Source organism: Solidesulfovibrio fructosivorans JJ], from assembly GCF_000179555.1.
GTDB lineage: Bacteria > Desulfobacterota > Desulfovibrionia > Desulfovibrionales > Desulfovibrionaceae > Solidesulfovibrio > Solidesulfovibrio fructosivorans.
The window spans coordinates 1-54,800 of sequence record NZ_AECZ01000012.1; the positions used below are offsets into that span (position 1 = coordinate 1).

Genomic DNA, 54,800 nt, shown 5'->3' on the forward strand with positions numbered 1-54,800 from the left:
GGGGTTCCCGCCCCCCCAGTTCCTCCTCCTCCTACTCCGCCGCTTCGGCGGCGGCGCGGCGGCGGTGGCGGATGTATTCGATGATGCCGGGCAGGATGGAGATGAAGATGACGGCGATGATGGCCACGCTGAAGTTGCGTTTGATGAAGGGCAGGTTGCCGAAGAAGTAGCCGACGTAGACGAAGATGCCGACCCAGAGGATTGCGCCGCCGATGCTGTAGGCCAGGAATTTGGCGTAGGTCATGCGGGCGATGCCGGCGACGAAGGGGGAAAAGGTGCGCACGATGGGCACGAACCGGGCCAGGATGACGGTTTTGCCGCCGTGGCGTTCGTAGAAGGCGTGGGCGCGCAGCAGGTATTCCTTTTTGAAGAACCGCGTTTTTTCACGTTCGAACACGGCCGGGCCGACACGGCGGCCGATCCAGTAGTTGACGTTGTCGCCGAGGAAGGCGGCGGTCACGAGCAGGATGAAGATGATGTTGGGGTTGAGGACTCCCGCGCCGCACAGGGCGCCGGTGGCGAACAGCAGGGAGTCGCCGGGCAGGAACGGGGTGACCACGAGCCCTGTCTCGCAAAAAATGATCATGAAAAGGATGAAATAGGTCCAGGTGCCGTAATCGGTGGCGATGATGCTCAAGTGTTTGTCGACATGCAGGACGATGTCGACGAGTTGCAGGAGAAAGTCCATGCGGGCTCCTTGTGGCGTAATGGGAGAGGCCCTTGCATAGGCGGGCGGGGGGCGTTTGGCAAGGGTGCCGCGCCTGCCTGCGCGACGGGGCTTTTCAAGGCCCGGGGCGCGCTGTAGGTTGACCGCCATGCCGCAAAGCGATCCCGCCCATTGTAGCGATGCCGTCCCCGCCGGAACCGGCCGCAGTTTCCGTCTGGTCTGTCCGGCGCGGGACATTCCCTTGGTCGAGGCGCTGTTGGCCGCGACTGGCCATCGTGGCGCGCCGGAGCCTTTTTCGCCCTGCTGCCGGCGCCTTGCGGACGAGCCCACGCCGCTGGGGAGTTCGCTGGCCGCCCGGTTCGGCTACATCCATATCCAGGACCGCTCGTCCATGTTGCCGCCGCTGTTGCTCGATCCGCCGGCCGGGGCGCGGGTGCTCGACATGTGCGCCGCGCCGGGCGGCAAAACCGGGTTTCTGGCCCAGCTTGTGGGGCCGACAGGGTTTGTCCTTGGCAACGAGCCGTCCCCGGACCGTCTGGCGACGCTGAGACAGACGCTTTTGCGGGAGAATCTGGCCAATACGGCCACCTGCGCCCAGACCGATCTGTCGCCGTTTTTTCCGGAGGGGGCGTTCACCCACATTCTGCTCGACCCGCCGTGCAGCGGCTGGGGCACGCTGGATAAGAACCCCCAGGCGGCGCGTATCTGGAGCGGGGACAAGGTCGCGCCGCTTATCGCCTTGCAGCGAAAGCTTTTGGAAACGGCGGCGCGGCTGCTGGTTCCGGGCGGGCGGCTGCTGTATTCCACCTGCACCACCAATGTCGTGGAAAACGAGGACCAGACGCGTTTCGCACTGGACCATCTGCCCCTTGCGCCGTTGCCGCTGACGCCCCCGGAGGGATTCGTGTTCGAGGCCCCGCATCGGGACGACGTCTCGGGCGTGTTACGGGTGGACAGCCGCGCCTCGGCGGCCCAGGGTTTTTACATGGCCCTTTACGAAAAGACCGGCGGCGCTGCGGCGGCCGATGAGGCGGACGGGGAACTGCCCGGGACGCCGGTGCCGGAAAAGGCGCTTGTCGCGTCCGGCTGCGATCTTGCCGGGCTGCCGCCGGGGAAGGTCATGGCCTTTGGCGACAAGGCGTTTTTCCTCCATGCCGGCGCGGCGGCCATTCCGGCCGGGTTGCGCTACCAGGGGCACCAGGTCGGGACGTACCGGGCGGGCGTTTTCCGGCCCCAGGCCCGGGCGCGGCTATTTCTTTCGCGGGAGGCCCAAGGGGCGGGGTTGAACGAGGAAGCGCTTTGCCGTATCGAGGCTCTCCTGGCCGGCCAAAGCCTGCCGGCGGGGGATCTGCCGGCGCGGCCGGGTCTTTTTTTTCGCGGCCTGCCGCTGGGGTTTCTCGCCCGCAAGGGCGCGCGGCTCCTGTGGTCGGACAGGTAACTTTTTTTCCTGGAGGATGCATGCACGGCAGCGATCGCAAACTGGCGCGGCTTTTTCACCCCCGGACCGGCAAGACGGTCATCGCGCCCCTGGATCATGGGGTCATGGAGGGGATGCTTTCGGGTCTCGAGGAGCTTTCGCGCCTGATCGAGCTGGTGGGGGAATTTCCCATCCAGGGCGTCGTGCTCAACAAGGGGGCCATGCGGGCGCACCTTGCCGAGGTGCCGCTTTTCGCCATGGCCGTGGCCCAGCTTTCCGGCGGCACGCGCCACTGCCTGCCGCCCTATGCCCGCAGCCTCATGTGCGGCGCGGCCGAGGGGCTGCGCCTCGGCGCGGACATGGTGGCGGTGCAGGTCAACATCGCCAACGAGCTCGAGGACCGGATGCTGGCCGACATGGGGGCCATCGTGGACGAGGCCCATGGGCTTGGCGTGCCGGTTCTGGCGCTCATCACGCCCAAGGGCGAGCGGGTGGTCAACGAGAACGACCCGAGCCTCATCAACCACTGCATCCGGCTCGGGGCCGAGCTTGGCGCGGACATCACGGGCGTGCCGTATTCCGGGGACGCGCGCAGCTTTTCCCGGGCGGTCGGCGCGTCGAGCGTGCCGGTGGTGGTGACGGGCGGGCCGTCCCGGGCGGAATTCAAGGGCTTTGCGACCATGGTGGCCGAGGCGCTTGCCGCCGGCGCGGCCGGCACCTGCATCGGGCGCAACGTCTGGCAGCATCCCAATCCGCGCGAGGCCTTGCGGCGCATCGTGGAGCTCGTGCACGGGACCGAGGAGGTGGAGGCGGTCGAAGCGGCCGTGGCCGCGGCCCGGGAGGCGCGGCAGGCGGAGGAAGAGGATTGAACGGCTGATGCGAGAGGGGAAACCCTTTTCACAGGGTTCTCCCCTCTCGCGCGCTCCCCTTCCTAAATCTTACGATGGGATAGAGTCACTTCGTGGCTTTGATGACCACCAGCGTCACGTCGTCCTCCAGGTGCGCGCCGGCCTTGAATTCCTTGAGGTCCGCCACCAGCGCGTTGACGATGGCCGAGGCCGGCCGGTGGGCCTCCCGGCGCACGATCTCCTCGATGCGCTCCTTGCCGTACATGGCGTCCTCGCCGTTTCGGGCCTCGTGGATGCCGTCCGTGAAAAGCACCAGCACCTGTCCGGGGGCCAGCCACGGCCGCCGCGACTCCTCGTAGCGCCAGTCGGCCATGGCCCCGAGCGGAATGCCGTTGCCCATGAGCTGGTCGAAGGAATCCGTGGCCGGGTCGTAGAGCAGGCCCGGATCGTGCCCGGCCCGGCACCAGACGAGTTCGTGGGCGGTCTTGTCCAGGCGCAGGAAAAACAGCGTGATGAACCGGCCCGTCATCTGCGTGTCCTGGCACAGCAGGTCGTTGACCTCGGTCAAAAGGGCCCCGGGACCGGGGCGGTCGATGGCCCGGCCGCGCAAAAGCGCCCGGCCCGTGGCCATGAAAAGCGCCGCCGACACGCCGTGCCCGGTCACGTCGCCGACCACGATGTCGGCATGGGCCGCGTCGTCCTGGGCGAATTCCAGAAAATCGAAATAGTCGCCGCCGGTCTCGTCGCAGTAGAGGCTCAGCGCCGCCACATCCATGCCGTCCATGGTCGGCGGCCGGCCCGGCAGCAGGTTTTGCTGCACCTCCATGGCGAGGGACATGTCGTGTTTGAGCTTCACCCGTTCGAGCAGCTGGGGAGCCATCTCGTTGAACGCCCGGCCGAGGTCGCCCAGTTCGTCGCTGCCCCGCGCCGGCACCTGGGCCGTAAAATCCCCGGTGGCGAGCCTTTCCGCCGCCGCCGCCAGTTCCTTGACCGGCCGGGTGACGGTCTTAGACGCGGACAGGGCGATGCCGACCACCACGCCCACGGCCGCCAGCACGAACCAGCCGATATCCTTGAGCAGGCCGTCGATCGCGGACAGCACGCGGTGTTCGGCCCGTTTGGCGTCGTTGATCACCACCGATCGGGGCGCGGCCAGGGCCACGGCCAGTTGTTTGTCGCGAATGGGCGCGTAGGCGAAAAGCGTGTCCCGGCCCTTGTACTCGAGCCGCTGTACTCCGGACCGGCCCGCTTCCAGGTCGGCGATGACGGCGGCCAGGGCGTCTCCCTGGGGCGAGTCGATGCGTTCGAGCTCCACCGGCGCGGTCCAGTCCTTGGTTTTTTGGATATAGTCGCGGCGGGCCACGATCACGAGTTCCGGCTGGCCGGAAACGGTCTTCCGGCTGACCGAAACCACCATGGACTGCATGGCGTCGCCCCAGGCGGTGGACAGGTCGCTTTCGAGGAACAGGTCGCCCATGGAAATGTCCAGGCCGGCGACGCCGAGCACCTTTCCGCTCGGCGCGCGCAGGGCCAGGGCCATGGTGGCCAGCACCTGGCGCGTGACGGCGTCGGTCATGATGTCCCAGGTGATGCCGTGCGACGTGGCCGCGTTTTGATACCAGGCCCGGCGGCGGGGATCGTAGTCCGCCGGATAGCCGCCATGGCCGGGATAGGCGCAGTGCAGCCCCGAGGCCAGACCCACGTAGCCAAAAAGCATGAGCTTTTTGTGGCGCGCGAAAAGGGTGCGGTAAAAGGGCAGCATGTCGGAGAGCGCCTGCATCTGCGGCAGGGCTTGCTCGCGCGTGAGCCCGGGGGGGAGGTGGAAGGCCAGGGCGTCGTAGCTGGCCGAAACGTTCGTGCCGGGAATCTCGGTCAGGGTGGCCTTGGGCACGACCCCGGCGTCGAAATCCTTGTCCAGATACAGGGGGGGGACGGGCTTTTCCCAGGCGGCTTCCCGCAGGTCCCGGGCGGCCTCGTTCGCGGTCAACGCCAGGGAGGTTTGCAGGAGGTCGAGGGTGTCGGCGCAGTTTTCGCCCAGCATGTCGGCGGTCTGGCGCAGCTCCTTGCCGGCGCTGACTTCCAGGGCCATGGCCGCGCGTTCGGAAAGCTCATGGCCCAGCCGGTCCGTCTGCCGCCAGGCGTAAAACCCCAGGGCGCACAGGGGCGTGACGACCATCACGAGCAGGAATACACAGAATTTCGAACGGATTCGCATGTGCCGCTCCCCGGGTCGCGGTTGCCGCGCTCCTCCGCATGCCCTTTTCCCGGCGGGCATGGCGGCGGCAAAAACGATCAGTCTTCTTCTTTGAGCTTCTTAAGCGTCTTGGAGTAGGCCGTAAAGACATGCTGGCGGCCGAGCATGCCGAGCACCGCGTTGGGCTTGTCCAAGGCGACCACGGGCAACTGGGAAAGCTCCGTTTCGATGAAAAGCATCACCGCGTCGTACAGCGACATGTCCGGATGGATGACCACCAGCGGCCTGGTCAGCTCGCCGACCAGGACCAGGTCGTGCAGGCATTCCTCGAACAGCACGTTGCGCACGTCCTGCAGGGCCAGGATGCCGGTGAGCGTCCCCTCGTGGTTTTTCACCGGAAAGACCATGGCGCTCGTGCCGGAGATGATGTGGGCCAGGGCTTTCAAGGTGACGCTCTCCTCGAGGATGGTGGTGCGGCTCGGGGTGAAGACGCTCGAAACCGGCACGCCCTCGAGGATGTTGTTGGTGGCGTCGGAGACGTGGGCCGGGGAGGCGAACTTGTTGTCCACCTGGTTTTCGTAGAGGTGGATGTCGTCGCAAAGGACCAGGGCGATGGCCGAGCACAGCATGAGCGGCGCGAGCAGGCCGTAGCCCTGGGTGATCTCGCAGACCATGATCAGCGGGCCGATGGGGGCGTGGGCCACGCCGGCGAAAAAGGTGGCCATGCCGACCATGGTGTAGCCGCCGGGCTGGGACACGATGTCCGGGCGCAGCCAGTGACCGGCCTGCCCCACGATGCCGCCCGCCGCGCCGCCCAGAAACAGGGCCGGGGCGAACATGCCGCCGGAAAGTCCCGAGCCCATGGTAAGCGAGGTGGCCAGCACCTTGCCGAAGAAAAGCCCGACCAGAAACGTCAGCCCGATCTGCCCGTTGACCGACAGCTCCAGCCAGCCGTAACCGCCGCCGAGCAGTTGCGGGTAGTACATGCCCAAAATGCCCATGCCGAGCCCACCGAGCACCATGGACGGCGTCCAGCCGAAGCGTTCCTGGATTTTTCCGAACACCTTGAACTTCATGAAGAAGAACGTGCCGAGGAAAAAACGGGCCCCAAGCGAGACGACAACGGCCAGGACCAGGTAGAACGGCAGTTCCATGGGGTTGTCGAACACATAGCGCGGCGTCTGGAGGATCGGGGCCACGCCGAAGAAAAAGGAGAAGAGCGTGTGGGCGACCACGGACGAGACAACGGCGGGCAGCAGCGCTTCGGCCTCGAAGTCCTCGGAATAGAGCACTTCCACGGCGGTGATGGCGCCGCCGAGGGGGGCGCGGAAAATGGCCCCGAGGCCGCCGGCCGCCCCGGCCAGCAGCAGGATGCGGCGCTGGCGGGTGGTCAGATGCAGCAGCCGGGCCAGAAACGAGCCCAGGCCCGCGCCGAGCTGGGAGATGGGACCTTCCTGGCCGGCCGAGCCGCCCGAGGCGATGGTGCAGATGGCCGTGGCGCCTTTGATGATCGGCACGAGCGGGCGGATGATGCCGGATTTTTTGTGGAAAGCCCTGATCATGGCATCGGTGCCGTCGGTGACGCCGCTCATGGCCTCGGGAATGAATTTGGTCGCCAGCAGGCCGGTAATGAGCCCCACGCTGGTGGTGAAGACCGGGATGAGCCAGGGACGGTAGGGGCCGGGCAGGGTCTGCTCTATGGCCTCGCCGGCCGGGTGGGGCAGGGACAGCCCGGCCAGACTCACCTGGAGGAAGTTTTGCAGTTTGTCGAGGCCGAGGAAAAACAGCACGGCCAGGGTGCCGGAGCCAAGGCCGGCGACGACCCCGAGCACCAGCCAGCGCATGAGGCTGATGCGGTTGTAGCGGCGGGTGAGGCTTCGCCAGAAAACGCGGGGTCTGCGAAAGATCGAGGGAGCGATTTTTTTCTGCGGTGGCGTGGGTTCCATGGTGCGGCTTTGGGTCAGGGCCTTGCATCGGGCGCGGCCAGGATCATCCGGGCCAGGCCGATGTCTTCCCGTATGCGGGCGGCCAGTTCGTCGGGACCGGAGAATTTTTTCTCGGAGCGGATGCGCTGCACGAAATGGACCCTGATGGGCTCTCCGTAAATCTTGCCTTTGAAATCGAGGACGTGGGCTTCGACGGACATCTCGAATTCCCCGAAGGTGGGGTTCTTGCCGATGTTGGCCACGCCCGGCCGGATGACGCCGCCGAACTCGACCCAGACCGCGTAGACGCCGGTCAGGGGTACGAGTTCGTCCTTGAAGGACAGGTTGGCGGTGGGAAAGCCGAGCTTGCGGCCGCGTTTCTGGCCGTGGGCGACCAGGCCGCGCACCTGGTGGAAGCGGCCGAGCAGGGGGCGCGCGTCCCAGACCTTGCCGGCCTGGACCATGTCGCGGATGCGGGTGGAGGAGACCACCGCGCCGTTTATGATGACCGGGTCGAGGCGTTCGACGGTAAAGCCCAGGTTTTGGCCGAGGGCGGTGAGCAGATCGAAGTTGCCGCGCCGGCCTTTGCCGAAGGCGTAATCGTAGCCGATGACGAGGTGGCGCAGGCTGAGTCCTTCGACCAGGGCCTCGCGCACGAAGTCCTCGGGCTCGCGGGCGGCCACTTCGCGGGTAAACGGCAGGACCACGGCCACCTGTATTCCCTGGGCCTCGATGCATTCGAGTTTTTGCTCGGTCGAGGTGATGGCCGGCGGGGCGGCGCTGCCGAGCAGCACCTGCCGGGGGTGGGGATCGAAGGTCAAAGCGACGCTGACCAGGGAGGCGGCGGCGGCCCGGTCGCACACACGCTGGAGCAGCTTGGCGTGGCCCATATGCACGCCGTCGAAATTACCGATGGTCAGGCATACGCCGTTTAAGGCGTCGTGGATGTCCGCGATGCGGGTAACGACAATCATGGGGTGGTCCGGCGGGCGGTTGTGGTTGCGCCTCGCCCGCGGCACGTCTGGTGCTACCTTAAAAGAGAGGCGGCTTCAACCGGGGAGATTTTGGGCTTCGAACAAAAAAAAGCGGGCAAACGCGATTTTTTACTTGCCAAGACCGGCCCGCTTTTATAAAAGCTGTCTTCCGCACTGCCGAAGTGGTGGAATTGGTAGACACGCTAGGTTCAGGGTCTAGTTCCCGCAAGGGAGTGGGAGTTCGAGTCTCCCCTTCGGCACCAAGATTTCAAAGGGTTCAAGCTGTGATGGCTTGAACCCTTTTATCTTTTTCAGGGGTAAGAGACGGCCGGCAATCGCCCCCCAGCGTTGAAACCTTTTCAATGATAGAAGCTGGGATCTGGTGCAAGGCGTTGGTACAAAAATACCAACTGCGGGAGGCCCCTATGTGGGATTCCCAATAGCGAACGGAATTTATTTGATTTTGTATGTGTGTATTTCATATTTGCTGTTCGCATAAGAGTATTTGTATTTCTCGTCTCCTCTCAAGAAGTCGTATGAAAGAAAATTTGTTGCGGATGCAATGTCGATAATATCTGCCACCAACAAAGCCGAACCAGGCCCGAAACGTTTAAAATCCATGGTATACGCCGAATTCCATAGACTGACGGTTCTGTCCGAGTAAAAAAGCATATTATACGCCAAAATTGTTTTGCCTAAAGACATCGTAGACAAGAACATCGGAAAGCCCTCTGCCGCCAGCCCTTTGACAAATTTTCTTCTCCGCTGATCTTCGAATTTGCCTCTTGATCCTTTGGCTCGTCATTCACGATCATGGATATCCATCAATGTATCAAGATTCACATCTTTTGGAGAAACTCGGTGCCGCAACGTGGCGCCATCGCGAACAAGACGACGGAGATCCCGGTTCGCTTGCTTGCGAGTTTCGGAAGAATGCAACCAGCCCGTTGGATCTTTTCCGATGCTGGCAATATCAAGCGAATGACCAAGTACACCTTCAACGAATTCAAGGTGATTTGTTCTCTTTAATGCTTTAACCAATGGATCGCTCGGAAGGATATTCCACAACAACTTTGTATTGTACTTGGTTTCGCTCACTAAGTATTCTGCGATACAGGCAGAGATTGAGGACGTGTCGCCAGTGAATATGCTTCCGGTAATATCCGCCGCATTATAACACAATGTTCGTAATGCGCCATCGTGTGCCATTAACGGCAGCACTAACGCATTGTTGGCATCTCGAGCGACTAAAATAAAAGTGTTTGAGACGTCATTGTAACTGGTCAGCCAGGACCTCGCCCAAGCCAACCGTTGAAACGGTGTAAAGTTCTCAGTTGAATTTTCAATATGGCGCCAAATATCCGTGCCGTCGCTATCCTTCATGATATCATTGTACACATCGATTCTCATATCGCGAATAATGTTCCTCTGAAAAGTTCCCTTTGGTGGACTCAATCTTTTTACCGGAGAGCTGCCAGTCTGACATATATAAAACTGAAATGAATGAAAAGACAAGCTGACGCTAAAGGAATATCCGCAAAGATTGCGGACAGCAAAGAATAATTGCTGATAGTTGCAAACAGACAACATAACGTAGGCATTGTGACAATTGCTGTAGCAACAATATTTCTGCTTTGCCTGGTGATGCTCTTTTCAAACAGGACAAATGCATAGGATGTGTCAAACGGGCCATAAAAGAAGGGGAAACCGTTTGTGCGGCGAAGCAGTGAGAGAACTCCCACGTTGGCGACGCCTGAAAAGAGAGCGGGCTGTCACACCGGAAACCCCGGATGGCAGCCCGCTCTTTTGAGGGACGAACGCGGTTGTCCCATGCCGCGTGTCCCCGCCTGATATCCGCCGAGCGACAGCCCGTCAGCCCTCCGTGCCGCCCGGGGCCGCGTCGCCGGTCGCATCCGAAGGCATGGCCGCGCGCGACACCACATGGAACGGGGAAATGTCGGCATCGAGGCCCACTTTCGACTCGGACGATTCCTTGGCCACGCGCAGGGCGGTCAGCGTCCCCACCCGGCGCAGCTTCGGGTCGAGCAGGGCCAGCTCGTCGCCCTCCCGTATGCCGTGCTCGCTGCCCAGGCCGAAAAGAATGTCCCAGTGGTCCTTGTGTTTGGCCAGCTTGTAGATGGGGCCGAGGCCCTCGGCATGCAGCCGCGCCTCTTCCTTGCCGGCCCGGCGGTAGGCGTAAACCAACAGCAGGGCGGCCAGGGGAATGATGGCCATCACCACCCACCAGGGTCCAAGGCCCAGAAAGCGTTCGGAAAGCGACACGTAGCTTCCCCGCAGGGCGGCGGCGTCGGGGAACACGTCGACCAGCACCATGGAGCGTTCCTGGTCCGGTCCCGGCGGATGCAGCTGTTCCTTGGGGAAGACCGTCACGGCATAGCGGCCGGGAGGCGTCTGCGGGTTTACCGTAAACACGCCGCGCCAGACGCGGCCGCGCAGTTCCTGGAAATGGACGGCGATGCCGGGCGCATCGGCGTGGGTGGCCAGCACCTTGTCGTTGAGCAGGGCAATCCGTTTGTTCTCCTCGTCCGGATCGTCGGAGCGGGGCCGGTTGTAAACATTCTGGACGGATTCTGGCAGCTTGCCCACCACTTCATGGTGTTCTCCGGGCAGGCTGCGCAAAACGTCCGAGCGGGCGTCGAAGACGAGGTAGAGCACAATATCCGCGATGCATGCCAGAAAAAGGACGAACAGGAGCACCGACAGCCGCGGCAAAATGTGTCGCATGGCCGCCTCCGCGCTACTGCGCCAGGGTTTCGGCCCGCTGTTCGGCCTTCATGTCCCGTGCTTCCAGGCGCTTGATTCGCCACAGCACGATGTAGGCCAGGGCGATGGTGGGCACGAAGAGCGGCACGTAGCAGTGCAGAAACGTCTCGGAAAAATCGGCCGAGGTGTTGAAGCATTTGGAAAAAGTGTAGGTCAGCTCGGCGATGATCAGGATGTCCATGGTGATCAGGGTGACGGCCCGCTTGGCGGCGTGGGACAGGGACATGGCGCAACTCCTTGGAGAGTAAGGCGGAAGCGCCCCGTTTCCGGAACGCCTCCGCCGATTGGGGTGGGGGTTACTTTTTGCGCAGGTCCTGCTTGGAGACGTTCATGACCTTGGCGGCCTTCTTCTTCTCGCCTTCCACGGTGTAGGCGATGCGCAGGATGTCGCCGGGCTGGGGCGGAATCCCGATTTTGGCTTCGCTGACGTCATAGACGGTCAGGATGCCCGTGGACTTGCCGTAGGGGCTCTCGGGGCCGAAGTTGGTGTCGTAGGCTTCGACCTTGATGGTTTTCTGGGCGTTGTTGCTTTCCAGGCATTTTCCCTGGACCACGCTGAAGGCCAGGGCCTGTCCGGCCGCGAAGATCAGGCCAAGGGCCAGGGCCAGGGTGACAATGGTATGTTGACGGCGCATGGCGGTTCCTCCGTTGACTGGGTTAGGCGGATTGTTCCCGGGCCTTCTTGGCGCGCAGTTCCTTGGCCGCGCCGGAAAGCATGATCCTGATGATCCACAGGCAGATGATGGTGATGGTCCCGAGAATGACCACCGTGGCCGCGGCGTTGAACTTGAACTGCTTGAGGATGATGGAGAGCATGCAGCACAGAACGGCCACGCCGAAGGCCAGGCGGATGCCGTAGCCCTTGGCGTACTTGGTGGCCACGGTGCCGATCTGGGCGCCGATGGCCGCGCCGGAGAGCATCACGAAGACGGCCACGAGTTCGATGCGTCCCTTGAGGGCGTAGGTGAACGAGCCGTAAAGGCCGGAGATCATGACCTCGAAGAGGTCGGTGCCCACGGCGATGTGGGTCGGGCAGCCGATGAGGTAGACCAGGGCCGGCATGCGGAAGAGACCGCCGCCGATGCCGAGGAAGCCCGCCAGCACGCCGGTGAGGTAGCTGACCAGGATGGGCAGCCAGACCGAGCAGGTGAAGCCGGCCGTCTTGAAGTACATCATGGGCGGAATGTTGATCCGCTGCATGGTCTTGTACCAGGTCAGGCCTTCGCCGCTCTCCCCGCTGCTCTTTTTCTTGCTGGTCGCCTTGTGATAGTCATAAAAGACCATCCAGGAAATCAGGGCCAGAAGCACCACGTACACCCAGCGAACGACCGGCCCGATGGTGCCTAGCCGCTCGAGTTTCATGACGATCTGGGCGCCGCATTCGATGCCGATCATGGTGCCGATCAGCATGACGAAGCCGAGTTTGTAGTCCACGTTGCCGAATTTGGCGTGGCGCATGGTGGAGATCATCGATTTGCCGGCGATGTGGGCGATGTCGGTGCCGATGGCGAAGGCCATGGGGAAACCCAGGATGTTGAGGCCCGGCGTGACCATCCAGGCGCCGGCCATGCCGAAGAAACCGCCGATGACGCCGACCGAGAAGCCGATCAGCACGAGGCCGGGCCACAAAATCTCCACACCCGCGATGGGCATGTACAGGTAAAGCCAACTGGTATCCATGGCGTATCCTCCTTGCAGGGTGTGGCGCTAGTTTTCGATGATCTTGCGGGACTTGAGGTCAAGCCCGGTGCGGGACATGATGAAGTCCATGAGCACGCCGAGGAAGCAGCCGTAGCCGGCGGTCAGCACCACGGCCCATACCGCGAACAACACAGGATTGAAGTTGTAGAGGTTGGCGAAGTATTTCATGATATCCGAAGTGATGACGCGCGTATCGGCCACGACGACCAGTTCGCTCGCCGAGCCGCCGGCGGCCAGGGCCAGTGCCGGAATGAGCAGTCCCGAAAGCAGGGTCAATCCCGTTACCCATAACGTGCGACGCAACATACGTACCTCCAGCGGTTGCAGTTATTTTACCACGAACACGGAACAGGGAGCATGGGCCACCACGCCCTGGGCGACGCTGCCGACCAGCAAACGCTCCAGCCTGGATTTGCCCTTATGTCCGATGACGATGCGATCCGCGCTGATCTCCTTGGCGTAGGTCACGATGGAAGAAGCCGGGGATTCGCTTTGCTCCACACGGGTCTGGGCGTGCACCCCCTTGGCGGCGGCTGCTTCCTTGGCGGCGGCCACGGTTTTTTCGGCTACCGCCCGCAGCTTGTCGTTCATGCCCGGCGGCATGTCGTCGATATCGTCGAGCAGCGAGGCTACGGAGATGATGGTGAGCTCGGCCGCTTTGTCGACGGCCATGGTAACGGCTGTTTCCAGGACTTTTCCGGCAAAGGCGGAATCGTCGATGGCCACGAGGATTTTCATGGAGCACGCCCTCTCGTTAAAGGTTGCGGCGATCGGGTGCGGGCCACACCGGCCCGGCGTTTGTTCCAAAAAGAGCAATCGCCATGCCAAGGACCTTTTTTGCGAAATAGAGGTTTTTTATTTCAAGTACTTATCTGAAGTTTTGAAAACCGGTATTGACACCTTTGCCGGATTTGGCAAGATGGAAAAAAAAGAACTGCATTGGAAAAAGTTCTTGAGATCCCGGTAGAAAGAGAAATCCGGCAAGTTGTTGCCGGATACCGGCCGGATGGGAACGACAAGGCTGCGGCCGGATTTCGCTCTTTTTTTCACACAAAGGAGGGCGGCGATGACGTGGATGGACCTGCCCAGCCGGATACAAGCCCGATTTCTCCCATGTTATGCGCCAAACAAGCTGCGTGTGCGCACGAAGCTTTTGGCCGTGCTCATTCCCTCCATGGTGGCCATCCTGCTCGTCACCGGCTACGTCACCTACATTTTCTCGCAACAATTCCTGCAAGAGGCTTTGGAACGCAGCGGAATCGTGCAAACCCTGGCCTTGTCCAAAGCCCTGGAGGACGCCTTGGCCCGGGGGCGGCGCGACCTGCTTTTTTTCGCCGGGGAAAAGCCGACCGCCGAGGGCATGGCCGCCTATCTCACGCGGATAAACGCCCTGCGCCCCTTTCCTTACTGTGAATTCGGCTACCTGGACCTGGAAGGGCACGAGCACATCTATTACGTCACCTTGCGCGGCAAGGCGCTTCGGGTGCCGGACGCCGCCATTCCGGACATCCGGCCGAGTCCCTTCCGCCTGGTGGAGGAGGCGCGCGGCCTGGGCCCCGGCCAGGTCGTCCTCGGCCCGCTCGCCCAGCTCGACTACCACCTGACCCTCGGAACGGGCGAGGATATGGCCATGGGCGACGAGGTCTACCGCCTGGTCACGCCCCGCGCCGACGCCGCCGGCCGGATCGTGGGCGTGTACATCCTGAGCATCGAGGCGCGGGATCTGCGCAACATCCTGTCGCTGTACAACTCCATCCACTCGCCGCTGCACGGTTTCGAGCGCAGCCTGGAGGTCCGGTACAGCTTTCTCTTCGATACCGAGGGCTGGGTGTTGTTCCAGTCGGCCGAGGTCGGCGATCCCGGCCTGGAGCTCACCACGTACCTTGCCAGGGCCGGCTATTCCGGAACGCTCGGGCGGCGCGGCATGGAATCGGCCTTCCGGCCCGAGTCCCACTACAAGCATTTCTGGCGGATGATCGGCGACGTGCGCGAGGGCAAAAGCGGCATCATCGACAAGGCCGACGACGGTCAGCTCGACGTCGGCGGGTTTCGCGCCAGCTACATGCCCTATGCCCCGGTACGGTTTGCCCCGTCGGAAAACGGCACGCCCAAGGTGGTGGCCGGCGTGGCTTACATGGACAAGACGCGCATGACGCTGCGCGCCGGCTACAAGCAGGTGGACGTGGTCTTCATCATCACGCTTTCGGCCATCATCCTGGTCACGGGGCTCATCACCCTGCTGGCCCGGGCCATCACCCGCCCCATCATCGACCTGTCGCGCTCCGTCGCCAGCATCGAATCCACAAGCGGGCTTTCGCCCATCGAGCTGCCGGATCACGACCACGAGACCACGCTTCTAAAAAACGCCATCAACGCCATGATCGCGGCCATGCGCCGCCAGTGGGGCGAGATCAAGAGCCGCGACAAGAAGATCGAACAGGTGCGCATGCGCGAGGCGGCCAGCCCCGACCCGGTTGCGCTCGGCGTCATGGCCGGGCTTTTCCCGGAGATCAAGGGGGCGGGACCGCTGCTGGAACGGCTGCGGGCGGAAGTGGCCAAGGCGGCCCAGGTGGACGCCGACGTGCTGGTGACCGGCGAAACGGGTACGGGCAAGCAGCTCGTGGCCGAGGCCATCCACCGCTACAGCCGGCGCGCGGCCAAGCCGTTCATTTCCATCAACTGCGGCGCGTTGGACGAGAATCTCCTGCTCGACACGCTGTTCGGCCACGTCAAGGGGGCCTTCACCGAGGCCCGCACCGAGCGCAAGGGCGCGTTTCTCGAGGCCGACGGCGGCATCCTGTTTCTCGACGAGATCCAAAGCGCCACGCCCAAGGTGCAGCAGGCGTTGTTGCGGGCCATCGCCATGCGCCGGGTGCGCCCTCTCGGCAGCGACAAGGAGCTGGCCGTGGACGTGCGCATCATCGCCGCCTCCAACGTGGACCTTCGCGAGGCCATTGCCCAGGGGATGTTCCGGGAGGACCTGTATTTCCGGCTCAAGGTCATTGCCGTGTCCACGCCGCCGCTGCGGCAGCACAAGATGAGCATCTCGGTTCTGGCCCACCATTTTCTCAAGCAGGCCGGCGACACCACGGCCCGGCGGGGACTTGGGCTCTCACGGGGGGCGCTGGCCAAGCTGACCGCCTACGACTGGCCGGGCAACATCCGGGAACTCAAGCACTGCATCCTGCGAGCGGCGGTCATGTCCGAGCACAGCGTCATCCAGGATACGGACATCGTGCTTGAGGCCGATGCCGGAACCTTCGACGCGGCCGGGACGGAACAGGCGGGCGAGGCGGTCGCGGCCCCGTCCGACGAGTCCTTGACCCTCGCCGTCGCGCCTGTCGAACCGGTGGCGCTCAACGCGCGCCAGCGGGCGGCGCTGCCCGTCATCGTGCGGGAGGGGTCGGTCACGCGGGGGCGCTACGAGGCGCTTTGCGGCGGCATTCCCCAGCGCACGGCCGTGCATGACCTGCGGGACATGGTGGACAAGGGGCTGCTCGCGCGGCGCGGCAGCGGCCCGGCCACGCGCTACGAACCCACGCAGGCCGGGATTTCCGCCGTTGGGAAGACTTGATGATGCCGCGTCTCGTCGCTTCGGGACGCGGCATGGCGGCGGCCTAGTCGGCCGTTTCCCAGGATTTGCCGTCGGCCGAAACCTTGGTCGTGACGGTCTTTCTGGCCCCGCAGTGCCGGCAGAAGACTTCCACCGTGCGCGTGGTCGGGGTGCTCGCCGCCTCGGACGAGCGCAGCGCCGGCTTGTTGCAGAAGATGCAGTCGAACTCGGGTTCCTGATCCACGGGCGCGGGCTGGCGCAGGGTGAAGCTCATGGGCGGTCTCCTGTCGGCAGGCGCGCCTGCCGTTTCTTTGCGCGTTAGGTGTCCAGGACGTGGCGCGGCGGGACGAAGCAGGTGAACGTGCCGGTAAGGACCGTCGTCTCTTCGCGGCGCACCGTCACCTCCGCCAGCCGTTTTTTCCCTTCTTCCTCCACAAGGCCCGCCTCGGCCACAAGTTCCTCGCCGACAGCCACCGGGGCCGTGAACCGGACCGTTGCCGCGCCGAGGACCACCAGCGGATCGTTGACCGCGAGCATGGCGGCATAGTCGGCCAGGCCGAAAACGAAACCGCCGTGCACCAGCCCCCTGTCGTCGGCGGCCATGGCCGGGGAGGTGGTCAGTTTGACCACGGCTCGGCCGGTGGACAGTTCCACGGGCGTGCCGCAAAGGGCCGTGTCGATGCGAAGGTGGGTGTTTTGTCGCATGGGCGCTCCTTGACCCGAACATGCCAAAAGCGCCAGGCGAGAGCAACGGCGCGAGGTCGCAAAAAAAGGCCGCTCCCCGGGAAGGGGGCGGCCTTTTTTGCGAGCGGGAAATGGTATCGTTATGCGGGCTCTGTTTAGCTGCCCTTGATGGAGGTGGCGATGGAGTCGAAGGTGGTGCTCAGGTTCTGTCCGAGGGTGGTGACGACGGTGACGATGACGGCGGCGATGAGGGCGGCCATGAGGCCGTATTCCACCGCGGTTGCTCCTTCCTCGTTACGAACGAAATTGGTGATGGCGCGCAGCATGGTTTTTCTCCTCTTTCTTTATATGTCTTGCCGGTTATATCCGTTGCCGATCTTGCCAAAGTATAAAGCACGGGGCGTGCCAGATAGTCTGGCATGGATAACCAACTGCAATCACTGGTGAAAAATGCCATCAGGTCGAAACTGTTCCTGGATGCGTGGAACAGCAGGGAGGTATTCGCGGATTTATGGAACCATGCGGCGATAATACGGTCGCGCCGCCAGGATGAGCGACGCAACGGGCCAAGGCAACTGGCCGCTTCCGGGAAGGGGGCGGCCAGTTGCGAGCGGGAAATGGTGCCGTTATGCGGGCTTTGTCTAGCTGCCCTTGATGGAGGTGGCGATGGAGTCGAAGGTGGTGCTCAGGTTCTGCCCGAGGGTGGTGACGACCCCGACGATGACGGCGGCGATGAGGGCGGCCATGAGGCCGTATTCCACCGCGGTTGCTCCTTCCTCGTCACGAACGAACTTGGTGATGGCGCGCAGCATGGTTTTTCTCCCCTTTCTTTATATTGTGTCTTGCCGGTTGTATCCGTTGCCGATCTTGACAGGTATAAAGCACGGGGCGTGCCAGTTTTACTCAAATAAAGAGTATGCTGTAATAACAGCGGAAAATAATTTTTGCCTGGATGAACTGTCTTGAAAAAATAGAAAGACGTGATTGTGTTCCAAAAAACATGGAACCGGGGAGTGTCGTCTTTTCGATCAGCGCGGGCCGGACGAGGGCATGGCCTGAGGGGCCATATCCGGGAGCAAGGCCGCGCCGACGAGGCCCAGGCGCTTGGCCGCGCCCGGAGACGGCGGCAGGACCCGCATCTCGAGGCGGGATTTTCCCGGCGGCAGGCGCAGGGGAAGCGTGACCGGCGTGGAGAGCGCCCTGGCGTCGATTTCCTTCGTGAAGCCCGGTCCCGTAACCAGTACGCGCACGGGCGTCATGGCCACGAGGTTGCACGCAAGGCGCGCCGCGACCGGTTGCCCGCCGCTGTTGGTCAGCCGCAACACGCCGCTGTCGCCGATCCAGACGATGGGGCCGCTGATCGAATGCTCCGGCGGCGAGCAGCCCTCGCCAAAGCGCAGGGTGAGGTCCGAGGGCGCGCCCACGGCCAGCCGCCAGGACGGCACCATAGCCAGGGAATCCACGGGAATGGCCCGGCCGGTGAGCGTCGTTTCCGAAAGTTTCCGGCGGCCCATGGCCATGGCCGAGATCAGCCGCCAGACGCCGGCGTCCTCGTAAAGGATGTCGGGGTAGCGGTTGGTGGCGTCGCTTATGACGGAAGCGGCGTCGGCGAGGAGCGCGGGCTGGTCGGGGCGCGGCGCGTACGGGTCGGGACGTGGCGGCCCGAGGCGCGTCACCCGGGCCAGGAGAAGGGACGTGGCGGCGTCGGTCGGCCCGGACAGGCGGCGCAGGGCGTAGACGGGCAGTCCCGGAGGCGCGACCGGATCGATGCGCTCAAGGACATGCAGGCGCTTGCCCGTGCGGTGGGCGAACCAGGCGTCCCAGTAGCCCGGATGGGTGATCTCCACATTGACCGGGGCAAAAAGGTCCGGGGCGACGAGGGTCGCGCCGTCCGGCAGGGCGTCGAAATCCGGGCTTTTGACGGCGAGTCGGGCCATGCGCCAGCGCGAGGCGGCGGCGATCTTGCTTTCGAGCACCGAGGCGTTGACCGAGGCGTTCACAAGCGCCACGGCGGCGGCCAGCACGGCCAGACCGGCGGCGAGCCCCTTGCGGGACCGGCCGGAAACCCGGCCGCACAGCCACAAGGCGGCCAGCGCCAGCCCCACGGACCAGGCATAGGCGGAAAAGGTCGAGGTGACGTACCAGGTGATGCCGTGGCTGGTCGGCTCCTGGTACTTGGGCGACAGGCCGATGAGGAAATTGGGGCAGTAGGCGGCGTAGAGCACAAGGCACGCCGGGAGGAGCCGCGCGCGCACACGGTCCGGGCCGCGCGAGAGGAGATGGTAGGCCAGCCCGCCGGTAACGACCGAGAGGCCCAGCCAGGCCGGGGACAGGCGCGGCCAGTTGGCCGTGAGCTGGCGCAGGTAGCCGGTGAAATCGAGGACGAGCCCGTTCGTTATGACCGGAAAGCGGTTCACGTACTCGACGTCGAGGTGAAACGCGCCAAGGGGCAGGGCGCTTTGGCTGTAGGCCAGCACCGTTTCCAGGATGCGCAGCGGACTGGTGAGGTCCAGGGCGTTGCCCTCGTACTGGGAGGGATGCAGGGCGCGGTAGGCGACGTACGTGACGAGATAGACCGCCAGCCCGATGTTGGCCCGGGCCATGGTCCGAAGCCGCTCCCGTTTCGGCCGGTCGTACCGTTCCCCGGCCAGCCAGACGACGGCGCACAGAAGCGGCGCGTAGCACAAAAACGCCTCGAAATGGCAGTAGGCGGCAAAGGCCAGGATATTGGCCAGGACGACGAGCCGCGTCCGGCCCGTGCGCCCGTGCCGCCACAGGCAGTAGCCCGCCCAACTGATGCAGAGAAGCCCCGAATCGAAGACCAGCGGATAGGACGAGACGATGTTGTGGTGCCAGTTGTCCTGGTAGAAGGCGACGGCCAAGAGCATGGCCAGAAGCCCGAGCGCCGGCAGCCCGGCCACGGTCGCCGCGAGAAAGGCGCACGAGGCCATGGCCGCGGCGAAGACGGTGAGCGATATCGCCTTGCGCGCGGGTTCGCTGTCCAGCCGGTAGGGCAGGGCGGTGAGCCCCACGTGGAGGTAGTGGTGGAACCGGCCGGCCCCGGCGGCCAGCTCGGCCGCGAACGCCCCGATATCGCCGCTTATGACGTGCTGCTCGTAGAAAAGGTCGTCGCTGGTGGTGGCTCCGGTGCGCAGCTGCCCGGCAAAGGCCAGCACGAACGCCGCCGCCAGACAGGCCAGAACCAGGGTGCGGGCGGGGGGCGACGTGTCCTTGAGCATGGGCGCGGGGGACGGACGCGGGTCAGACCTTGAGCAGGTAGTAGCGCACGTAGATGTAGATCATGGACAAGAAGATGGTGGCCACGGTCACGGGCGCGCCGTACTTGAGGAACCGGGCGAAGGATATCTTGTGCCCGGCCTTTTCCGAAAGCCCCACCACAATGACGTTGGCCGAGGCCCCGATGGCCGTGCCGTTGCCGCCCAGACACGCGCCAAGGGCCAGGGACCACCAGACCGGCAGCATGGTGGGATGGGTGTAGAGCGCCTGCCCGGAAAGGCCCGTGGTCGGGCCGAGGACCTTGTCCGCCAGCTCGGCCAGAAGCGGGTTCATGGTGGCCACGAAGGGAATGTTGTCCACGATGGCCGAGGCGATGCCGGAAAACCAGACCATGACCATGGACAAGGTGAGCATGGAGTCCTTGGTCGGGTGGGTGAGCGCGATGACCTTCTGGGAGAAAAGCTCGATGAGGCCGGCTTTGACCGTGCCGCCGATGATGATGAAAAGGCCCATGAAGAAAAAGATGGTGGGCCATTCCACTTCCTCCAGCACCTTTTGCGGGTTCTGGCGGGAGATCAAAAGCAGCGTCGAGGCCCCGAGCAGGGCCACGGTCGCCGGTTCGTAGTGGAGCAGGCCGTGGAGCATGAAGCCGCAGATGGTGAGCGCCAGCACGAAGCCGCTTTTTTTGAGCAGCGCCGGGTCCTTGATCAGCGCCCTTTCGTTCATGGCCAGGATGCGGGCCTTTTGGGCCTCGCCCACGTGCAGCCGTTTGCCGAAGAGGACCTTCCAGGAGAGCATCCAGGCGATCATGATGAAGACGATGGCCGGGGCGAGGTGGCCCATGAAATCCATGAAGTCGAGGCCGGCCTTGGAGGCGATCATGATATTGGGCGGGTCGCCGATAAGTGTTGCCGTGCCGCCGATATTGGAGGCCAGGGCCTCGGTGATCAGGTAGGGCACGGGGTCGATTTCGAGCTCCCGGGCGACGAGCAGCGTTACCGGGGCCAGAAGCAGCACCGTGGTCACGTTGTCGAGAAAGGCCGAGGAGATGGCCGTGACCACGGCGAAGATGGCCATGATGGCGAAGGGTTCGCCCCGGCCGATCTTGGCCGCCTTGACGGCCACGTACTGGAACACGCCCGTCTTGGTCATGATGTTGACGATGATCATCATGGATATCAGCAGGAAGATCACGTTCCAGTCGACGCCGAGGTCGGCGTCGTGGAAGGCGTCGTGCTGGGTGAGGACCTTGAGGGCCAGGGTCAGGGCCGCGCCGAACAGGGCCACCTTGGTCTTGTGGATCTTTTCCGAGACGATGACGGCGTAAGCCAGAACGAAAATGGCGGTAGCGGTCCAAAACATGGAGTCTAAGCCTCGTCTTCAAGGCCGCAACGTTCGGCCAGGTATTTGAGAATGGCCCGGCGGGAAACTTCGCCCACCAGTCTGCCCTCGTCGTCGATGACCGGCAGCACGTTGACCCCGCGCTCGGCGATGAGCGCCTCGGCCTCGAGAAACAGGGCGTCGGGCGTAACGGCCGCGAAATCCGTGGTCATGATGTCGGCGGCCGGCTGGCCCTTGCAGGCGGAAAAGGCCTGGCGCAAGACGGATTCGTCGTCGGGCAGGGCCTTGACCAGATTGGAGTCCAGATAAAACGGAAACATGACCCGCAGGATGTCGTAGCTGCTGATGACGCCAAGAAGCTTGCCGTCCTTGTCCACGACATAGACCAGCCGCGATTCCATCTGCCGGTAGGCGGCGAGCAGGGCGGCGAAGTCCACATCCGGACCGATGACGGCCAGGGATTTGTGCATCATGTTACGTATGCGCATGGGGACTCCTTGCTTGCTGAGGCGGGGCTTATGGATTTCGGGCATTGGCAATGCGCCCTTTTGCCGAATATTGTCAAGATTGGCGGGAACCCCTGTCGGGGAGCACCTCAGGGTTGAGGCAGGTGGGCGGCGTATCGCCCGCGAGCATGGCCAGCAGGTTCCGCGCCGCAAGCTCGGCCATGCCGTCCCGGGCCTCGCTGGTCGCCGAGCCGATGTGCGGGGTCACGACCACGTTCGGCAAGGCGGCCAGGCCCACGGCCATCTTGGGCTCGAACTCGTAGACGTCGAGGCCGGCTCCGGCCAGGCGTTTTTCCCTGAGGGCGACGACGAGCGCCGCCTCGTCGATGATGGGGCCGCGTCCGGTGTTGACCAGAATGGCCGTGGGCTTGAGCCTGGCCAGGGCGGCGGCGTTGAAGGCGTGGCGCGTCTCCGGCGTCAGCGGCGCATGGATGCTGATGATGTCGGCCGTGGCCAGGAATTCCTCGAAGGGAAGCCTTTTCGCCCCGCATTCGCGTTCCAGGGTCTCGTTGGGACGCCTGCCGCCGCAGGTGACCACGGGCATGGCAAAACCGCGCGCCATAAGGGCCATGGCCGTGCCGATGCGGCCGGGACCGAAAATGCCAAGGGTCTTCCCGCTGATCTGTTGGCCGATGAACTGGAGCGGCCCCCAGCCCGGCCAATTCCCCGAGCGCATGACCGCATCCGAGACCACGATCTGGCGGGCCACGGCGAACACCAGCGCCCAGGCCAGCTCGGCCGTGGCCGTGGTCAGCACGTCCGGGGTGTTGGAAACCGGCACGCCCCGGCGGGTGGCCTCGGCCACGTCGATGTTGTCGAAGCCCACGGCATAGTTGGCATAGCCGCGCAGCAGCGGCGCGGCGTCGAAAAATCCGCTGTCGATGCGGTCGGTCAAGAGCCCGATCACGCCGTCGGCCGTGGCGGCATGCTGGAGCAGCTCCGCCCGGTCAAGGGGCCGGTCCTCGGGATTCACCCAGACGTCGCAGGTTTCGCGCAACAAAGACAAACCGGCTTTGGGAATCCGCCGGGTCACGATGACGCTCGGTCGCTTGGCCATGGCAGGGACTCCTTGTGAGGGGAAGGAGGGTGATGCGAGAGGGGAAACCCTTTAAAAAGGGTTCTCCCCTCTCGCGCTCTCCCCTTCCTAAATTTCCCAAAGTTTATATCGGTAACACATTGATACCGCTAAAAGTCTTTGGAAGGGGGTCTGGGGGAAACCTTTCTTCAGAAAGGTTTCCCCCAGTTCTTCATAGAGATCATACGCCTGTATAGCGCCGCGCCAGTGGCGGTGTCGAGCCAGCGCTTGTCCGGGCTGGGCGGCGTCTCGGCAATCATGACGCCTTTGGCCGTGGTGAACGGCGGCAGGGGAACCACGGCCGAGGCCCGCACCCGGCTGGTCACGGACTTTTGTCCGTCAATGAGGGCGAGGGTGAAAAAGCCGTAGGGCTTCATGGCGGCGTCCGGGTTGTCGATGCGGACGAAGGCCAGGTCGCTGGGCCGGGACAGGGCGTAATTGAGGAAATAGGCGTCGCCGTGGCGGGTGATGCTCGTGGCCACGTTTTCGACCCTGGTCACGAGGGAGAAAAAGACGATGACGGCCAGGGCCAGCGCCTGGGCGGCGGCGCCCGTGCGAACTAGCCGCGACCGGGCGGCCAGGACCTGCCCAGCGGCGAAAAGTCCGAGCACGGCGGCGACTCCGAGGCCAAGGCCCAGGGAGGCGTAGAGCGTGGTTCCCTCGTGGTCCAGGAAGTCGTAGGGCAGCAGGTAGCCGAATTGGAAGCAGGGGAGCAGGGTAAAGAGCTTGTCGAAGGGTACGGAATAGTTGCGGCTGTCGAGGAAGGCGTTGGGGAATTTGAACAACACGCAGGTCAGGCACAGGGAGAGCAGAAACAGCGGCAGGGCCAGCCATTTGTTGACCCGCCCGGGCTCGTCGAGCCAGCGGGCCAGGCCGAAGGCGACAAAGGGCATGGCCGCGGTCCAGTTGCGCGCGGCGTAGGCCTCGCTGCCGTTGGCCCAGAGCATGGTGCAGAAATAGGCCACGAACAGGACGAGGATGGAGCTTTCGGGCTGGTCCTTGTCCTTCCAGATGAAGCAGAAAAGCCCGATTAGCCCCAGCAGCAGGTGGGGGGCGTTTGGGATCAGCCCGTGGCGCATGTCGAGGAGGTTGGTCAGCACCCGGTCGGGCACGGCCAGGAGGGTAACGGGAAAGGCTGGGTTGCCGCCGCCCACGGCCAGGCCGAAAAGCGCTTTGTTGTAGAGCAGAAACAGGACGAAGAGCCCCGCGGCGATGCCGAACATGGCCAGTTGCCTCGACCGGGGGAGTTTTTTGCGCACCCCGGCGTAGACGATCAGAAAGGCCGTGGCCGCCTCCAGGGACAGCTTCACGTGAACGAAGGGCAAAAGGCACAGCCCGAGCGCGGCCCAGAGGGCGTTGGCCGGGTTCTTGTGGCGTCCGGACAGGAAAAAGAGGAGTACCAGACAGTTGCAGGTGAAAAGCAGGATCTCGGCGAAAAAAAGCCGCAGGTAGAAAATGAGCGGGCAGGCAAAGGCCACCCCGGCCACGGCGGCAAGGCTTGGACCATGGGGAAAGCGCAGGCGAAGCGCCTTGTAGAGGATGACGAGGCCGAGCGCGCCCACGGCAAAAGAAAGCCAGCGCGCGCCGTCAAGTCCGGCCAGGGTCAGGGCCGGCGAGCCCAGGACGGGGTAGACCACGGAATGGATGAGCCGGCCGGCGTGGCCGGCGGGACTGGCGGCAAGGGGCGTGGTCAAGCCGGAGTCGGCCACCATTTCGCGCCACAGGGCGTCGCTCGGGTGGAAACCCTGGCCGTGGAAGATGCCCAGGCCATAGGCGGCGTAGCGCACCTCGTCGCCGGTGAAGGCCAGCTTGCCGAGAATGAGCGCGTGCACGGCCCAAAGCGCCAGGAGCAGGGCGGCCAGGGAGACGGCGGCGTTTCCCGGCGCATGGGCGCGATTGTTGGCGGGATCGGGGTGTCGCATCCGTCCTTCATGAAGGCTTTTGGCGCCGGCGGCATTGGAGATAGGGACGCGGCCGTCAGGGCCACATTCGCCCCCGGCCGTACCGTCGGCGCAAGGTGGCCCAGGCGGCGCGATCTTGTCAACGGCGGGTAAAAGCCGGGCCGGGCGGGCGGTTATGGGCGGCATGTCGCGGCCCGGTGCATTTATGATGAAGATTTCACTTTACAAACGGGCTGGAAGTTTTATTTCTAGAATCAACGGCAACCTCATATGAGGTGGAACCCGAGCAGGAGGCAACGCCGTCACGAATCCCGTCTCCCATACCCGGCGAAACGAGTCGCCCACCCCCAAGGCCAAACCGGCTTATGCCGGAACCTTGAAGGCGAAAGGACTTGCCCGATCGCCACGCAAAAGCGCCAGCGGTACGGCCGACAGGCCGAGAAAGACCGCCGCAGATGTTGGGAGTCAGAGGACCTGGAAGCGGGAAACTTTCAAGACGGAACATTGGAGGGCACTGCCGATGGGCTTACGCGACCCATACACGGCGAAGCGAGTCGCCCCGAAGTGACGGCCGTAAGCAGGCCGGAGTGGTGGCTGAACTTATCCGGTCACCGGGGAGGAGCCAGACGGCCAGAGACGGCCGGGGCCTCTCCGAAGGAACAAGGATCCGGAACCAGGCAACAGCCGAACGCAAGATAAACTGGAGGGCAATGCCGACGGGCCTTAAAAACCCATATTCGGCGAAGCGAGTCGCCCCGAAGTGACGGCCGTAAAGGCCGGAAGGGCGGTCGGACTTATCCGGTCGCCGGGAGGAGCCAGAGGCCACGCGGGCCGGCCCCTCTCCACGGAAACAAAGGATCCGGTATCAGGTAATCTCGGAGCGTAAGACAAGCCGGAGGGCAATGCCGATGGGCTGATACGCCCCATAATCGGCGAAGCGAGTCGCCCGGAATAGATGGCCAGGTAACGGCCATCCCGGCAAAAGGACATCCCGGAAGGCGTGGTGCGGAAATTGACCGGAAAACATTGGAAAAGGTCAGGCACACGCGAGTAGGGATCGGCTCCCGGTAATGACGAGAAGCCAATGCGCGCCCGGCGCGCGGAAACGATAAGACGCGATGTTCCCTACCCGGCGAGAAGACTCGCCGCGCGCATGCGGAACCGGAGGTTCTCTCCGGAACCCGCCCGGTGCAGGAACCGCCCTGCCGCCGGCGCACGGGAAGCGGCCCGGCCGCAACAGCCGGATGATGCCGCGACCCGCCACGAAAGGGTAACGGAAACAGGTTACGTCGGAACGAAACAGTATCGAACCGACCCCGCCCGGCCCGGCTGCGGACCGGACGGGGTCTTTTCCTATAGACGTCATGGAGGTTTTCCCCATCATGAGCAGCCAGATAAAGACCGCCCTGCTCCTCGGACTTCTTACCGCGCTCATCCTCGTCGTGGGCCAGGCCATGGGCGGCCGGCAGGGCCTTGTCATCGCCTTTTTTTTCGCCGTGATCATGAACCTCGGCAGCTACTGGTTCTCGGACAAGATCGTGCTGTCCATGTACGGCGCGCGCGAACTGTCCCCGTCCGACGCCCCGGGCGTTCACGCCATGGTCGAGGAGCTGGCCCGAAACGCCGGCATCCCCAAGCCCCGCCTCATGATCGTGGCCCAGGAATCCCCCAACGCCTTCGCCACGGGCCGCAACCCGGAGCATGGCGTGGTCTGCGTGACGGCGGGCATCCTGCGGCTGCTTTCCCCGGAAGAGCTGCGCGGCGTGCTGTCCCATGAGCTGTCCCACATCAAGAACCGCGACATCCTCGTCCAGTCCATCGCCGCGGTCCTGGGCGGCGCGGTGATGATGATGGCCAACATGCTCCAGTGGGGAGCGATTTTTGGCATGGGCCGCAGCAGCGACGACGAAGGCGGTGGTGGCGGCGTCCTCGGCGCGCTGGCCATGGCCCTGCTCGCGCCCCTCGCGGCCACGCTCATCCAGATGGCCATTTCCCGGTCCCGGGAATACCTGGCCGACGCCACCGGGGCGAAGATTTCCGGCACGCCGCTGGCCTTGGCCGGAGCCCTGGGCAAGCTCGAGAACTACTCCCGGCAAATCCCCATGCAGGCGAACCCGGCCACGGAAAACATGTTCATCGTCAATCCGTTCGCCGGCGTCTCCATGGCCTCGCTTTTCTCCACCCACCCGCCCACCGAGGAACGCATCCGCCGCCTGCGCGACATGGCCGGACGTTAAGAGAAGAGAAGGATAGAAGACAGTGCGAGAGGGGAAACCCTTTTGCAAAGGGTTCTCCCCTCTCGCGCTCTCCCCTTCCTAAACTCTTTAGCGGTTACGGCTGCCGTACGGGTTAACAGTCCCGTCCCTTTGGAAGTCTTTGGAAAGGGGGTTTGGGGGGAAACTTTTCTACAGAAAAGTTCCCCCCAACTTCTTACCGCGCGACTTCGCTCGCGAAATCGTCGATCCAGTAGATGCGGTCGGCCCGGCACTGCAGGTCGGTGGAAACGCCGTTCTTGAAGACGAGCAGCTCGAAGCGCTTGTTTTTTTCCGTGATGTACTCGATGGCGTCCAGCAGGTCGCTGTCGCCCGAGGACAGGATCAGGGTGTCGTAGTTGTCGACGTGGGTCAGGGCCAGGGTGGCCAGGCCCACATCCACTCCTTTTTGCTGCTCGCGGCTCAGGCGATGCTTGGGGTCGTTGGGGCAGGCCACGGGCACTTTGCGGCGACAGTGTTCGCAGTAGAGATCCGTGATTTCGCTCGAGCGCAGTTCGTAGAGCTTGGTGATGATTTTCGGCCCGATGGGCGGGGCGCTGCGCATCCAGTTATAGAAGGAAACCTGGGCGTCGGGCGTGGGATTGGGAACGGAATTGAGATAATAGGCTCTCCAAAGCGGTTCTTCAATCTCAAGCTTGTTTCTCAATTTGACATAGTCGATACTATAATCACGATTGTAAATGGATTGTCCGCGATACATGTATCCGGCGTCGATCAGCCAGAGCTTGCGATTGATCATAGGCATACTCCTTGTTTTTCTTTATTCGCGGCCGCGCGGCCGGATTGTTGCTGACAGTATTGCGCAACAGAGTCGTATCCTCCTACCTGAAATGGAAAAAAGCGGGAAGAGATGGCGGGAAAAAATAAAACCCAATTATTTCAAGTTGATTTAGGGAATAAAAAAGTATTCCTATCCTTGGAGTAAGGAATAGGCGCGGGGAAAGGGCGGCGATAGGGCGGGCACAGGCTAGTGTTTGTGGATATGCACCCACACCCCGTAGGAATCGCGGTGGACCTCGGCGTCGGCGATGCCGGCCTGTTTCAGGACGCGCGGCAGGTAGCCGTCGGCCTTCCAGTCGTTTCGCGAGTCTTTCTCGCCCTCGCCGGACCATTTGGGACGCATGGCCCGGACTTCCTCGATGGGCTGGTAGCGGCTGAAGCCGCAGCCGATAAGCGCCGAGCCGCCCGGGGCCAGCACGCGGTTGAGTTCGGCAAAGGCCGCCACATGGTCCTCCCAGAAGGGGATCGAGCCCCGGCTGACCAGCAGGTCGACGGTGCCGTCCTCCATGGGAATGGCGGTCACGTCGGCCTCGAGAAAGCGGAAGCGTTCGGCCGGGAGGGCGTGGCGGGTCACGTTTTCCCGGGCCAACTCCAGCACCTCGGGCTTGGCGTCGAGACAGACCATGGACAGGTCCGTGATCTTGGCCAACTCGATGCAGACGGCGGCGCTGCCCGTGCCCACGTCCAGGCACATGCCCTTGGTGACGCCGAAGTCGTCCACGATCTGGCGGGCGAGCAGCGGATACATGGCGGCAAAGCGGTGGTTGGCGTCGTAAATGTAGAAACCCGGGTCAAAAGTCGTTTCGGACATGACGGCTCCTTGTTGGGGCGGCGTTCGGAACCTGGCCGGCGGCGGAAAGGGGAATGGCGCGTTTTTTCCCCGGATGCCGCAGGACCCGGCGCATGCGCGTCGGCACGCACACCCGCATATGTTCATTTAAAGGATGCACCTCGATGGCGGCGTCGTAAAGTCGGCCGAGGTTGCGGCTGGTGACGGCCTCAGCCGGGGCGGCGTCGGCCAGAACGTGGCCCGAGCGCATCATCACCACCCGGTCGGCCACCCAGAGGGCGTGGTCCGGAAAGTGGGTGGTCATGAGGCAGGTGCGGCCCTCGTCGCAAAGTTCGCGCACGATTTCCAAAAATCGGGCTTGATTGCCGAAATCCAGGCCGTTGACCGGTTCGTCCATGACGAGCACCGGCGTTTCCTGGGCCAGGGCCCGGGCCAGCATGACGAGCTGGCGCTGGCCGCCGCTTAAGCGCGTCAGCGGTGTATCGGCGAACCGGTCGACGCCGAAGCGGGCCATGGCCGCCCGGGCGATGTCCCGGTCGTCCTTTCCCGGCCGGCCGAAGGCCCGGGCCCGGGCGGCCCGGCCCATGAGTACCGTCTCGAAGGCGGAGTAGGCAAAGGCCGGCTGCGAAAGCTGGGGAACATAGGCGGCCAGTTTGGCCAGTTCCCGGGGCGAACTGGCCGCCACGTCCCGGCCCTCGATGCGGGCGTCGCCGGAACCGGGAGAAAGCAGGCCGAGAATGAGGCGCAACAGCGTGGTCTTGCCGCAGCCGTTGGGACCGAGCAGGCAGGCGAGTCCCCCCGGGGCCACGGTGAAGGACACGTCGCACAGCACCGCGCGGCCGTTGTAGGAAAAGGCCAGGTTGCTGACGGCGACGGCGTCCATGGCTAGCTCCAGCCCCGCCGGGCGGTTTTGAGCACCAGCGGGAAAAAGGGAATGCCGATCAGGGCCGTCAGGATGCCGAGCGGTATCTCCACGCCGAAGGCCAGGCGCGAGATGTCGTCCACGGCCAGCAGGTACACGGCCCCGAGCAGGGCGGCGGCGGGCAGAAGCCGGCCGTGCCCCGGCCCCACCAGCATGCGCCCGGCATGGGGAATGATGAGTCCCACCCAGCCGATAAGCCCGGCGATGGAGACGGTCAGGGCGCAGAGTATCGTGGAGAGCGCGATGAGGGCCAGCCGCACCGGGCCGGTGGACAGCCCCAGGCTTCGCGCCTCCTCGTCGCCGAGGCTCAAAAGGTCCAGACGGCCGGCGAAGCGAAAAAGGATCACCAGCCCCAGGCAAAAGGCCGGCGCGGCCAGGCGCATGGTGGTGCCGTCGGCCCGGGACAGCCCGCCCATCAGCCAATAGGTGATGGCCGGCAATTCGTCGTTGGGGTCGGCCGTGTACTTGGCCGCCGCGAGCAGGGCGGTAAACAGGGCCGAGCTGATCACCCCGCCGAGGATGAGCAGCAGCAGCTTGTCGCCCTTGCCGCTGCCGGCGAGCCCCAGGGCCATGCCCACGGCCGTGATGCCGCCGACAAAGGCGAAGACCTGGACCATGGTCCAGCTTACCCCCGCCAGCATGCCGACCGCCGCGCCAAAGGCCGATCCGGCCAGCACGCCGAGCAGCCCTGGCGAGACGAGGGGATTGACGAACATGGCCTGATAGGCCGTGCCCGAGGCGGCGAGCACCGCGCCGACCAGCATCGCGGCCAAAAGCCGGGGAAAGCGGATATCGCACAGCACCGTGGCCACAAGCCGCTGCTGCCCGGCGGCGATATCCTGGCCGGAGAGGGCGCTTTGGAAAAAACGCCACTGGTCGCCGAGACTTATGGGGTACTGGCCCACGGTCAGGGACCAGACCGCGGTCAGGACGAGCACGGCCGCCAGGACCGGCACGGCGTACCGGGACCTGGCGGCGGCGTTCGGCGGGGATGCGGTGGAACGGCTCACTTGCGGTGCGGATTCTTGCCGGCCAAAAGCGTCTTGGCTTCGTCGGCGCTGATGTCCTTTTGCAGGTACAGCTTCAAAAACGCCTGGGTTTCCTTGACCATGTCGTACGGGAAGACCTTCGGGTACAGGGCGTGGGCCGCCCATTTGGCTCCGAGCAGGCGCATGAAGGAGGGCGGACGGTCGAACCAGTTGAACGGCGCGTCCGGGATGAGGAACACCCTGCCCGCCTTGACGGCCGGAATGTCCTTCCACAGGGGCGAGGAGAGGATCATGTCGCGGCACTTGGCGTCCTGGACCAGGATGGCCTGGGGCGCGTAGCCCATGACGGTCTCCATGCTCACCTTGTCCATGCCGAAGCGGTTGGACTGGGGCTTTTTGTGGACGTTCACCCCGCCGGCCATCTTGATGACCATGGTGTGAAAGGAGTCCGCGCCGTCGGTGTAGAGGCCGTCACCGCCCTCGGCGTAGTAGACGGTCAGGCGCTTGTCCTGGGGAATCTTGGCCAGCCCGGCGCGCAGTTCGGCCAGGGTCTTGTCCGCGGCCGCGGCCAGGGCTTCGCCGCGTTCCTTTTTCCCGAGCGCTTCGCCCAGAAACCGGAAGTCGGCCGGATAGTTGTCCGGCGATTCGCTGTCGATGTGGACGACGGGTATGCCTATCTCAATGAAGAACTTGTCGAACTCGCGGTTGGAACTGGCCATGGTGCCGCTGACCACGAGGTCGGGCTTGGCCGCGAGCAGCGCTTCCTTGTTGGGCACCATGCCTTTGCCGAAGAAACCGCCCAGAACCGGCAGATTGGCCGCGCAGGCCGGCATGAAGGCCTTTGCCGGCGGGAAGGGCTTGAAGTTCCATCCCGCCAGCACGCAGGGGTCGATGGCGTACACGAGCAGGCTGTCCGGCGGGGACAGGGCGTAGACCTTTTTGGGGGCGTCCGGGATGGTCACCGTCTTTTTGGTCATGTCGGTGACCGTCCTGGCCATGGCCGGAGCGGTCGCGGCCAGGGTCAGCAGACAGACGAGCAGGGCGGCCGCAAGGGGAAGCGTGCGGCGCAAAGCGGTACGAAGCATGGGCGGCTTTCCTTTGGCGCGGGGCGCGGTTGGCGGCGGCGGCGCGGCGTTTACGCGACGCGGCCGATTATCGATGCCGCCAGTATAGGGCGCGCTTCGGGTATCGAGCAATGTGACACTTATGATTTTTTAATAGGTATTTTAGGGCGTTGTCGGTCTCGCAGCGGAATTGTACTGTCACGGGAAATCTAAAATGAGAGGCAAGCCCATTTTGTTTTCTTGTAGGACAAAGATGGTTCCGTATGCTGGATGGGAAAATGGTATTGTGTCCGGAGGCATCGATTTTTCGGGTGGGAAATGCCGCGATAGTGCAACATATTGATTTGTACTGTATGGATCGTACAGCGCGAATGATTTGAATATGGACTTTGAAATGGTGTTGGATTCGCCAGTAATTCATGGTGAAGTTGTCAAGAATCACGCTTTTTTATATTTTCCGTGATCAGTATTGGGGGTATTTCAAGCAAAAATCATCTACTGTCATTGCGTTGCAAGTACGCGTGTCCGTCCCTCCTTTTTGGCTTTTTTGTAACATACCGTATTTATTGCATTCTCATTGTTTGCTGTCATATTTGTAATATTTTACAAAGTGTTACGACCCCTTCGCCAGGGGTCGGTCAGCGGCAACGGTTGTTTCTGCAACGGCGAACATTCGCATGCGAGGGAGGGATGATGAAACTATTGCGCAGCCTGGCGATGGCTGTTTCTTGCGTCATGGTCCTGTGCGCCGTGGCCCAGGCGGCCACGGAAGTGAGGATGGTGGGCGACGCCCTTGTCTATGGCGTCTTTTATTCGAACCGCAATTTCACGGGCTGGAACGCGCCGGCCTGGACCTCGTCCAGGCCGACCTGGAAGGGTCCTTCCAAGACCGAGGAAAGCTTCCAGATCTGGGAGCGCTTCCGCGTGCGGACCGACTTCGTCGCCAACGAGGCCGTGAAGTTCCGGCTCGCGCTCAAGGTGGAGGACACCTGGGGCCACGGCACCCTGACCGCCGCCAATCCGACCACGTCCGTGGTGCCCTACCAGGCCTTCCTGCAGTTCAAGCTCCCGGGGTGCGCGGTTTCGGCCACGGCCGGCCTGCAGCGCGTCGAAATGCCCCAGAGCCAGCTTTTCTACTCCTCGCCGGTCTTCGGCGACAACATGGCCGCCCTGGTGGTGAAGGCGCCGCTTATCGACAAGACCCTTTCGGCCGTGGCCGGCTTCGGGCGTCTGATCGACACGGACCGCACCTTTGACACGACCACCACCCAGGTGGCCGACGAGCTCGACGCCTACTTCCTGGCCCTGCCCGTCACCCTGGAAGGCTTCAAGGCCACGCCCTGGGGCGCGGTGGCCGTGGCCGGACGCAATACCGACTACTTCACCAACAAGAGCTCCCAGTACAAGACGTCCTTTTACGCCGACAACCTGACCTCGGCCGGGACGTACCTGAGCCCCACGCTGTGGAAGAACGACCAGAACGCGTTCTGGTGGGCCGGCGGCGCCTTCGAGGTGTCCGCCCTCGATCCCGTTCGCTTCTATGCCGACGTGATCTATGGGGCCGGCTCCCAGAACGACCGCAAGAAGAACCGCCGCGAAGGCTGGTTCCTCGACGCCGGTCTGGAATACACGGGCTGGGACCTGCTCACGCCCAAGGCCTTCGGCTGGTGGTCCACCGGCGAGGACGGCTCGACCATGAACGGTTCCGAGCGCATGCCCATCATCCGCTCCAACTGGGGCCCGGGCAACACCTTCCTGTTTGACGACAACCAGGAACTGGTCAAGGACGCCAACATGGCCATGAGCCCGGTCGGCTCCTGGGGCCTCGGCGCCAGCCTCGACAACATGAGCTTCATCGAAAAGATGACCCACCGCCTGACCTTCACCTTCGTCGGCGGCACCAACTCGGCCCGGGCCATCCGCTTCCTCAACACCTTCATGGGCAGCAACCCCTACTTCGTGATGGGGCGCGACCTGGCCGTCGGCGAGTATGTGCTCGGCGTCAACTTCGACAACAAGTACATGATCTACCAGAACCTGGCCGCCGTTGTGGAAACGGGCTGGGCCCACGGTGAATTCAAGCAGAGCATCTGGGGCCACCGGATGGTCAGCCAGGCCCGGGACGGGGATACCTGGAAGATCTCTTTCGGCTTGTCCTACAAGTTCTAAGGCGTAGCCGGCCGTCCGGATCCGGGGATGCTTCCGGTCCGCGCCGGCTGTGAACCGATGCGTTGCCGCGCAGGCCGGGGCTTTCGGGTCCCGGCCTTTTTACGTTTGCGTGTCGGGAGTCGAATATCGCGGGGGAGGGAAGAAGGAATGCGGCATGCCGCGCGTTCGCAATAAGCGATGGCAGCCATGCAAAAAAGGGCCGAAACAGACGTTCCGGCCCCTCGTTGCGTCTTCAGACCATCCGCGGCTGACGTACCCGGATCGACGCGGACGGAAAGCGGGATTCTACCAGCGACCGCCGCCGCCGCCGTAACCGCCGCCGCGACGGCCGCCGCCGCCGCCGCCCGAACGGGGCTTTTCCTGGGCTTCGTTGACCTTCAGGGTCCGGCCGGCCAGCTCCTTGCCGTCCAGGGCGGAAATGGCGGCAGAGGCGCCTTCGTCATCCATCTCCACGAAGCCGAAGCCGCGCAGGCGACCGGTTTCGCGGTCGGTGATGAGGTTGACGCTGATCACTTCGCCGTAAGGGGCGAAATGATCGCGGACATCGTCTTCCGTGGAGGAGAAGGACAGGTTACCCACGTAAAGTTTCTTCGACATGTACGGTAGCTCCGTTCTTTGGCATGGTCTTTTTCGGCGTGTTGGGGGGCGTCTTCCAAAGGTCCAAGCAGCGAAAGTTGGCATGCGCGTTGATAAAAGTGCCTTATTGTACACAGACCGCATACAAACACAACAACTATATGCCCGGCGGCAGAGGGTTTTTTTTAAAATTTCACAGTCGGCCCAGCGCCTATCCGGCGCGGCCCGCGACACGTTCGGCCATATCCGGCCGCGTCAGTTCGGCAATGGCGTCCCTGGCCGCAAAGGCGGCCTTCCCCTTGGCCGTGTCGAGGACGCCGGCCGCCTGGGCAAGGGCCGCCCGCCGCAACCGCTCGTTACGCTTGCCGATTTGACGAAAGACCCAGCTTGCCGCCTTGGCCACGATGCGCCGCTCATCGGCGCAGACGGCGGCCACGGCCCGAAGATCCGCCTCCAACGTCTCTTCGTCCGCCGTCTTGTCGTGCACGGCCAGACAGGCCAGAAGCGATAGCCCGGCCCGCTTGACGAAGGCGGGCCCGGCCAAAATCCAGCGCCGGGCCGTCCGTCGTGGGACGGGCGTGCGCCGGGCCAGCGTGTTGACGAACTGGTCGCACAGGTCCCAGGAGTCGATGGCCGCGACCATGGCCTCGAGCTCCTCCGGCGAAACCGCGGCGGGATCGTGGATCAGGCAGGCCAGGATGCGCGCCTCGTGGATGGCGCTCGCCCACAACCGTCTGGCCGTGTCCGCGTCGCGCCCGGTTTCCCGGGCCAGGACGCGCAGCCGCGACACCGGGACGCCGTAGGCGCGGGCAACGTTGATGCCGTAGCGGACCATGCCGGCCCGGTTGGTTTCGCTTTGCCGGGCACGCAAGGCGTCCAGAAGCGCGGCGGCTTTGGCCTCGGGCGTGTCCGGCGTGGTTTCCTGTGGCGTCCCTTTTTGCTTCAAGGGGAGTCTCCGCGAAAAGAAGGCCCGCGCGGCCAGGGCGCGGCGTCAGCCGAAAATGGCGTAACCCACGGTGACCAGGGCGATGCTTGCCGCGCGAAGTGCCTGGTTGTGCACGATCAGCCGCATGGCCGCCTTGGGCTTGAAAATGCCGGCGTAGTACGGAAACTGGTGGCGGAAGGCGCGCATGGGCGTGGACAGGATGTTGCCCACAAGCAGGGCCAGCACCACCTGCCGCGTGGTCAGGTCGCCCGCGCCGAGCATGGCTCCGGCCGCGGCCAGCCCGGCCGTGAATTCCGCCACCACCTGGAACATGACGATGCTCACGGCCTGGGGCGTCATGAAGGACAACAGCCCGAGATGCGTCGAGAGCCATTTTTCCATGGCCCCGAACGCGCCTCCAACGACCAGATAATGGATGCCTATGTAGATGGGCACGGTGAAAAGCACCATGGTGCGGATGCGCCGGGCAAAGCGTTTGAGACCTTTGCGCAGGGCCTTTTGCCAGGAAAATTGGCCATCTTGCAGGTGGCAGACCACGCAGCCCTCGGGCAGCGGCGGCAGAACCACGCGGCCGTAGGCTAAGATGGCCACCGTGCGCAGCAGGGCGGCGGTGAGGGTTAGGCCGACGTAGAGCGCGGCCGGGCGCGTGCCGAGAAACGGCACGGTGATGAAAAACATCTGGGGCAGATGGAGAAAATAGGTGGGCAGGCTGTTGAAGAGATTGGCCAGGATCAATTCGCGGTCGGTGAGTTTCTTGGCGGCGTAAGCCTCGGCCAAAAGGGAGTTGGCGGCCATGCCCGAGAAAAAGGCCATGGAGAAGCTGGCCCCGACCACATCCTTAAGATGGCCCAGCCGGATGATGGGCGCGGCGAGACGGGCCAGAAAGCGGGTCCAGTTGAGGGCTTCGATAAGATTGGCCACGAGCAGGCCGATGGCCAGGGAGACGAGGAGGCGGCCAAGCGGCCACAGCAGGGAATGCCAGAGGTGCGCGAAATCCATGGTGGCGGGAGGTATATCCAGATGCGGCATTTTTGGGAAGCGGCGAGGGCGGGGCGCTTTTTTTTAGGAGGGAACGAATAAGAGTTGACACCGGAGTGGGATGCGCATAATGAATTTCTTCCCGTGTGGGCCGTTAACTCAGTCGGTAGAGTATCTGCCTTTTAAGCAGAGAGTCGCTGGTTCGAGCCCAGCACGGCCCACCAGCAAGCGTCCGTCCCCATCGTCTAGTGGCCTAGGACGGCGGCCTCTCACGCCGCTAACAGGGGTTCAAATCCCCTTGGGGACGCCAAGACAATTCAAGGGCTTACAGCTAAAATGGCTGTAGGCCCTTTTTTTGCGCCATCCTTCCACGTGAAGACAATGCTCGGGGGCGGGCGTTGCCCCTTGCCTTGCCCGCATTCATTGTTATAACTTGTGTGCCAACATGGAGGTGTCGACATGCAGGCGCTCAAGATCAGGAAAGTGGGGAATTCCCTCGGGCTGGTGCTGCCGAAGGAAGCCGTGGCGCGGCTCAAGGTCGTGGAGGGCGATACGGTGTATCTGACCGACGCTGAAGACGGATACCGGATCACGCCCATGGACGCGTCCTTTGCCGAGCAGATGGCGGCGGCGGAAGACATTATGCGCGAGGACCGCGACGTGTTGCGCGAGTTAGCCAAGCGATGATGTGGCGTTGGATTGACGCCGCCGTGGTGCTGGCCATCCACGACCAGCAGATTGCCGAACACGGGGGAGGCGCTGGTGTCCGGGATCTGGGGTTGCTCGAAAGCGCCTTGGCCAGGCCGGAGCAACTGGTCGTCCACGAAAACCCCGATCTGTTCGACCTGGCTGCTACCTACGCCCATGGGATCGTCCGCAACCATCCTTTCGTGGATGGCAACAAGCGGACGGCCTACGTCGTGTGCATGCTCTTTTTGCGGCTCCACGGGGGCCGTATCGAAATCCCCGGCCCGGATCGGGTCATTGCCTTTGAACAACTCGGCAAGGGGGCGGTTGATCGAGAGGGCTTGGCCGGCTGGCTGCGGGCCCGCAAAAAATGACGGCGGGCGTTTTTTCAGGTCCCGACGACACTGCGCCAAGCGTTGAACAATGACGGCTGCGTCAATGCCTGAAGAAAGGACCAAGCAGGTCCCGCACCGTCCGAACCGCGGCAGCGGGCGGATTACAGCACATCTTCGGGGGTGAAGCCCAACCTCGCCCATTGGGCTTCGGCCCGGGGCAGTTCCTCTCCGGAATACGCCTCAAGGACAAGACTCTCGGCCACAAGCCGCCATATGTGCTCCACCTCGTACGTGTAGTCCTTGTAGAAACGCGGCAGCCGCTTCAACCCCACGGAGGGGCGTGGAGTGGGTCTCTTTTTCGTCTATGGGTACCAATAGGGTATCAAAAAGAAAAAGGGCCTACAGCCGATTTAGCTGTAAGCCCTTGGACTTCCTTGGTTGCGGGGGCAGGATTTGAACCTGCGATCTTCGGGTTATGAGCCCGATGAGCTACCGGTCTGCTCCACCCCGCGTCACGTGGAGAAATGTATCTAGGCCGTTGCCCCTTTCCCGTCAAGCAAAAAAACGGAAAAAAAGAAATTCATAGCCAATGATCGGCAATAAATGTAGTGGAAACAGATGATTATAACGTCAGATTTTGTGCTTTTTCTGGCCGTCTCCGGATTCGGCCTGCTGGCCGCTTCCCTGGCGGTCCAAAAAAGGGCACTATGGTTCGCCGCCGTCGGGATGGCCGCCCTGACGGTTCTGACGGTCGTCGAGTCCGACCCCGTTTTATTGCTGGGCGCACTCGCCCTGGCGGGGGCAAGGTTTTTGCGCACACCCCCGGAGGACTCGCCGCCGGACCGCCCGGACCCGGGCCTCGACGCTCTGGAAGGGCGGCGGTCTTGACGATGTTGATTTTCGCGGCTATGAGAAGAAGTTCATCACAATTTATGGAGTCCATGCATGAGCAAGAAAACATACCAGCCGAGCAAAATCCGCAGAAAACGCACCCACGGCTTCCTGGTCCGCTCCAGGAGCAAAACCGGGCAGGCCATCCTGCGCCGTCGCCGGGCCAAGGGCCGCAAACGTCTGGCCGTCTAGGCTTTTCTCCGGCGCACAGGCTCCGGACGCGATGGGAGTTCGCGGCCTGCTTTGATGCGGGCCGCCGCTATCACGGCAAGACTTTTCTCCTGTTCGTCCTGGCGCGCGAGGACCGGGACGCTCCCTGGCGACTCGGCATGGCCATCAGTAAAAAAGTCGGCAATGCCGTCGCCCGAAACCGTGTCAAACGAGTTTTGCGTGAGTGCTTCCGTCTTGACGCCCCTGACGCCGTTTCCGCTTTGGATATCGTGGTCGTCGCCAAAAAAAGCCTGGATCCGGGCCGTTTGACCCTGGACGCGGCCTGCCGCGACCTGCGTCCGCTGTTGACGCGGATGGCCAGGGATTTCGAGCGTGCTCCCGGGCCGGGGAGTCCGACCCCATGCGAAGCGCCCTCATCTGGGTCATAACCTTCTATCGGCTTGCCCTCTCGCCCCTTAAGCCGCCATGCTGTCGCTTCGTGCCCACCTGCTCCGAATACGCCATCGAGGCTCTGGAGCGGTTCGGCGTCGTACGGGGCGGCCTGCTCGCCCTGTGGCGGATTTTACGTTGCCATCCCTTTGCCCGGGGCGGTTTCGACCCTGTCCCACAAGCACTCTGGCCGCGCCCGAGAGCGCCTCGAGAAGCGTCCCCCATGCGACGCACCCACACTCATCGACGGGATTTGAAGGACAATGGAAAACAAACGCGTAATCCTGGCCGTGGTTCTCTCCCTTGTCGTCCTGGTGGGTTGGAACTTCCTGTTTCCAACCAAACCCCCGGTCCCTAAGACCGAAACCACGACGCAAACCCAGGCTCCCGCACCTGACAAACCCGCCCCCGGAAAAACCGAGGCCCAGGCGCCGAAAGCCGAAACCCTGGCCGCCTTCGCCCCCACGCCCGGCAAGACCCTGACCGTGGACACCCCCCTGTACACGGCCGTTTTCAACAGCACCGGCGGCCTGCTCTCCCGGTTCTCCCTCAAGCAGTACCGCCAGACCATCGCCGCCGACTCCCCCCTGGTCGACCTCATTAACGAAAAGGCCCACGCCAAGGCCCCGTTGGGACTGATCCTCAACGGCACGCCCACTTGGCAGAACGTGGAATGGTCCGTCCAGGGCGGCGACGTCACCCTCGACGCCTCAGGCACCGCCTCCGTGACCTTCGTCGGCCGCATGGGCGATACCATCATCAAGCGTGTCCTGACTTTTTCCGGCTCGAACTACCTCATCGACGAGAAGCTGTCCCTGTCCAACACCGGCGCCAATCCGGCACGCGAACGCCTGTCCATGACCGTGGCCGTGGACCGTCTCTCGGCCGAAGGCGACAGCTACAACCCCACCCAGGCCGCCTTCTACGACACCTCGGGACTGGAGCTTTTCCACAGCGAGAAAAAGCTGGCCGAGGGCATCGCCGACGAAAAGCCGGTGGAGTGGGGCGCCATCATGAGCAACTACTTCCTCGTCGGCGTCATTCCCGATACCACGGACCTGCGCGGCAAGGCCAAGATCGAGGACGGGCTGTTCCGCCTGGCCGTGGACAAGGACGGCCTCGAGATTCCGGCCGGTGGTCGCCAGGACCTCACGATCAGCTACTATCTCGGCCCCAAGGCGCCGAAATTCCTGGCTATGGCCCCGCATCACCTGTCGGCGGCCATCGATTACGGCTGGTTCGACTTCATCGCCAAGCCGTTGGTGAAGCTGCTGCATTTCTTCTACAACTACGTCGGCAACTACGGCGTGGCCATCATCCTCCTGACCGTGCTCATCAAGGCGATCTTCTGGCCGCTGTCCCACAAGAGCTACAAGTCCATGGAGCAGATGAAAAAGCTCCAGCCGCTGCTCTCGCAACTGCGGGAGAAGTATAAGGACGACCGCCAGAAGATGAACGAAGAGATGATGCAGCTCTACAAGACCTACAAGGTCAACCCGGCCGGTGGCTGCCTGCCCATGGTTGTGCAGATCCCGGTCTTCTTCGGTCTGTACCAGGCCTTGCTGCACTCCATTGAATTGCGCCACGCCGCGTTCATCACCTACTTCCCCTTTACGCACCACATCTGGCTTGCCGACCTTTCGGCCAAGGATCCCTACTACATCACGCCGCTCATCATGGGCGCGACCATGTTCCTGCAGCAGAAAATGACCCCGGCCCCGGGCGATCCCACCCAGGCCAAGATCATGCTGCTCATGCCCGTGATCTTCACCTTCATGTTCCTCAACTTCCCCTCGGGATTGGTGGTGTACTGGCTGGTCAACAACGTCATTTCCATTGCCCAGCAATACTGGATGCTCAACAAGAAGCACTCGTGACGTCCTTCGTCATCGGGCATCCATGGCCGCACCAAAGCGGCGCAAGTGCAATCAAGGAGCGTTTATGAGCGAATTCAGAACCTTCAGCGGTAAGACCGTCGATGAGGCCATGCAGGAGGCATGTCGCCATTTCGGCGAGCCCCGTGAAAAGTTGGAAGTGGAGATCCTCTCCGGCGGCTCCTCCGGCATTTTCGGCCTCGTCGGCAAGAAAAAGGCCGAGGTCCGGGCCCGCCTGCGCGAGGAAGTCAACCTGTTGCAAGGCATGGAGGACTCCCGCAAGCGCGACGGCGCGCCCAAGTCCGAAAGAAATAGCCGTTCGCGCAAGCCCCCGCGCCAGCCCGCGCCGGAAAAGCAAAAGCCCGAACCGGTCGCGGCCGAACCCGTCGCCCCGCGCCAGGAAGCCGCTCCGGCCCCGGTCGCGGAACCCGTCGCGCCTCCGGTCGCGGAACCGGATCCGGTCGACGATCTTCCGGACGACGCCATGATGGAAATGGATGAGGAGTGCGCAACGGAAAGTCCCCGGCGCGAATCCCGCGGCAACCGCGAGGAACGCCGGCCGGCCGCTCCGGAGACGCCGCCCCAGCCCATTACCCCTGAACTCGAAGCCATCGTGCGCGAAGTCATGGACCAGATGCTCGACGGCATCCTCGGCCAGATTCCCGAATACGAGATCTCCGGCCACAGCGAACGCGTGTCCGTGCTCATCCTCGACGAGGAGAATTCCGGCCTGCTCATCGGCCGCGAAGGGCAGACCCTTTCCTCCATCCAATACCTCGTCAACCGCATCGTCATCCGTCGTCACGGCAGCCCCATCAAGGTCCAGATCAATACCGGCGAATACCGTGAGCGCCAGGACGACAACCTGCGCAAGATGGCCATTTTCCTCGCCGACAAGGCCAAGACCCTGGGGCGGCCCCAATCCACCAAGCCCCTGTCTTCCTACCACCGACGGGTCGTGCATCTGGCCCTTCAGGAGGACGAGGCCATCTCCACGCGCTCCAAAGGCGACGGGCCGCTCAAACGCGTGCTCATCGTGCCGCGCGGCCGCGGCAACGACGCCCAGCCGCAACAGCAGGGGGACCAGCAGCGATCGTAGTCGCAGTGGCGGGGCGGCGCTTCGCCCCAGGGGAGGCGCCGCCTCCCCTGGACCCCTCCGCCGGGGGGCTTGATGCCCCCCGGACCCCCCTTTACCGGGTTGGGTTGGTGTCTTTGAGCGGCGGGACGTCGAATGTTAGTTGCCGCAATCGGCCCGGCGACACGAGGGGCTAAAGCCCCTCGACGCCGGACGCGATTGCGGCAACAACCGCGCCAGCGGCGAAGCGCCGCATTTTAAGAAGGAAAGTTTGTTCTAAAGTTCGCCCCGAAGGGGCGACGGCGTGGTGGCGGCGGCATTTGCCGGGACGAGCTTGTCGCGAAGCGACATGCACCGTCCCGGCAAATGCCGCCGCCATCTTCCACTCTCCGCCTTTTCGCCCCCCATCCGCGCCTCCGCCCGACCAAAGCCCACCGGATGGGGGGACCGGGGGGCCCGTGGCCCCCCGGCGGGGGTGCGGGGGCGGAGCCCCTGCCTTGGTGGAAGTCCAGGAGAGGCAGCGCCTCTCCTGGCTTAACGTAAGGAGACGTATCGTCATGGGTCGAAACGCATCGTTCCGAGCGGATGTTTTGTGCCTGACTACGGCGCTTATCTGGGGCCTTGCCTTTGTGGCGCAGCGGATCGGCATGGCGCATTTGGGGCCGATGGGGTTTAACGGCATCCGGTTCGCGCTGGGCGCGGCGGTGCTGGCTCCCTTGGCGATGCGTTCGATGCGCTACCCGCCGCCCGCGCCGTTTCTGGGCGATGGTGATCCGGGGTTTCCCTGGATCGGGGGGCTTCTTGCCGGGGCGGTGCTTTTTGCGGGCGCTTCGTTGCAGCAGGTGGGGCTTTTGTACACCACGGCCGGCAAGGCGGGGTTCATCACCGGCTTGTATGTGGTGTTGGTGCCGCTGCTGGGATTTTTTCTGGGCCAGCGTCCGGCCCGGGGCGATGTGATCGGGGCGGTGGCGGCGGCCTGCGGGCTTTATTTTTTGTCGGTGAATGAGGACCTCAGCCTGGCTCCGGGGGATGGGCTGGAGCTTATCGGCGCGTTTTTCTGGGCCGGGCATGTGCTGCTGATCGGCTGGCTATCGCCGCGTACCCGGGCCTTGCCGTTGGCTATGACCCAGTACGCGGTCTGCTCGGTGTTGAGCCTTGTTTGCGCGTTCCTCTATGAAACCGTGACCTGGGAGGGGATCGTGGGCGCGGCCTGGCCGATACTATACGGCGGCCTGTTTTCCGTGGGGCTTGCCTATACGTTGCAGGTCATCGCCCAGCGCGACGCCAAGCCCACCCATGCCGCCATTCTGCTCAGCTTCGAGACGGTGTTCGCGGCCATTGGCGGGGCGCTGATGCTGGACGAACGGCTTGGAGGGCGCGGTCTTTTCGGCTGTGCGCTCATGTTTACCGGCATGCTGGTGTCCCAGCTCTGGCCCAAGGCCAAGGGACAGCGGGCGGCGTAGCCATCGCGATATCCGGCGGAGAATTTTCGTGAAGCAAAGTTTTTTTCCATGCCTTACCCGCGATTAAGGTTAACAGCTTAACATTATTAAAAGTTTTGGGGAGGGGAGAGCGCGAGAGGGGAACCCTTTTTTCAAAAAGGGTTCCCCTCTCGCATCCTCTTCTTCTCTCCATAAAAAAGCCCGGCCGGGGCCGGGCTTTGCATCAACCTTTGGAAGTCGCGCCTATTGGCACAGCTTTTCTTTCTTGGCGCTGTCGAGCAGTTCGCAATCGCCCAGGGTGCAGGCTTTCTTGTAGTCCTCGCACATGGGGCCGTACTGCTTGAGGTGCAGGTAGGTGAACCCGCGTCCCTTGTAGTAGTCCGCCTCGTTGGGACCGAAGCCGATGGCCTTGTTGAAGTCGGTGATGGCCTGCTGGTACTGGCCGGAGCGGGTGCGGCTGAGGCCCCGCATGGAGTAGGCCAGGGCGAAGTTGGGGTTCTTCTCGATGGCCTTGGTGTAGTCGTCGATGGCCTTGGCGTACTGCTTCATGTAGTAGTGGGCATGGCCCCGGCTGGCGTAGAAGTCCGCACGGTTGGGGTTGAGCTTGATGGCCTTGTTGAAGCTGTCCACGGCCTGCTGGAACTTGTTTTGCTTCCCGAACTCGATGCCCTTTTCAAAGGCGGCTTCGGCGTCGGACGTCTGCAGGCCGGTTTTGGCCGGCGCGGCTTCGGGCTCGGCCGTTTTGGCCGGCTTGGCCGGTTCCGTCGGGGCGGCGGCTTCGGGTGTCCTGGGAGCCGAGGCCGGGCGTTCCGGTTCGCTCACAGCCGCGGGCGCTTGCTCGGGGGCGGGAGTGCGGGCCGGCGCGGCTTCGGGCTCGACGGCCTTGCTGGGCACGTTGAGCTTCTGGCCGGAATGCAGCTTTTTGCCGAGGCCGGGGTTGAGCCGGTAGAGTTCCTTGACGCTGATATGGAATTTGCGGGCCACCGTGTGCACGGTGTCGCGCTTGTGGGCGGTGTAGGTGCTGGTCGTTGCGTGGGATTCGCGGGATTTTTCGGCCTTGCGCGCGGGCTTCTCGGCGGGTTCGGCCTTGGCCGGCGCGGCTCCGGGGACGACGAGTTCCTGGCCGATGCGCATCTTTTTGGGATGCAGGGATTTGTTGGCCTTGAGCAGCTCATCCACGCTGACGTCGTACTTGGCGGCGATGGCGCCGAGGGTGTCGCCCTTTTTGACCTTGTAGCTGCCAGATTTCGCCTGGGACTTGCTTTCCTTGACTTTGTCCCGGGCCAGGGCGGCGCGCTCCTTTTCGGAGGAGCCTTCGGCCTTTTTGCCGGCCTTTTCCTTTTTGGGTTCCTTTTCCGAATGCTTCTTATCGGCTTTGCCCGAAGAGCCCCCGGGGATCGTCAGCGATTCGCCCACCCGCATTTTTCTTGGATCGAGCCCTTTGTTGGCCTTGAGCAGGTCCTGGACGGAAACGCCGTGCTTTTTGGCGATGGACACCGGCGTGTCGCCGGCTTTGACGGTATAGGCCCCGACTTCGGCCGGGCGGACGGTTGCGAGCAGGCTGAGGCATAACAGGGGAAATACGAGGCGAGACAATCGAGGCATGGCACCACCTTAGCGCTGTCTGGTTCTCTGCGAGGTTTGGAATGCGGTCACGAAACTGAAGGCATCTTTCTAAACTACCTCGGCCACGGGAGCAATGTTTTTCAGAATTCGAAAGATTACAGGATGATGAAATATTCGTTCATGTCCGCGCAACTTTACGTGAGAAGGGCGCGGTGCTATCCGCGTAGAGCGGCTTTTCAGGAATTCTCCTGCATAACGCTTCATTGCTTCCATGGCGTTTCATGAACAAAAAACGTTACGGCCTGTCCGTCATCAGCTATACCTATGAGGACCATGGGCTTGCCGCCGATCTTGTCGCTTCCATCGATTCCTGGGATTTCCGGCCCCGGGAAATCATCGTGGTCGACGACGGCTCCAGCGAGCCCTTTTCCCCGCCGGCATCCGATCCTGCCTTACGCGTGCTCCGGTTGACGCCCAACCAGGGACCGGGGCAAGCTAAAATCGCCGGACTTTCCGCCGCGTCCGGGCGCTTTCTCTTGTCCGTGGACGCGGATATCCGCCTGCCGCCCGATTGGGTGACGCGGGCCCTGCCCCTGGCCTCCCGGCCCGAAGTCGGACTCGTGTCCGCGCCCATCCTGACCGAGGCCGGCGACGGACTCCTTGCCGCCTACCAGAAATTGCGCTTCAGCCATATGGTCGGTTTCGTCGGCGAACCGGACGTGATCCCGGCCGGACTGTGGCTTCTGCGGCGCGAAACCTGGCAACGCCACGGGTTTGCCGAGTACCGCGAACGCCTGCATGAAGACGTCTACTTCAGCCATAAGCTCCGAGGCAAGGGCCTGACTCTGCGCATCCTGCCCGACGCGCCTGTCCGGCAGGTCCGCCGCTTGTCGCGCCTGACCATGACCCGCCGGGGTTGGACCTGGCAGGGCGGCCAGTATCTCGACGCCGCTTCCCGAAACCTCATCGACGCCGTGAACGCCTTCCTGTTCGCCATGCGCCGCCGCATGCGCGCGCACCACCAAGCCGACCCGCGCTTCATCTTCTACGATTATCTCTACTGCGCCTACGGCTTCGTCGCGCTCCTGCGCCAGGCCGCCTTCCCCGAACCCGTGGTCCGCGCCCTGGCCGCCCGGCTGGCGGCCGATCTCCCAAACGAGGCCCTGCGCCAAATTTTCGCCGCCGACCTCGCCGACCTGGGCTGCCCGCCCCAACCCGCCGGCCCACACCCGCTCATCGCCGCCATCCGCCAAGGCCTGTGCTCCATCCTGCCCGAAGGAAGCGACGCGGCCATGCTCCAGGCCCTGCCGCACCTCATCGAGGAAGACAGCCGCCACGATTGGCACTTCTCGTTCTACGACGCATCGGTGTAGTCGGCGGGGCTCTGCCCCAGACCCCGGCGGGGGCTCTGCCCCCGCACCCCCGCCGGGAGGCCGAGGGCCCCCCGGACCCCCCATCCGGTGGGCTTGGGCCGGGCGGAGGTGGGGCTGGCTGGCGGGAGAGCGGGGGTGGAGAAGATGGCGGCGGAATTTGTCGGGACGGTGCATGTCGCTTCGCGACAAGCTCGTCCCAGGCAAATTCCGCCGCCACCACGCCGGTCGCCCCTTTGGGGCGACATTCGGAGAAAAATATCTTTTTCTTAAAATGCGGCGCTTCGCCGCTGGCGTGGTTGTTGCCGCAATCGCGTCCGGCGTCGAGGCGCAAAGCGCCTCGTGTCGCCGGGCCGATTGCGGCAACAAGAATCCCACCATCGCCACCCTGCAAGGTTGCGTCCCGGCAGAGCGTAAAGGGAGGTCCGGAGGGCATAAGCCCTCCGGCGGGGTCTGGGGCAGAGCCCCAGCATCTTCATTCTTCCCTTAAGCGACTTTCCTCGGCGTGAAAAAGCGCAGCCGCAGGGCGTTGGTGACCACCGTAAAGGAGCTGAGCGCCATGGCGGTGCCGGCGATCATGGGGTTGAGGGTGGGGCCGCCGAAGATATGGAGCACGCCGGCGGCGACGGGGATGCCGATGGTATTGAAGGCGAAGGCCCAGAAGAGGTTTTGTTTGATGTTGGCGATGACGGCCCGGGAAAGTTCCAGGGCGGCGGTGACGCCGCGCAGGTCGTTGCGCATGAGCACGACGTCGCAGGATTCCACGGCCACGTCGATGCCCGAGCCCATGGCCATGCCGAGGTCGGCGGCGGCCAGGGCCGGGGCGTCGTTGATGCCGTCGCCGACCATGGCGGTTTTGCGGCCCGAGCTCATGAGTTTTTGGATCTCGGCGGCTTTGCGGTCGGGCAGCACCCGGGCGATGACTTCCTTGATGCCGAGGGTGTTGGCCACTGCTTTGGCGGTGCGTTCGTCGTCGCCGGTGAGCATGACCACGGCCACGCCCTTGCGGCCAAGGGCCTTGACCACGGCGGCGGCTTCGGGGCGGGGCGTGTCGGCCACGGCCAGGACGCCGGCCGAGCGGCCGTCGATGGCGACGCGGATGGCGGTCTTGCCGGCGTCGGCCAGGCGCGCTTCGGCCTCGTCGGCGGCCGGGTCGTCGGGGACGTCCTGTTCGGCGAGGTAAGCGGCGGTGCCGACCAGCACGGCGCTGCCGTCGATGGCTGCGGCCACGCCCTTGCCCGGGGCGGCTTCGAAGCGTTCGGGCGCTGGCAGGGCGACGCCTTTGGCGGTCGCGGCGGCGGCGATGGCTTTGGCCAGCGGGTGTTCCGAGCGGGCTTCGGCGGCGGCGGCCAGGGTAAGCAGGCGATCGGGGTCGTTTTGCGCGGCCGGGACGATGTCGGTCAGTTCGGGCTTGCCGTGGGTGAGCGTTCCGGTTTTGTCGAAGACCACGGCTTTGAGGTCTCCGGCGGTCTGGAGGGCGGCGCCGGATTTGACGAGGATGCCGAGGCGCGCGCCGCGCCCGGTGCCGACCATGATGGAGGTGGGCACGGCCAGGCCCATGGCGCACGGGCAGGCGATGACCATGACGGCCACGAAGATGCGCAGGGAAAAGGAGAAGCCGGCGTGGCCGAGGAAGTACCAGCCCAGGCCGGCGACCAGGGCCGTGGCCATGACGGTGGGGACGAAATAGAAGCTTACGGTGTCGGCCAGGTTGGCGATGGGGGCTTTGGAGCCCTGGGCTTGGCGCACGAGGTCCACGATGCGGGCCAGCGTCGTGTCCTGGCCGACGCGGGTGGCGGTCACGACCAGGGCCCCGGTGGTGTTCTGGGTGCCGCCGGTGACTGCGTCGCCGATTTTTTTGGCCACGGGCAGGGGTTCGCCGGTCAGCATGGACTCGTCCACGCGGGAGTCGCCCTCGGCCACGTCGCCGTCCACGGGCACGCGTTCGCCGGGGCGCACGAGCAGCCTGTCGCCGGGTTCCACCTCGTCGACGGGCACGGTCTCCTCCTTGCCGTCGCGCACGAGCGTCGCCGTGTCCGGGGTCAGGCGCATGAGCGCGGCGATGGCCCCCGAGGTTTTGAACTTGGCCGAGGCTTCGAGGTACTTGCCGAGGCTGATCATGGCCAAAAGCACGCCGGCGGATTCGAAATAGAGGTCCCTGGCCCGGGCCACGGGGTCGGAGCCGGCCAGGATCAGAGCGAGGTTGGCGATGCTGTAGAGCAGGGCCGCGCCGGTGCCCACGGCCACCAGCGTGTCCATGTTGGGGCCGCCGCGCAGTCCGGCCGGGATGCCGTCGAGGTAGAACCGCCGGCCGAGCCAGACGATGGGCGCGGTCAGGGCGAGCTGGAGAAGGGCGAAGGTGGCGGGCGCGGTTTCGGGGTGCAAAAAGGCGGGCAGGGGCAGGCCCAGCATATGGCCCATGGAGATGGTCAGGAGCAGGGCGGCCAGGATAAAGACCGGGACGAGTTCGCGTCTTTTCTGGGCCAACTCGGCCTTGGCCGCTTCCTGGCGGGCGGCGAAGCGGTTTTCCGAGGCGCTTAGGGGCTGGGAGCCGAAGCCGAGGTCGGCGATGGCCTGGCGCAGCTGGCGGCGCGACAGCGCGGCCGGGTCGATGGTGAAGGTGCCGGTTTCGCCGGCCAGGTTGACGTCGGCGGCGACGACCCCGGGCAGCCTTCGGATCACGCGCTCGATGCGCGACGAGCAGGCGGCGCAGTGCATGCCCGTGATCGCCAGCTCGAATGTGGCATTGTCGGACGGGGGCGGGCCAAGAGTGAATCCCAGGCCGGCCACCCGCTCGCCGATGGCGTCGAGGTTTACGGCCTCGGGGTCGTAGCGCAGCTGCATGGAGGCGTCGGCCAGGTTGACGGTCGCCGCGTCGACGCCCGGCATGGCGGAGACCACGCGTTCGATGCGGGCGGAGCAGGCGGCGCAGTGCATGCCGGCCACGGGGAGCACGAGGGAGACGGGTTTTTTGGCTGTGCTATCCATCGGCGTATGATAATCATTTTCATTCCTGGCGCAAGCCGGTGCCATCCCGGCCTCCAGGCTGGAAATTGACGTTCGATAAGGATAGAAAGCGGAAAATGGCGCGGCAAAGGAGCCCGAGGCATGCGATCCGACGTAATGGCCGCCTTCTGGGAGGCCCAGAAACGCGAGCCGAACCGATGGGAACGGCTTCGCGAGATTTTCGAGAAACTCAGCATGGTGCTGGAGATGCCCTCAATGTGCCTGGGGAATGCCGACGACCTGTTGGAGCAGCTGGAACAGCGCCTCAACGAGGCTGGGCAGCTTTTTCCGGAACCGGACTGGCTGGCCTTCGACGCCACCGGGCCCGAGGGGCTGGAGCAATATTGCGCCAACCACATGGGCGGGATGCTGGAAACCCTTATCCAGGTCGTGGAACGGCTGGCCGAGGAGCGGGCCGAGGAACGGGCCGCGGGTGTTTCGGGCCCGGGCGGCAAGGACGGGGGCCGCGAATAATTCCGTTTCGCTTTCCGAATGGCGGAAAGCGGGGCGATCCGTTTTATACGGTATTTCTTGTATTTTTTTAATTATAACGGGCGTTATGCTTTTTGGGGATAAGGCCCGGCCCGCGTGGAATAGTCAGGCGACGGATAAAAAAAGGGGTCATGCTGTCGCATAACCCCTTGGAAAGTCTGGTCGGGATGAGAGGATTCGAACCTCCGACTTCTGCGTCCCGAACGCAGCGCTCTAGCCAGACTGAGCCACATCCCGTCGTGGAAGACAGGCTTTTAGAGCATCGCGCGGGCTTTGGCAAGCACTAATGTCGGTTGTCAGAACGCCAAGACTCATCTAATCATGGAGAGCGTTGCGGGCCACGGGCCGTGTCGGGAGGATTGGCGCGGCATTCGGGTGCGGACAGGCCCCTCTTCAGGAGATATATGTGATCAAGGTAGTCGTGGTCGACGATTCGGCCTTCATGCGCAAGGCCATAAGCACCATGCTGGCCAAGGACCCCGAAATCGAGGTCGTGGCCACGGCCCGCGACGGCGAGGAAGGGCTGGAGATGATCCGGCGCCACCAGCCGGACGTTGTGACGATGGACATCGAGATGCCGCGCATGGACGGGCTCACCGCCCTGCGGCACGTGATGATGGAAATGCCCCGGCCGGTGCTCATGGTGAGCTCCCTGACCACCGAGGGGGCCGAGGCGACGCTCAAGGCCATGGAACTCGGGGCTGTGGATTTCATCCCCAAACAGCTTTCCAAGGTGTCCCTCGACATCGTCAAGATCGAGGAAGAACTGCGGGCCAAGGTCAAGACCATCGCCCGGCGCCGCATGAGCCATCTGGCCCGGGGGCCGCTTTCGGGGCGGGCCCGCCCGGGGGCCGCCGCCCCGTCGACGCCCGGCGCCCCGGAGCGCGCGGCCCGGCCGGCCCGGCCCACGGGCAAGCAGAACCGCGATCTGGTGGCCATCGGCGTCTCCACCGGCGGGCCGCCGGCCGTGCAGAAAGTGCTTTCGACCCTGCCCCAGGATTTTCCGGCCGGCATTCTGATCGCCCAGCATATGCCGGCGGCGTTTACCGGCCCCTTTGCCAAGCGCCTGGACGGCGTCTGTCGCATTACGGTCAAGGAGGCCGAGGACGGCGAACGGTTGCAGCATGGCGTGGCCTATGTGGCTCCGGGAGGCAAGCATCTGCGCATCGACCAGAAGGTCAGCCGCATCGACGTGCGCGTGGTCGAGGAACCGCGCGAGGCCCTGTATAAACCCTCGGCCTCGGTGCTGTTCGACTCCGTGGCCGGGGCCGTGGGCCGGCGGGGACTCGGAGTGGTGCTGACGGGCATGGGCAGCGACGGCCTGGACGGCATGCGCTTGCTCAAGGCCAAGGGCGGTCGCGCCCTGGCCCAGTCCGACTCCACCTGTGTCGTCTACGGCATGCCCAAGGCCATCGTGGACGCGGGGCTGGCCGACGAGATAGTGGATATCGACGAGATGGGCGAGGCCATCCTCCACAACCTCTACAAATGACCGCTCCCCGGCGGGGCGGCGGGCAAGGACGCGGCATGGTGGACTGCAAGGAGCTTTGCCAACGGCTTGGCGGCGACGATCCGGACGTGCTCCGGGATGCGGCTTATGAGGCCGGCGAAAACGCCTGTCTCGAAGCGGTGCCGTATTTGGCCAAATTGCTGTGCTCGCACAATCTCGGCGTGCAGGAAGCGGCCGACCGGGCCCTGCGCAAGATCGGCGGCAAGGACGTGGTGGCGGCGGTCAAGCCGCTGTTGCGCTCCGACGACGCGCCCCGTCGCAACGCCTCCATGGACATCCTGCGGGCCGTGGGGGACCAGGATTTTCCCACGCTCCTGGAGCTGCTCCACGACGCCGACCCCGACATCCGTATTTTCGCTTCGGATATCCTGGGCTCCACGGATACCCGGGAGGCCGTGGCCCCGCTTTGCGAGGCGCTGCTCAAGGACCCCGAGGTCAACGTCCGCTACCAGGCCGCGGTGAGCCTCGGCGAGCTGGCCTTCCACGACGCGGCGGAGTGCCTGGGCAAGGCGCTCGGCGACGAGGAGTGGGTCCAGTTCGCGGTCATCGAGGCCCTGGCCAAGATCCGCGACGCCTCTTCGGTCGGGGCCCTGGTCAAGGCCCTGGACAAGAGTTCGGACCTGGTCGCCTCCATGATCGTCGACGCTTTGGGCGAAATCGGCAACATCAAGGCCGTGACCATGCTTTTAAAACGCATGGACGCCTCGCCGGAGGTCCTGCGCAACAAGATCGTCAAGGCCGTGGTGCGCATCCTCGGCGGCAAGGCGCTTTCGCTTTTGTCCCCGGCCGAGCGGGAACGCTTCCGGGGCTATCTGCTGGCCGCGCTCGGCGACGACGAGGATGACGTGCAGGACGCCGCGGTGTCCGGCCTGGGGTCCGTCGGCGGCGAGGCGGCGGCGGCGGCCGTCATCGCCCACTGCGCCCGGCTCGACCGGGACCATCATCCGGAGCGCTACGAGCATGCCGTGGGCGCGCTGCGCGAGATGGGACTGACCAAGGCCCTGGGGGAGGCGTTGCGCCTGGGCGGCGACGCCAAGCGGCAGGTGGCCCTGGACGTCCTGACCGAGCTGCCGTGCCCGGATTGCGCGCTTTTGGTCATGGACGCCTTTGCCGGGCTTCCCGCCGCGGTCCGTCCGGCGGCGGCCAAGACGCTGGCGTCCATTGCCGGCGAAGAGGCGCTGCCATTCTTTTTGGGCCTTCTGGACGACGCCGACGAGGCCGTGCTGCTCGAGGCCGTGGCGTTTCTCGGCGCGAAAATGCACTATCAGCCGGCCGGGGAACCCATTTTCGCGCTGCTGGCGCATCCCTCCGACGCGGTCAAGGAGGCGGCGCTCGAGGCCTGCGTGGCCATCGGCGGCGAGTATCTCGACGCCCGTTTCCGGGAACTTTTCCAAAGCGAGGAGCCCGTGGAGCGGCTTATGGCCGTCTATGCCCTGGGCAAGATGGGCGTGCGCGACCACATGGACGTGATCCGGGGCGCGCTTTCCGACGAGGTCCCCGACATCCGCAAGATCGCTCTCGAGGCCTTGGCCGAGATGTGCGGCCACGAAGAGGAAGGGCTGCCGCTCATCGTGGCCGGTCTTTCCGACGAGAACCGCGACGTGCGTCTGGCCGTGGTGGAGCTTCTCGGCGGCTGCGACAGCGACAAGGTCTATCCGTCCCTGGAGCAGGCGCTGTCCGACCCGGACGACTGGGTGCGCATCCGGGCCGTGGAGGCCATGGGGCTTCGCGGTGAGCACCAGGCCGTGCCCCGGCTCTTGGAACTGGCTTCGGACCAAAGCAAGCTGGTGGCCCTGAAGGCCGTGGAAAACTTGGGGGAAATTGGCGGCCCCGAAGCCTTGGAGGCGTTGCGCGGGCTGACCGCCGGCGACGACCCCGAACTGGTCGCCGCCGCCGAAGCGGCCGTCGCCAGGCTGCAGGACGAGCAAGGGGGGCGCTAGTCCATGACCTCGCTTTTTTCCAAGACGATATCCCTGCGGAAGGATCTGAAGATCACCGACGCGGAGTTCTCCCAACTGCGGGATTTCATCTACGCCCAGGCGGGCATCTATGTGGCCGACAACCGCAAGTATCTCGTGGAAAACCGGCTCGCCTCGAGACTCAAGGAACTCAATCTCAAAAGCTTCTCGGAGTACCACGCCTATTTGCAGTATGACGCGGGCCGCCGCCAGGAGCTCAATCGTCTTTTCGAGGTCATCACCACCAACGAGACGAGTTTTTACCGCAATCCGCCCCAGCTGAAGGTCTTCCAGGACATGGTGCTCAAAGACGTCCTGGACAAGCAGCGCAAGCTCAAGCAGAAGCGGTTGCGCATCTGGTCGGCCGGCTGCTCCACCGGCGAGGAGCCCTACACCATCGCCATCATTCTCTTCGAGGTGCTGCGCACGGAAATCGCCTCCTGGGACATCCGCATCACGGCCAACGACCTGTCCGAGGCCGTGCTGGCCCAGGCGCGGGAAGGCGTCTATACCGAGTACAGCCTGCGCACCACGCCCAAGGAGATCGTCTCGCGCTATTTCAACCCGGACGGGACCAATTTCAAACTGCGGCCCGAAGTCAAACGTCTGGTCAGCTTCGGCCAGATCAACCTGAGCGACCGGATGATGCTCAAGCGCGTGGAGCGTTCCCACATCGTATTTTGCCGCAACGTCATTATCTATTTCGACGATGAAATGAAGAAAAACGTCATCGCGGCCTTTTACGACAATCTGCTCCCCGGCGGCCAGCTGCTCATCGGGCACTCGGAATCCCTGCACAACATTTCCCGGGCCTTTCGTCCCAAGCACTATCCCGGGGCCATTATTTACGGCAAGGAGGAGTAACGGCATCACGGCGTCGACGACCGGTGTCGCCTTATAAAAATACGTCGGCTTTTTCAGGTACGTATTGGAATGTCTTGTCGTCGCAATTTTATACGCGGTTACGCGAGATAACACGAGGACCACGTTGGAGCGTCCATGCCCCGCATACTGGCCATAGCCAACCAGAAGGGCGGGGTGGGCAAGACCACCACGGCGCTCTCCCTGGCGGCGGCCCTGACGCTCGCCGGGCGGCGGGTCCTGGTCATGGACCTCGACCCCCACGGTTGCGCCTCGGCGCATCTGGGCATCTTTCCCGAGGATGTGGCCGCCACCTCGGCGGACGTGTTCCGGGCGCGGACGCCGAGGGAAACGCCTTGGGAGCGGGTGGTTATCCGGCCGAGGCTGGCGGATTTTGATCTGGCCCCGAGCCATGCGGCGCTTTTGGATATGGAAACGGACCTTGCGGACAGGAAGGGGAAGGGCGTGCTGCTGAAGGAAGCGCTGGCCGCGGGACCGGCCTACGACCACGTGATTCTCGACTGCCCGCCCCATACCGGGGTGGTGCTGGTCAACGCGCTTGTGGCCGCGGACCTGTGCCTCATCCCCATCCAGACGGATTTTCTGGCCCTGCACGGCGTGCGCAACCTTTTCGACACCATGCGCACGCTCAACCGGGCGCTGCCCCGGCCCATCGCCTACCGGGCGCTGGCCACCATGTACGACCGGCGGGCCAAGGCCTGCCAGCGGGTGCTGGAGCTTTTGCGCGGCAAGTTCGTCGGCCGGATGTTCGCGACGGTCATCGGCCTCGACACCAAGTTTCGCGAAGCCAGCGCCGCCGGCCGGGTTATCCAGGACGT

General features: G+C 63.9%; 51 protein-coding genes, 5 tRNA genes and 2 pseudogenes (1 of these 58 running past the window's edge). 24 read left to right on the forward strand and 34 right to left on the reverse strand.

The genetic code is table 11. The features are described 5' to 3' along the window. Positions 1–31: 31 nt before the first annotated feature. A complete protein-coding gene (locus tag DESFRDRAFT_RS10035) occupies positions 32–688 on the reverse strand; it encodes a DedA family protein (protein ID WP_005993560.1) in 657 nt (218 codons plus the stop codon). Positions 689–815: 127 nt separating this feature from the next. On the opposite strand from DESFRDRAFT_RS10035, the gene DESFRDRAFT_RS10040 reads away from it, so the two are divergent. Together DESFRDRAFT_RS10040 and DESFRDRAFT_RS10045 are read left to right on the forward strand one after the other, a co-directional pair. After that, positions 816–2,105: an RsmB/NOP family class I SAM-dependent RNA methyltransferase gene (locus DESFRDRAFT_RS10040; protein ID WP_005993561.1), complete on the forward strand. Its 1,290-nt coding sequence runs from the start codon at positions 816–818 to the stop codon at positions 2,103–2,105. A gap of 20 nt (positions 2,106–2,125) precedes the next feature. Further along, positions 2,126–2,953: a class I fructose-bisphosphate aldolase gene (locus DESFRDRAFT_RS10045; protein WP_005993562.1), complete on the forward strand. Its 828-nt coding sequence runs from the start codon at positions 2,126–2,128 to the stop codon at positions 2,951–2,953. A gap of 85 nt (positions 2,954–3,038) precedes the next feature. On the opposite strand, the gene DESFRDRAFT_RS10050 is transcribed toward DESFRDRAFT_RS10045, so the two are convergent. From DESFRDRAFT_RS10050 to DESFRDRAFT_RS10060, 3 genes are all read right to left on the reverse strand, one after another. After that, positions 3,039–5,147, reverse strand: coding sequence for a SpoIIE family protein phosphatase (locus DESFRDRAFT_RS10050; RefSeq protein ID WP_005993563.1), 2,109 nt, complete (start codon positions 5,145–5,147; stop codon positions 3,039–3,041). Positions 5,148–5,224: 77 nt separating this feature from the next. Next, positions 5,225–7,072, reverse strand: coding sequence for a chloride channel protein (locus tag DESFRDRAFT_RS10055; protein ID WP_005993564.1), 1,848 nt, complete (start codon positions 7,070–7,072; stop codon positions 5,225–5,227). Between the two features lie 14 nt (positions 7,073–7,086). Then, a complete protein-coding gene (locus DESFRDRAFT_RS10060) occupies positions 7,087–8,025 on the reverse strand; it encodes a bifunctional riboflavin kinase/FAD synthetase (protein ID WP_005993565.1) in 939 nt (312 codons plus the stop codon). Positions 8,026–8,201: 176 nt separating this feature from the next. Between DESFRDRAFT_RS10060 and DESFRDRAFT_RS10065 the strand changes: the two genes are divergently transcribed. After that, a tRNA-Leu gene (locus DESFRDRAFT_RS10065) sits at positions 8,202–8,288 on the forward strand. 190 nt (positions 8,289–8,478) lie between these two features. On the opposite strand, the pseudogene DESFRDRAFT_RS23260 reads toward DESFRDRAFT_RS10065, so the two are convergent. From DESFRDRAFT_RS23260 to DESFRDRAFT_RS10095, 8 genes and pseudogenes are all read right to left on the reverse strand, one after another. Beyond that, positions 8,479–8,802, reverse strand: a pseudogene (locus tag DESFRDRAFT_RS23260) (GNAT family N-acetyltransferase); the annotation flags it as partial. Between the two features lie 24 nt (positions 8,803–8,826). Further along, positions 8,827–9,435 (reverse strand): GNAT family N-acetyltransferase, encoded by a 609-nt coding sequence (locus tag DESFRDRAFT_RS22125; RefSeq protein ID WP_144004996.1) that lies wholly within the window; start codon positions 9,433–9,435, stop codon positions 8,827–8,829. A gap of 462 nt (positions 9,436–9,897) precedes the next feature. Next, positions 9,898–10,770 carry a hypothetical protein gene (locus DESFRDRAFT_RS10070; RefSeq protein ID WP_005993570.1) on the reverse strand — a complete coding sequence of 291 codons (873 nt, stop codon included), beginning with the start codon at positions 10,768–10,770 and terminating at the stop codon, positions 9,898–9,900. Positions 10,771–10,783: 13 nt separating this feature from the next. Beyond that, positions 10,784–11,035 carry a hypothetical protein gene (locus DESFRDRAFT_RS10075; RefSeq protein WP_005993572.1) on the reverse strand — a complete coding sequence of 84 codons (252 nt, stop codon included), beginning with the start codon at positions 11,033–11,035 and terminating at the stop codon, positions 10,784–10,786. A 70-nt stretch (positions 11,036–11,105) separates the two neighbouring features. Continuing rightward, entirely contained in the window at positions 11,106–11,444 is a 339-nt protein-coding gene (locus DESFRDRAFT_RS10080) for a hypothetical protein (RefSeq protein WP_005993573.1), read from the reverse strand. Positions 11,445–11,466: 22 nt separating this feature from the next. Next, positions 11,467–12,489 (reverse strand): sulfite exporter TauE/SafE family protein, encoded by a 1,023-nt coding sequence (locus DESFRDRAFT_RS10085; RefSeq protein ID WP_005993574.1) that lies wholly within the window; start codon positions 12,487–12,489, stop codon positions 11,467–11,469. A 27-nt stretch (positions 12,490–12,516) separates the two neighbouring features. Further along, complete coding sequence (locus DESFRDRAFT_RS10090) at positions 12,517–12,816, reverse strand: DVU0150 family protein (protein WP_005993575.1); 300 nt, start codon at positions 12,814–12,816, stop codon at positions 12,517–12,519. Between the two features lie 21 nt (positions 12,817–12,837). Continuing rightward, positions 12,838–13,248 carry a universal stress protein gene (locus DESFRDRAFT_RS10095; protein WP_005993576.1) on the reverse strand — a complete coding sequence of 137 codons (411 nt, stop codon included), beginning with the start codon at positions 13,246–13,248 and terminating at the stop codon, positions 12,838–12,840. Between DESFRDRAFT_RS10095 and DESFRDRAFT_RS10100 the strand changes: the two genes are divergently transcribed. Beyond that, positions 13,247–13,477: a hypothetical protein gene (locus tag DESFRDRAFT_RS10100; RefSeq protein WP_043794462.1), complete on the forward strand. Its 231-nt coding sequence runs from the start codon at positions 13,247–13,249 to the stop codon at positions 13,475–13,477. The two genes, DESFRDRAFT_RS10095 and DESFRDRAFT_RS10100, sit on opposite strands and share 2 nt — an antisense overlap. 171 nt (positions 13,478–13,648) lie before the next feature. Next, positions 13,649–16,084 carry a sigma-54-dependent transcriptional regulator gene (locus tag DESFRDRAFT_RS10105; protein WP_144004997.1) on the forward strand — a complete coding sequence of 812 codons (2,436 nt, stop codon included), beginning with the start codon at positions 13,649–13,651 and terminating at the stop codon, positions 16,082–16,084. Between the two features lie 43 nt (positions 16,085–16,127). Here DESFRDRAFT_RS10105 and DESFRDRAFT_RS10110 read toward each other — a convergent pair whose 3' ends face one another. The 9 genes from DESFRDRAFT_RS10110 to DESFRDRAFT_RS10150 form a co-directional block, all read right to left on the reverse strand. After that, on the reverse strand, positions 16,128–16,337 hold the full coding sequence (locus tag DESFRDRAFT_RS10110; protein ID WP_005993578.1) for a hypothetical protein: 210 nt from the start codon (positions 16,335–16,337) through the stop codon (positions 16,128–16,130). A 44-nt stretch (positions 16,338–16,381) separates the two neighbouring features. Continuing rightward, entirely contained in the window at positions 16,382–16,768 is a 387-nt protein-coding gene (locus DESFRDRAFT_RS10115) for a PaaI family thioesterase (protein ID WP_005993580.1), read from the reverse strand. Positions 16,769–16,902: 134 nt separating this feature from the next. After that, on the reverse strand, positions 16,903–17,073 hold the full coding sequence (locus DESFRDRAFT_RS10120; RefSeq protein ID WP_005993582.1) for a Flp family type IVb pilin: 171 nt from the start codon (positions 17,071–17,073) through the stop codon (positions 16,903–16,905). Between the two features lie 315 nt (positions 17,074–17,388). Continuing rightward, positions 17,389–17,559 carry a Flp family type IVb pilin gene (locus DESFRDRAFT_RS10125; RefSeq protein WP_005993585.1) on the reverse strand — a complete coding sequence of 57 codons (171 nt, stop codon included), beginning with the start codon at positions 17,557–17,559 and terminating at the stop codon, positions 17,389–17,391. 216 nt (positions 17,560–17,775) lie between these two features. Further along, the gene (locus DESFRDRAFT_RS10130) at positions 17,776–19,986 is read right to left on the reverse strand and encodes a hypothetical protein (protein WP_005993587.1); all 2,211 of its coding nucleotides are present in this window, start codon (positions 19,984–19,986) and stop codon (positions 17,776–17,778) included. A gap of 22 nt (positions 19,987–20,008) precedes the next feature. Next, on the reverse strand, positions 20,009–21,346 hold the full coding sequence (locus tag DESFRDRAFT_RS10135) for an ArsB/NhaD family transporter (RefSeq protein ID WP_005993591.1): 1,338 nt from the start codon (positions 21,344–21,346) through the stop codon (positions 20,009–20,011). 5 nt (positions 21,347–21,351) lie between these two features. After that, a complete protein-coding gene (locus DESFRDRAFT_RS10140) occupies positions 21,352–21,813 on the reverse strand; it encodes a CBS domain-containing protein (RefSeq protein WP_005993592.1) in 462 nt (153 codons plus the stop codon). Positions 21,814–21,886: 73 nt separating this feature from the next. Then, positions 21,887–22,888, reverse strand: coding sequence for a 2-hydroxyacid dehydrogenase (locus DESFRDRAFT_RS10145; protein WP_005993594.1), 1,002 nt, complete (start codon positions 22,886–22,888; stop codon positions 21,887–21,889). Between the two features lie 167 nt (positions 22,889–23,055). Continuing rightward, positions 23,056–24,828, reverse strand: a complete 1,773-nt coding sequence (locus DESFRDRAFT_RS10150; RefSeq protein WP_005993596.1) for a hypothetical protein — start codon at positions 24,826–24,828, stop codon at positions 23,056–23,058. A 1,361-nt stretch (positions 24,829–26,189) separates the two neighbouring features. Between DESFRDRAFT_RS10150 and DESFRDRAFT_RS10155 the strand changes: the two genes are divergently transcribed. Continuing rightward, the gene (locus tag DESFRDRAFT_RS10155) at positions 26,190–27,044 is read left to right on the forward strand and encodes a zinc metalloprotease HtpX (protein WP_005993598.1); all 855 of its coding nucleotides are present in this window, start codon (positions 26,190–26,192) and stop codon (positions 27,042–27,044) included. 193 nt (positions 27,045–27,237) lie between these two features. Here the strand turns inward: DESFRDRAFT_RS10155 and DESFRDRAFT_RS10160 are convergent, their stop codons facing one another. From DESFRDRAFT_RS10160 to DESFRDRAFT_RS10180, 5 genes are all read right to left on the reverse strand, one after another. Further along, positions 27,238–27,819, reverse strand: coding sequence for an NYN domain-containing protein (locus DESFRDRAFT_RS10160; RefSeq protein ID WP_005993600.1), 582 nt, complete (start codon positions 27,817–27,819; stop codon positions 27,238–27,240). Positions 27,820–28,047: 228 nt separating this feature from the next. Beyond that, on the reverse strand, positions 28,048–28,671 hold the full coding sequence (locus tag DESFRDRAFT_RS10165; RefSeq protein WP_005993602.1) for a class I SAM-dependent methyltransferase: 624 nt from the start codon (positions 28,669–28,671) through the stop codon (positions 28,048–28,050). Next, positions 28,652–29,533, reverse strand: a complete 882-nt coding sequence (locus tag DESFRDRAFT_RS10170) for an ABC transporter ATP-binding protein (RefSeq protein WP_005993604.1) — start codon at positions 29,531–29,533, stop codon at positions 28,652–28,654. Before DESFRDRAFT_RS10170 ends, DESFRDRAFT_RS10165 begins: the two co-directional genes overlap by 20 nt. Before the next feature lie 2 nt (positions 29,534–29,535). Further along, on the reverse strand, positions 29,536–30,582 hold the full coding sequence (locus DESFRDRAFT_RS10175; protein WP_005993608.1) for a FecCD family ABC transporter permease: 1,047 nt from the start codon (positions 30,580–30,582) through the stop codon (positions 29,536–29,538). Beyond that, positions 30,579–31,646, reverse strand: a complete 1,068-nt coding sequence (locus DESFRDRAFT_RS10180; protein WP_005993610.1) for an ABC transporter substrate-binding protein — start codon at positions 31,644–31,646, stop codon at positions 30,579–30,581. The genes DESFRDRAFT_RS10175 and DESFRDRAFT_RS10180 overlap by 4 nt, the downstream gene beginning before the upstream one ends. Positions 31,647–32,318: 672 nt before the next feature. Here DESFRDRAFT_RS10180 and DESFRDRAFT_RS10185 point away from each other — a divergent pair. Beyond that, on the forward strand, positions 32,319–33,794 hold the full coding sequence (locus DESFRDRAFT_RS10185) for an outer membrane homotrimeric porin (RefSeq protein WP_005993612.1): 1,476 nt from the start codon (positions 32,319–32,321) through the stop codon (positions 33,792–33,794). Between the two features lie 285 nt (positions 33,795–34,079). Here the strand turns inward: DESFRDRAFT_RS10185 and DESFRDRAFT_RS10190 are convergent, their stop codons facing one another. From DESFRDRAFT_RS10190 to DESFRDRAFT_RS10200, 3 genes are all read right to left on the reverse strand, one after another. Next, on the reverse strand, positions 34,080–34,391 hold the full coding sequence (locus DESFRDRAFT_RS10190; RefSeq protein ID WP_005993614.1) for an RNA recognition motif domain-containing protein: 312 nt from the start codon (positions 34,389–34,391) through the stop codon (positions 34,080–34,082). Positions 34,392–34,581: 190 nt separating this feature from the next. Next, on the reverse strand, positions 34,582–35,316 hold the full coding sequence (locus DESFRDRAFT_RS10195) for a DNA alkylation repair protein (protein WP_005993616.1): 735 nt from the start codon (positions 35,314–35,316) through the stop codon (positions 34,582–34,584). A 45-nt stretch (positions 35,317–35,361) separates the two neighbouring features. Next, the gene (locus tag DESFRDRAFT_RS10200) at positions 35,362–36,315 is read right to left on the reverse strand and encodes a hypothetical protein (RefSeq protein WP_005993618.1); all 954 of its coding nucleotides are present in this window, start codon (positions 36,313–36,315) and stop codon (positions 35,362–35,364) included. Positions 36,316–36,442: 127 nt separating this feature from the next. Between DESFRDRAFT_RS10200 and DESFRDRAFT_RS10205 the strand changes: the two genes are divergently transcribed. The 4 genes from DESFRDRAFT_RS10205 (at position 36,443) to DESFRDRAFT_RS10220 (ending at position 37,355) form a co-directional block, all read left to right on the forward strand. Next, positions 36,443–36,518: transfer RNA gene (locus tag DESFRDRAFT_RS10205), tRNA-Lys, on the forward strand. A 10-nt stretch (positions 36,519–36,528) separates the two neighbouring features. Further along, a tRNA-Glu gene (locus DESFRDRAFT_RS10210) sits at positions 36,529–36,604 on the forward strand. 149 nt (positions 36,605–36,753) lie between these two features. Next, positions 36,754–36,981 (forward strand): AbrB/MazE/SpoVT family DNA-binding domain-containing protein, encoded by a 228-nt coding sequence (locus DESFRDRAFT_RS10215; RefSeq protein WP_005993619.1) that lies wholly within the window; start codon positions 36,754–36,756, stop codon positions 36,979–36,981. Further along, positions 36,978–37,355: a type II toxin-antitoxin system death-on-curing family toxin gene (locus tag DESFRDRAFT_RS10220; RefSeq protein WP_005993621.1), complete on the forward strand. Its 378-nt coding sequence runs from the start codon at positions 36,978–36,980 to the stop codon at positions 37,353–37,355. The genes DESFRDRAFT_RS10215 and DESFRDRAFT_RS10220 overlap by 4 nt, the downstream gene beginning before the upstream one ends. Positions 37,356–37,477: 122 nt before the next feature. Here DESFRDRAFT_RS10220 and DESFRDRAFT_RS22135 read toward each other — a convergent pair whose 3' ends face one another. Together DESFRDRAFT_RS22135 and DESFRDRAFT_RS10225 are read right to left on the reverse strand one after the other, a co-directional pair. Then, complete coding sequence (locus tag DESFRDRAFT_RS22135; protein WP_199533117.1) at positions 37,478–37,648, reverse strand: hypothetical protein; 171 nt, start codon at positions 37,646–37,648, stop codon at positions 37,478–37,480. Positions 37,649–37,751: 103 nt separating this feature from the next. Continuing rightward, positions 37,752–37,828 (reverse strand) — tRNA-Met (locus tag DESFRDRAFT_RS10225). A gap of 433 nt (positions 37,829–38,261) precedes the next feature. On the opposite strand from DESFRDRAFT_RS10225, the gene rpmH reads away from it, so the two are divergent. From rpmH to DESFRDRAFT_RS10250, 6 genes and pseudogenes are all read left to right on the forward strand, one after another. After that, entirely contained in the window at positions 38,262–38,399 is a 138-nt protein-coding gene (gene rpmH / locus DESFRDRAFT_RS22690; protein ID WP_005993624.1) for a 50S ribosomal protein L34, read from the forward strand. Positions 38,400–38,413: 14 nt separating this feature from the next. Further along, positions 38,414–38,806, forward strand: a pseudogene (rnpA, locus tag DESFRDRAFT_RS22695) (ribonuclease P protein component); the annotation flags it as partial. Beyond that, a complete protein-coding gene (gene yidD, locus DESFRDRAFT_RS23190) occupies positions 38,779–39,165 on the forward strand; it encodes a membrane protein insertion efficiency factor YidD (protein ID WP_081458460.1) in 387 nt (128 codons plus the stop codon). The pseudogene rnpA and the gene yidD, both read left to right, overlap by 28 nt. Further along, positions 39,071–40,684, forward strand: coding sequence for a membrane protein insertase YidC (gene yidC, locus DESFRDRAFT_RS10240; protein ID WP_005993626.1), 1,614 nt, complete (start codon positions 39,071–39,073; stop codon positions 40,682–40,684). Before yidD ends, yidC begins: the two co-directional genes overlap by 95 nt. A 64-nt stretch (positions 40,685–40,748) precedes the next feature. After that, positions 40,749–41,780 (forward strand): RNA-binding cell elongation regulator Jag/EloR, encoded by a 1,032-nt coding sequence (jag, locus tag DESFRDRAFT_RS10245; protein ID WP_005993628.1) that lies wholly within the window; start codon positions 40,749–40,751, stop codon positions 41,778–41,780. A 533-nt stretch (positions 41,781–42,313) separates the two neighbouring features. Then, positions 42,314–43,219 (forward strand): DMT family transporter, encoded by a 906-nt coding sequence (locus tag DESFRDRAFT_RS10250; RefSeq protein WP_005993630.1) that lies wholly within the window; start codon positions 42,314–42,316, stop codon positions 43,217–43,219. 222 nt (positions 43,220–43,441) lie between these two features. On the opposite strand, the gene DESFRDRAFT_RS10255 is transcribed toward DESFRDRAFT_RS10250, so the two are convergent. After that, a complete protein-coding gene (locus DESFRDRAFT_RS10255; protein WP_005993632.1) occupies positions 43,442–44,803 on the reverse strand; it encodes a LysM peptidoglycan-binding domain-containing protein in 1,362 nt (453 codons plus the stop codon). 242 nt (positions 44,804–45,045) lie between these two features. On the opposite strand from DESFRDRAFT_RS10255, the gene DESFRDRAFT_RS10260 reads away from it, so the two are divergent. Beyond that, complete coding sequence (locus DESFRDRAFT_RS10260; protein ID WP_005993635.1) at positions 45,046–46,137, forward strand: glycosyltransferase family 2 protein; 1,092 nt, start codon at positions 45,046–45,048, stop codon at positions 46,135–46,137. 172 nt (positions 46,138–46,309) lie between these two features. Further along, positions 46,310–46,624: a hypothetical protein gene (locus DESFRDRAFT_RS22145; RefSeq protein WP_144005001.1), complete on the forward strand. Its 315-nt coding sequence runs from the start codon at positions 46,310–46,312 to the stop codon at positions 46,622–46,624. On the opposite strand, the gene DESFRDRAFT_RS10265 is transcribed toward DESFRDRAFT_RS22145, so the two are convergent. Further along, positions 46,621–49,122, reverse strand: coding sequence for a heavy metal translocating P-type ATPase (locus DESFRDRAFT_RS10265; protein ID WP_043794468.1), 2,502 nt, complete (start codon positions 49,120–49,122; stop codon positions 46,621–46,623). The two genes, DESFRDRAFT_RS22145 and DESFRDRAFT_RS10265, sit on opposite strands and share 4 nt — an antisense overlap. A 120-nt stretch (positions 49,123–49,242) precedes the next feature. Here DESFRDRAFT_RS10265 and DESFRDRAFT_RS10270 point away from each other — a divergent pair, with 120 nt between their 5' ends. Beyond that, positions 49,243–49,614, forward strand: a complete 372-nt coding sequence (locus tag DESFRDRAFT_RS10270) for a hypothetical protein (RefSeq protein ID WP_005993639.1) — start codon at positions 49,243–49,245, stop codon at positions 49,612–49,614. Positions 49,615–49,791: 177 nt separating this feature from the next. On the opposite strand, the gene DESFRDRAFT_RS10275 is transcribed toward DESFRDRAFT_RS10270, so the two are convergent. Next, positions 49,792–49,869: transfer RNA gene (locus DESFRDRAFT_RS10275), tRNA-Pro, on the reverse strand. 169 nt (positions 49,870–50,038) lie between these two features. Here DESFRDRAFT_RS10275 and DESFRDRAFT_RS10280 point away from each other — a divergent pair. The 4 genes from DESFRDRAFT_RS10280 to DESFRDRAFT_RS10295 all read left to right on the forward strand — a co-directional run. Beyond that, positions 50,039–51,124, forward strand: a complete 1,086-nt coding sequence (locus tag DESFRDRAFT_RS10280; protein WP_005993642.1) for a protein-glutamate methylesterase/protein-glutamine glutaminase — start codon at positions 50,039–50,041, stop codon at positions 51,122–51,124. Positions 51,125–51,159: 35 nt separating this feature from the next. Next, complete coding sequence (locus DESFRDRAFT_RS10285) at positions 51,160–53,082, forward strand: HEAT repeat domain-containing protein (protein ID WP_005993644.1); 1,923 nt, start codon at positions 51,160–51,162, stop codon at positions 53,080–53,082. A gap of 3 nt (positions 53,083–53,085) precedes the next feature. Then, positions 53,086–53,964 carry a CheR family methyltransferase gene (locus DESFRDRAFT_RS10290; protein ID WP_005993646.1) on the forward strand — a complete coding sequence of 293 codons (879 nt, stop codon included), beginning with the start codon at positions 53,086–53,088 and terminating at the stop codon, positions 53,962–53,964. Positions 53,965–54,099: 135 nt separating this feature from the next. Beyond that, positions 54,100–54,800: the 5' portion of a ParA family protein gene (locus tag DESFRDRAFT_RS10295; RefSeq protein WP_005993648.1), read on the forward strand. The gene runs 64 nt beyond the window's last position; only the first 701 of its 765 coding nucleotides appear in the window; it begins with the start codon at positions 54,100–54,102; the stop codon falls past the right edge of the window.

Bases quoted from the DNA above. Each gene is read 5' to 3' on its own strand.
- yidD (WP_081458460.1), top strand. From the start codon at position 38,779: ATGCGAAGCGCCCTCATCTGGGTCATAACCTTCTATCGGCTTGCCCTC.
- DESFRDRAFT_RS10215 (WP_005993619.1), top strand. From the start codon at position 36,754: ATGCAGGCGCTCAAGATCAGGAAAGTGGGGAATTCCCTCGGGCTGGTG.
- DESFRDRAFT_RS10060 (WP_005993565.1), bottom strand. From the start codon at position 8,025: ATGATTGTCGTTACCCGCATCGCGGACATCCACGACGCCTTAAACGGC.
- DESFRDRAFT_RS10100 (WP_043794462.1), top strand. From the start codon at position 13,247: ATGGAGCACGCCCTCTCGTTAAAGGTTGCGGCGATCGGGTGCGGGCCA.
- DESFRDRAFT_RS10165 (WP_005993602.1), bottom strand. From the start codon at position 28,671: ATGTCCGAAACGACTTTTGACCCGGGTTTCTACATTTACGACGCCAAC.
- DESFRDRAFT_RS10040 (WP_005993561.1), top strand. From the start codon at position 816: ATGCCGCAAAGCGATCCCGCCCATTGTAGCGATGCCGTCCCCGCCGGA.
- DESFRDRAFT_RS10090 (WP_005993575.1), bottom strand. From the start codon at position 12,816: ATGTTGCGTCGCACGTTATGGGTAACGGGATTGACCCTGCTTTCGGGA.
- DESFRDRAFT_RS10035 (WP_005993560.1), bottom strand. From the start codon at position 688: ATGGACTTTCTCCTGCAACTCGTCGACATCGTCCTGCATGTCGACAAA.
- DESFRDRAFT_RS10085 (WP_005993574.1), bottom strand. From the start codon at position 12,489: ATGGATACCAGTTGGCTTTACCTGTACATGCCCATCGCGGGTGTGGAG.
- DESFRDRAFT_RS10270 (WP_005993639.1), top strand. From the start codon at position 49,243: ATGCGATCCGACGTAATGGCCGCCTTCTGGGAGGCCCAGAAACGCGAG.
- DESFRDRAFT_RS10055 (WP_005993564.1), bottom strand. From the start codon at position 7,072: ATGGAACCCACGCCACCGCAGAAAAAAATCGCTCCCTCGATCTTTCGC.
- DESFRDRAFT_RS10155 (WP_005993598.1), top strand. From the start codon at position 26,190: ATGAGCAGCCAGATAAAGACCGCCCTGCTCCTCGGACTTCTTACCGCG.
- DESFRDRAFT_RS10080 (WP_005993573.1), bottom strand. From the start codon at position 11,444: ATGCGCCGTCAACATACCATTGTCACCCTGGCCCTGGCCCTTGGCCTG.
- DESFRDRAFT_RS10150 (WP_005993596.1), bottom strand. From the start codon at position 24,828: ATGCGACACCCCGATCCCGCCAACAATCGCGCCCATGCGCCGGGAAAC.
- DESFRDRAFT_RS10220 (WP_005993621.1), top strand. From the start codon at position 36,978: ATGATGTGGCGTTGGATTGACGCCGCCGTGGTGCTGGCCATCCACGAC.
- DESFRDRAFT_RS10190 (WP_005993614.1), bottom strand. From the start codon at position 34,391: ATGTCGAAGAAACTTTACGTGGGTAACCTGTCCTTCTCCTCCACGGAA.
- DESFRDRAFT_RS10180 (WP_005993610.1), bottom strand. From the start codon at position 31,646: ATGCTTCGTACCGCTTTGCGCCGCACGCTTCCCCTTGCGGCCGCCCTG.
- DESFRDRAFT_RS10260 (WP_005993635.1), top strand. From the start codon at position 45,046: ATGAACAAAAAACGTTACGGCCTGTCCGTCATCAGCTATACCTATGAG.
- DESFRDRAFT_RS10115 (WP_005993580.1), bottom strand. From the start codon at position 16,768: ATGCGACAAAACACCCACCTTCGCATCGACACGGCCCTTTGCGGCACG.
- DESFRDRAFT_RS10075 (WP_005993572.1), bottom strand. From the start codon at position 11,035: ATGTCCCTGTCCCACGCCGCCAAGCGGGCCGTCACCCTGATCACCATG.
- DESFRDRAFT_RS10095 (WP_005993576.1), bottom strand. From the start codon at position 13,248: ATGAAAATCCTCGTGGCCATCGACGATTCCGCCTTTGCCGGAAAAGTC.
- DESFRDRAFT_RS10070 (WP_005993570.1), bottom strand. From the start codon at position 10,770: ATGCGACACATTTTGCCGCGGCTGTCGGTGCTCCTGTTCGTCCTTTTT.
- DESFRDRAFT_RS10140 (WP_005993592.1), bottom strand. From the start codon at position 21,813: ATGCGCATACGTAACATGATGCACAAATCCCTGGCCGTCATCGGTCCG.
- rpmH (WP_005993624.1), top strand. From the start codon at position 38,262: ATGAGCAAGAAAACATACCAGCCGAGCAAAATCCGCAGAAAACGCACC.
- DESFRDRAFT_RS10145 (WP_005993594.1), bottom strand. From the start codon at position 22,888: ATGGCCAAGCGACCGAGCGTCATCGTGACCCGGCGGATTCCCAAAGCC.
- DESFRDRAFT_RS10160 (WP_005993600.1), bottom strand. From the start codon at position 27,819: ATGATCAATCGCAAGCTCTGGCTGATCGACGCCGGATACATGTATCGC.
- jag (WP_005993628.1), top strand. From the start codon at position 40,749: ATGAGCGAATTCAGAACCTTCAGCGGTAAGACCGTCGATGAGGCCATG.
- DESFRDRAFT_RS10290 (WP_005993646.1), top strand. From the start codon at position 53,086: ATGACCTCGCTTTTTTCCAAGACGATATCCCTGCGGAAGGATCTGAAG.
- DESFRDRAFT_RS10255 (WP_005993632.1), bottom strand. From the start codon at position 44,803: ATGCCTCGATTGTCTCGCCTCGTATTTCCCCTGTTATGCCTCAGCCTG.
- DESFRDRAFT_RS10265 (WP_043794468.1), bottom strand. From the start codon at position 49,122: ATGGATAGCACAGCCAAAAAACCCGTCTCCCTCGTGCTCCCCGTGGCC.
- DESFRDRAFT_RS10050 (WP_005993563.1), bottom strand. From the start codon at position 5,147: ATGCGAATCCGTTCGAAATTCTGTGTATTCCTGCTCGTGATGGTCGTC.
- DESFRDRAFT_RS10285 (WP_005993644.1), top strand. From the start codon at position 51,160: ATGGTGGACTGCAAGGAGCTTTGCCAACGGCTTGGCGGCGACGATCCG.
- DESFRDRAFT_RS10185 (WP_005993612.1), top strand. From the start codon at position 32,319: ATGAAACTATTGCGCAGCCTGGCGATGGCTGTTTCTTGCGTCATGGTC.
- DESFRDRAFT_RS10135 (WP_005993591.1), bottom strand. From the start codon at position 21,346: ATGTTTTGGACCGCTACCGCCATTTTCGTTCTGGCTTACGCCGTCATC.
- DESFRDRAFT_RS22145 (WP_144005001.1), top strand. From the start codon at position 46,310: ATGTCGCTTCGCGACAAGCTCGTCCCAGGCAAATTCCGCCGCCACCAC.
- DESFRDRAFT_RS10125 (WP_005993585.1), bottom strand. From the start codon at position 17,559: ATGCTGCGCGCCATCACCAAGTTCGTTCGTGACGAGGAAGGAGCAACC.
- DESFRDRAFT_RS10110 (WP_005993578.1), bottom strand. From the start codon at position 16,337: ATGAGCTTCACCCTGCGCCAGCCCGCGCCCGTGGATCAGGAACCCGAG.
- DESFRDRAFT_RS10045 (WP_005993562.1), top strand. From the start codon at position 2,126: ATGCACGGCAGCGATCGCAAACTGGCGCGGCTTTTTCACCCCCGGACC.
- DESFRDRAFT_RS10120 (WP_005993582.1), bottom strand. From the start codon at position 17,073: ATGCTGCGCGCCATCACCAATTTCGTTCGTAACGAGGAAGGAGCAACC.
- DESFRDRAFT_RS10170 (WP_005993604.1), bottom strand. From the start codon at position 29,533: ATGGACGCCGTCGCCGTCAGCAACCTGGCCTTTTCCTACAACGGCCGC.
- yidC (WP_005993626.1), top strand. From the start codon at position 39,071: ATGGAAAACAAACGCGTAATCCTGGCCGTGGTTCTCTCCCTTGTCGTC.
- DESFRDRAFT_RS22125 (WP_144004996.1), bottom strand. From the start codon at position 9,435: ATGAGAATCGATGTGTACAATGATATCATGAAGGATAGCGACGGCACG.
- DESFRDRAFT_RS10250 (WP_005993630.1), top strand. From the start codon at position 42,314: ATGGGTCGAAACGCATCGTTCCGAGCGGATGTTTTGTGCCTGACTACG.
- DESFRDRAFT_RS10200 (WP_005993618.1), bottom strand. From the start codon at position 36,315: ATGGATTTCGCGCACCTCTGGCATTCCCTGCTGTGGCCGCTTGGCCGC.
- DESFRDRAFT_RS10130 (WP_005993587.1), bottom strand. From the start codon at position 19,986: ATGCTCAAGGACACGTCGCCCCCCGCCCGCACCCTGGTTCTGGCCTGT.